Here is a 53,668-nt window from a genome sequence, read left to right on the forward strand (position 1 = left end):
TCGGCGACAGCAGGGGCTGGGCGATCCGCTCATGCGCCTCGCGCCGCGCCTCGCCCGCCGTGCCCCCCGTCGCGTTCAGCAATTCCTGATCGGGATCCAGCAGCCGCCAGGTCGAATATTCACGCAAGTCGCGCCCGCGCCTGTCGCGCGCCGCGAACATCGCGCCGATATCATAGCTGAACTCGGAAAACCGGGTGACCGACAGCCGCCTCTGCCCATGCTGCCATTGCAGGTTCTGCGACATGCCGCGCAGCAGGACCAGGACCGGACCGGTCTCGGTCCGCACCACCAGCGCCTCTTCCGAGGTGTAGACGGTCTGGTCGTCGGGATTGCGGGCATCCTCGATGAACAGGTCAAGAAGCCGCCCATCGCTGGCCGTTTCGCGGATGAACAGAGTGACGCCCTCGGCCGGATACTGGAACTCGCCGGGGCGCAGGAATTGCGCGGTGACATTCTCGGCGATCTCGGTCTGGCGCTCGGCCAGCCTTGTCCGCGCCATCGGCACGAGGCCGTGGACCAGCACCGCGACCAGCATCCCGACGAAGACGCCGAAGACCAGCACCGGGCGGGCCAGCCGCCATGGCGAGAGCCCGGCGGCCTGCATCGCCACCAGCTCGGATTCGCCGGTCAGCCGGTTGGTGCCATAGGCCGAGGCGGTGAAGGCGGCCACCGGCAGCACCACCGAGATCACGATCGGCAGGGTCAGCGCCGTGAATTCCAGCACGACCAGCGCCGTCTGCCCGTCGCTCAGCAGGTCGTCGAACAGGCTGACGGCGCGGTTGATCCAGTAGACCGAGACCAGCACCAGCGCGAAGAAGCCGAACAGGGTCAGCATCTGGCTGAGGATATAGCGGTCGATCCGGGGCATGTCGGGCGGGGCTTTCTGATCCTGACGCGTTCCGTCCTGATTAGCGGCAAGGACGGCTCTGGCCAAGGCCCAGTTACGGGTCTAGGTTCGCGACCGACAGATCCTCAGGAGGGCAAATGACTCACCCCGTCGAAATCACTTTCACCGAAATCGCCTCGGGCGAGCTTGCCGGGCACGAGGGCAGGGTTGCCGTGATCGTCTCGCCGGGCGGGCGCTTGCCGGCCGGTCTGCCGCGTGCCGCACGCGCCGCGGCACGGCGTGCATTGGATTCCAGGGCCGGGCAGGCGCTGAAACCCGGTGCCTCGCTGGAGCTGGCCTATCCCGCCGGCATGTCCGCCGACGCGTTGCAGCTTGTGATGCTGCCCCCGCGTGCATCGGTGGCGGAAGCGCGCAAGGCCGGTGCCGGGATCGGCGCGAAGCTGGACAAATCGCATGTTCTGGTCCTGGCCGGTGCGCATAAGCGAGCGAATGATATCGCCCTGGGGATCGCGCTGCGCGGTTATGACTTTTCCGTGTATCGCACCGATTCCGGCAAGGAGGACGACAGCGGCGAGGCGGATGACGCGGCCGAATCCGGCAAGCCGCGCGTGACCTTCATGGCCAACGATCCCGAGGCGCTGGCCAAATCCGCCAGGGATGCCGCAGCCGTGGCCGAGGGGGTTTTCTTCACCCGCGACCTGGTGAACGAGCCGGCAAACGTGCTGACCACCAGTGATTTCGCCGATCGGCTCAAGGCGATGGAGGAGATCGGCCTGAGCGTCGAGGTGCTGGAAGAGGACGAACTCGCCAGGCTGGGAATGCGTGCATTGCTGGCCGTCGGACGGGGCAGCGAGGCCCCTTCCAAGGTGGTCGTCATGCGCTGGAACGGCGGCGGGGACGAGGCACCGCTGGCACTGGTCGGCAAGGGTGTCGTGTTCGATAGCGGCGGGATCTCGATCAAGCCTGCCGCGGGCATGGAAGAGATGACCATGGATATGGGCGGCGCGGGCGTTGTCGCGGGCGTCATGCGGACGCTGGCACTGCGCCAGGCCAAGGCGAATGTCGTGGGGCTGGTCGGGCTGGTCGAGAACATGCCCGATGGCCGCGCTCAGCGCCCCGGCGATATCGTCCGCTCGATGAAGGGCGACACGATCGAGGTCGTCAACACCGATGCCGAGGGGCGGCTGGTCCTGGCCGATGTGCTCTGGTATGCGCAGACCCGGTTCGAGCCGAAGGCGGTCATCGACCTGGCGACCCTGACCGGCGCGGTCATCGTGGCCCTGGGCCATGACAATGCCGGGGTGCTGTCGAATGATGACCGGCTGGCCAATGACATCCTTGCATCGGCGAAGGCCGAGGGCGAGGGGGCGTGGCGGCTGCCGCTCGGACCGAGCTATGACAAGCTGATCAAGTCGCGGCTGGCCGATATGAAGAATTCCGGCGGGCGCGCGGCGGGCACGATCACCGCGGCACAATTCCTGCAACGCTTCATCCGCGAGGACCAGCCCTGGGCGCATATCGATATCGCGGGCGTGACCTTGCCCGCATCGGCGCCCGGGATGGCGCCCAAGGGGGCGAGCGGTTGGGGCGTGATGACGCTGGACCGGCTGGTGCGCGACAAGTTCGAGGCCAAGTGACCGCCTGATGGGCAATGCGCTGTTCTACCACCTGACCCGCTCGCCTGCCGAAAGCCTCTTGCCGGTGCTGATCGGCAAGTCGCTGGCGGCGGGCTGGCAGGTGGAGTTGCGCGGAACCGATCCGGACCGGATGGATTGGCTGGATCGTCAGCTATGGCTGGGCGAGGGCTTCCTGCCGCATGGGCTGGCGGGCGGTCCGCATGACTCGCGCCAGCCGGTGCTTCTGACCGTGCCGGGGCAGGCGGCGGCGAATGATCCGGCCTGCCTGATGGCCCTGGACGGGGCCGAGATCTCGGGCGGGGAATGCGCCGGGCTGGAGCGCGCCTGCGTGATCTTCGACGGCGGCGATGGCAACGCGGTCGCCCGCGCGCGGGACCAGTGGAAGGCCCTGACCGGCGCGGGCGTGACCGCCGAATACTGGTCCGAGGAATCGGGACGGTGGGAGCGGAAACGCTAGGCCGGGACCCGGTGTTTCGGGGCGGCGGTTCGTTGCGTCCCGCGATGGGCGGGGGCTGCCTGCCCCGTCGCCGGAGCGTGTCTCGAAGCAGTGGCGCTCCCGTCGGTGTCTTCCAAAGGTATTTGGACAAAGAAGAATCAGGCCGGAACGAATGAAGCCTGCTGCCATCCCCGGATGCCGGGCATGAGCGGGGCGGGTGGGCCGTGTCTCTTCGGCCCATGCGTCATGCGGCGCTGGACCCGGCATTTTCTGACCGGTTCCTGTCCGGCCTTGCGCCTTGCCACAAACGCAACGCGCGGTGGCGCTGCCTTCCCGATCATGCTTATCATGAGCCGACAGGAAAGGAGATCCAGATGACCCATTGCATCCTTCTCGGCGCCCCGGTGGACGAGGGCCAGCGCCGCCCCGGCTGCCTGATGGGTCCCGCCGCCTATCGCGTGGCGGGTATCGCGGACACGCTTGCCGCGCTTGGCCATGGCGTCGAGGATCGCGGCGATGTCGTCCCGGCCGCCCCGGGCCAGGAGAGCTGCGACAATCCCGCGGTGCATCACCTGCCGGAGATCATCAGCTGGACCAATGCCCTGCGCGAAGCGACCAGCGCCGCCCTGACGGATGGCATGCCGATCATCATGGGCGGGGATCATTCCCTTGCACTTGGAAGCGTCGCCGGGGTCGCCGCCCATGCCGCCAGCATCAGCCGCCCGCAATTCGTGATCTGGCTGGATGCGCATAGCGATTTTCACAGCATCCGGACCACCACATCCGGAAATCTGCACGGAACCCCGATGGCCTATGCCAATGGCCGGCCCGGTTTCGCGCCCCTGCCGCCCTTTCCCAACCCGATCCCCGGCGGCAATATCTGCATGTTCGGCATCCGCAGCGTCGATCCGGCCGAACATGGCGCCATGCAGGAAACCGACATCATGGTGAACGACATGCGCGTGCTCGACGAGCGGGGCATCGTCGCGCCATTGAGCGCCTTTCTCGACCGCGTCGCGGCCGCCAACGGGATGCTGCATGTCTCGCTCGACGTGGATTTCCTCGACCCTTCCATCGCGCCCGCGGTCGGCACCACCGTTCCCGGCGGCGCTACCTTCCGCGAGGCCCATCTGGTGATGGAATTGCTGCATGAATCCGGTCTCGTGACCTCGCTGGACCTGGTCGAGCTCAATCCGTTCCTCGACGATCGCGGCCGCACCGCCAAGCTGATGGTGGACCTGGTCGGCTCGCTGATGGGACGCAAGGTCTTCGACCGGCCCACCCGCAGCTATTGAGCGGGTTTCACCGAAGGCGCAGGTTCCGCTTGAATAATCCCGGCTGCTTGGCTAGCCAAGCCGGATCAAGCTGCCGCCTCGTGCGGCAGCTCGTCGCGGGCGTGGTGGAACGGTAGACACAAGCGACTTAAAATCGCTAGGGCCCAGCCCGTGCGGGTTCGACTCCCGCCGCCCGCACCAATTGATCTGCTCAAGCATAATCTTTTCATGATGTTACCTGCAGGTCAGTCGCTTGCCCCCCAAAAGCGGCCTTGCGGATCGCGGTCGAGGCGCGGCGCAACCCACCCCGGGCGGCGGTGGCCATCAACGGCGATATATGCAGTCATTTGCGGGGCATGGATATGCTGCTAAGATCAGGCCGCAGCAACGGAGGCGGGCATGACCAGCGAAGAACTGTTCGTATTCAGCATGGCCGGGGTCATCGCATTCTTCTTCTGGTTGGGGCGGAAGCGGGACAAAAGACGGAAAGCGGAAAGCGGGCATGGTGGAACTGCAGGCGACTTCTCCGGGGGTGACTGCGGGGGAGGAGATGGCGGCGGCGGCTGCGACTGACCGCATGGGCGGGTTTCGCCTCCATCAGTGTTCTGCCGATTCCGATGCCAGCAGCGCCCTGATCCGGCACGGCTCGGTTTCTCGTTAGTTCTGCCAGGCTTTCATGTTACCTTTCAAGGGCGTGGAGATTCGCGCTTTATCAACAGCAGGGACATAATCAATGGATTTCACATCGATCATCGCGCAGCTTGTCGGCGGGGCTGGTGGCGGATTTGCAGGTGGCAAGGCGGTCAAGGATTCCGACCTTGGCCAGACCGGCAACCTGATCGCGGGCGCCATCGGCGGATTGGGTGGCGGCAGCATTCTCGGCTCAATGATTGGCGGTGACGCAGGTGCCGGCGCATTGATTGGCCAGCTTGTCGGCGGCGGTGTCGGAGGCCTGATCCTCCAGGTCGTGGTCGGGCTTATCAAGAACAAGTTCATGGCAAAATGATCATGTAGCCCCCTTTCATGCTGGCCCGATCGGCGCTATGCGGCGGAAAGGGCCAATATCCAGCAGGTCCGCCGCCCGCACCGGGAATGCCGGCCGGGCCAATTTGCGGAAATGTGATGTCCGAAACCGCCCTTGCCGATCCCGAGACCATCGCCGCGCGCCGGGCCGAGGTCACGCGTTTCACTCGCGCCCGATACGGCATCGGCGGCACCCTGAAGCTGCATCGCGCGGCTTTCGGGCTGGATCTGGTGCGGGCACCGCTGAATGTCGCACTGTCGCCGGTCTTCCTGCTGACCCGGCTTCTTGCGATGCTGCTCTCGGCGGTGGGCGCGAAACGCGCGGGGACATGGCTTGCGGGCAGGAACATCTTCCTGAAATCCGACATCGCGCGCCGGATCGAGACCGATCTGTCCGGGTTTCTCGACCATCTCGCCGAACGGGGCATCGGCCCCCGCGCGGATCCCGAAACCATCCGGCAGGAAATCTCCCGCCATACCGAGACCCGCAACGCGGTGGCCGAGATCACCACCTCGATCCTGGTCCTGCTGGCGGGGCTGCTGCTGTTCGACCGGGCAACGCCGGGGATCATCTCGCTGACCGGTCCACTGGCCGAGATGCGCGCCTATTCCACGGCGATCGAGGATTTCACGCTCGGGCGCGGCATGGGCCGGATGTGGTATGCCGTCTTCCCGGTCGAGCTTACCCCCATGCAGATCATCCTGACCGGTGTCATCCTGGCGATGATCGGTTCCATCGTCACCACATTCGCGGGGCTGATCGCCGATCCGCTGCAGGTTCTGACCGGGCGGCATCGCCGCCGCCTGATGCGGCTGCTCGCGCGGCTCGACCGGGCAGAGGCGCCGACTTCAAGTCTCGAAGGCGAGCATCTGCTGGCGCGGCTCGGTGATCTGGGCGACCTGGCGCTCAGCCTCTGGCGAACGCTGCGCAGCTAGAGCGCTTTGCGCTTAATCGAGCCCATCCCGGCCCATTTCTTCTTCATGCAAGTATCCCGGGGGTCCGGGGGCAGCGCCCCCGGCCTTCGCAGGATGCTACTCGCAGCTGAGCCTGATTAACTACAAACTGCCCTAGCCGCGGCCGCGATAGCCCGGCACACCCTGATCGGGCAGCCACAACCCGGCGGGCACCGCCCCCGTCTGCCAGAACACGTCGATCGGCATGCCGCCGCGCGGATACCAGTAGCCGCCGATGCGCAGCCATTGCGGGGCCAGAGTCTCGGCCAGCCGCTTGCCGATGCTCACCGTGCAGTCCTCGTGGAAAGCGCCGTGATTGCGGAAGCTGCCCAGGTAGAGCTTCAGCGATTTCGATTCGACCAGCCAGTCGCCCGGCACGTAATCGATCACCAGATGGGCGAAATCGGGCTGCCCGGTCATCGGGCAGAGGCTGGTGAATTCGGGTTGGGTAAAGCGGACCGCGTAGATCTCGCCGGGTTGCGGGTTCGGCACCCGTTCCAGCACCGCCTCATCGGGGTTTCGCGGCAATTCGGTGCTGGCGCCAAGCTGGGTCAGCGCGTCTGTGTAATGGCTCATCTCGGGCTCCTGTTTTGACCGGGTGGGCTGCGACCGGGAAGGCCCCGATAGCAGCCAAGCGCGATCCGCGTCAATCCGCACCCTTGCGCCCGGCCGCATCGCGGGCCACCAATGCACCATGAGACTGGACATCGCCATCATCGGGGCCGGGATCGGCGGGCTGGCCGCCGCCGCATTGCTGGCCCGCGACGGACATCGCCTGACGCTGTTCGAGCGTTTCGAGGCACCGCGCCCGCTTGGCTCGGGGTTGGTGATCCAGCCGGTCGGGCTGAGCGTGCTGGACGATCTGGGGCTGGGCGAAGAGGCGCGGCGCCTGTCCTCCCCGATCACCCGGATGCTGGGCCATGACGCGCGGGCCGGGCGGCTGGCGCTGGATGTCGCCTACCCGCGGGACGATCCCGGACGCGCGCTTCACCGCGCCAGCCTGTTTCACCTGCTCTGGCAGCTTGCCCGGGATTCCGGCATCGAGCTGATCACCTCGGCAGCCGTGACCGGCGTGCCGCAAGACGGCCTGCGCCGCCGGGTCACACTCCAGGACGGGCGCAGTCTCGGCCCCTTCGACCTGGTCGTGGATGCGGCCGGGGCGGGCTCGGCGATCTCGCCCTTGCGGGCGCGCCCGCTTGGCTATGGCGCGTTATGGACCAGCGTCGCATGGCCCGAGGGCCATGACCTGCCCCGCGATCAGTTGCGCCAGCGTTATCGCGGTGCCCGCCGGATGGCCGGGATCCTGCCGATCGGGCGGATGCCCGGTGATCCGACGCCCATGGCCGCATTCTTCTGGTCGCTGCCGACCGCAGAGATCCCCCGCTGGCGCGAGGAACCGCTGGAGAGGTGGCGCGAGGATGTGCTGGCCCTCTGGCCGGAAATCGAACCTTTCCTGGCCGGCATCACGAGCCACGACCAGATGACCCCGGCCAGCTACAGCCACGGCACGCTGCGGCGGCCCTTTGCCCCGGCATTGGCGCATATCGGCGATGCCGCCCATCGCGCCAGCCCGCAACTGGGGCAGGGGGCGAACATGGCGCTTCTGGATGCGCAGGCCCTGGCCATCGCCCTGCGGTCCCTGCCGGTCGAGGATGCCTTGCCCGCCTATGCGGCCATGCGCCGCTGGCATGTGCGGCTCTACCAGGGGCTGAGCGCGACCGTCACGCCGATGTATCAGTCGCGGCTGGACGGCCTGGCGCTGCTGCGCGACCTCATCCTCGCCCCCGTCTCGCGCCTGCCGGGAATACGGCATGGCCTGACTCGGCTGGTCGCGGGACGGTTGATCCCGCCGCTGGCAGGAGAGGCTCCGCCCCGCTCCTCGCCAACCGTCACCGCGCCGACCGGAGCGGCCCGATGATGCCGCCGCGCTTTGATCTGACCGAGGACCAGATCGACCGGGTCGTCCGGGCATTCTACGCCGCCATCCGTCGCCACGAGATCCTCGGGCCGGTCTTTGCCCGCCACGTGGCCGACTGGCCCGCGCATGAGGCCAGGATTGCGCGTTTCTGGAAAAAGGCGATCCTTTACCAGCCGGGCTATGACGGCAACCCGATGCAGGTGCATATGGCGGCGGGCGATATACGGGCCGGACATTTCCCGCTCTGGCTGGCGCTTTTCGACGAGACGCTCCACCGCGTCCTGCCCCCGGATCCTGCCACGGCCTGGTCGGCATTGGCCCACCGGATCGGGCGCGGATTGCGCATGGGGGTCGAGGACCTGCACGGCAGGACCGACGGACCGCCGGTCCTGCGCTGAGACGGCAGAACCATTCCCGAGACAGGTGAAAGGACCGCGCCCAACGCGCCCCTTCTTCTTCATCCAAATATCCCCGGGGGAGGCACGCGGAACGCGTGGCGGGGGCGGGCAGCCCCCGGCCATGGCGGAACTTCGGCAGCCAGGGTTGCTGCAAGAGGGCAAGGTGAAATGGCGTCCTGCCGCGAATGCGGTGGCGGTTATTCCCGCGCGCCCTTGAAGCGTTCTTCCCATTCCGCGCGCTGCTCGTCGGTGATCTTGGCGAAAAGCACCTCGGGCACGGTGAAGGCAAGGCCCGGCTGCAGGGCGGCCAGCGCCTCCGCGATGTCGCCCGGCCAGTCGTCCCGATCGGTTTGCATCGCCTCCAGCATGGCCTTCGAGGCGAAGGGGATGAAGGGCTCTGAAAGCACGGCGTAAAGCCGGATCAGGTTCAGCCCGAGCCGGACCTGCATCGCCGCCTTTTCCGGATCGGTCTTGAAGCTGGACCACGGGGCCGCGGTTTGCAGATATTCGTTGCCCAGCACCCAGATGGCGCGCAGCTCGGCGGCAGAGCGGCGGATCTCCATCCGGTCCATATGCCCCTCATAGGCGCGGATGCGGGTGGTCAGCGCCTCGATCAATGCGGTCTCGCCTTCGCCATAGCGGCCTCCCTCGGGCACCGCCTCGCCGAATTTCGAGCGGCAGAACTTGGTGATCCGGCTGACGAAATTGCCCAGCACATCGGCCAGGTCCTTGTTCGCCGATTGCTGGAAATTCTCCCATGTGAACTCGCTGTCGCCGGATTCGGGCGCATGGGACAGCAGCCACCAGCGCCAGTAATCGGCGGGCAGGATCTCGAGCGCGTTATCCATGAACACGCCGCGTCCCTGCGAGGTCGAGAACTGCCCGCCGTCATAGGTCAGGTAGTTGAAGGACTTGATGTAATCGACCATCTTCCACGGCTCGCCCGAACCGATCTGGGTGCAGGGAAAGGACAGCGTGTGGAAGGGCACGTTATCCTTGCCCATGAACTGGGTATAGGTGACGTCGCCCGCGCCCTCGTCCGTGCGCCACCAGCGGCGCCAGTCGGCCTCGTCCCGGCCGTTGGCATCGGCCCATTCGGCGGTGGCGCCGATATACTCGATGGGCGCGTCGAACCAGACATAGAAGACCTTGCCTTCCATCCCCGGCCAGTCCTGCTCGCCGCGCTTGACCGGGATGCCCCAGTTCAGGTCGCGGGTGATGCCCCGGTCGCGCAGCCCGTCGCCATCGTTGAGCCATTTCTTCGCGATCGAGGTGGTCAGGATCGGCCAGCCGGTCTTGGAATCGATCCATTCGGCGATCTCGCCCTTGAGCGCCGATTGGCGCAGGTAGAGATGCTTGGTCTCGCGCACTTCCAGGTTGGTGCTGCCGCTGACGGCCGAGCGCGGATTGATCAGGTCGGTCGGATCAAGCTGCTTGGTGCAGTTCTCGCATTGATCGCCGCGCGCGCGCTCATAGCCGCAATTGGGGCAGGTGCCCTCGATATAGCGGTCGGGCAGGAAGCGGCCGTCATCGATGGAATAGACCTGGCGCTCGCTGACCTCGCGGATATAGCCGGCATCGGCCAGCCGTCCGGCGAAATGCTGGGTCAGCACGCGATTGCGGTCGCTGGAGGACCGCCCGTAATGATCGAAGCTGAGGCCGAAACCCCGCGCCAGCGCCGATTGCTCGCCATGCATCCGGGCACAATACTCGGCCACCGGCTCGCCGGTCTTGGCGGCGGCCAGCTCGGCGGGGGTGCCATGCTCGTCGGTGGCGCAGATGAACATCACCTCATGCCCGCGCCCCCGCAGGTAGCGCGCGTAAAGATCGGCGGGAAGCTGGGAGCCGACGAGATTTCCCAGATGCTTGATGCCGTTGATATAGGGCAGGGCAGAGGTGATGAGATGGCGGGCCATGGATGCGTCCTTTTGATCGGCGCTTGTCTATCGGCACCGCGGGGGAATTTCCAGCGGTTACGAAAGGCCAAAGCTCCTTGCCATTCCGCACCCCCTCCCGGCTAGCCTTTGAGGCCGTCCCGCGGGTGGCCGGAAGGGGGGAGTGGGTCGCATGATGCGCAGTATTTTGGCCGCAGCAAGGACCTCTGTGACGGCAAAGAGGGCATTGGGCGAGAGGGGCAAAACCGCATGAAGCGGAATATGCTTTCCCGGGCGGCAATGGCAGGCCGGGGGTCCGGAGCGCATTCGAAATCAAGCGCCGTTTCCACGAATGTTCAAGGGGCAGGCAAAATCGCCCGCCCCTTCTTCTTCATTCCAATATCCCGGGGGAATCCGGCGTCAGCCGGATGGGGGCAGAGCCCCCTCATGCGGATCACCCGTCGAAATTGACGTCCTCGATCAGTGTCAGCGCTTCGGGACGCAGTTTCGAGATCTCGCTCAGGGGCGTGCTGTCGGGGGTGAACTCGCCCCAGCTTTTCACGATTTCCGAGCGCTCGACATGATCCGAGACCGGGAATTCGTAATTCGTCTCGGCATAGATCTTCTGCGCCTCGTCGCTGACCAGGAATTCCATCAGCTTAGCCGCGGCTTCCTTGTTGGGCGAGGACGCGGTCATCGCCACGCCCGACACGTTCACATGCGTGCCGCCATCCTCGAAGACCGGAAAGACGATGCGGACGGATTCGGCCCATTCCTTCTGCTCTTCGTCCTCGAGCATCTTGCCCATGTAATAGGTGTTGCCCAGGCTGATATCGCATTCGCCCGCCCAGATGGACTTGACCTGCGCCCGGTCGCTGCCCTCGGCCGGTTTTGCCAGGTTGGCCTTGACGCCTTCCAGCCATGCCCTGGTTTCCTCGGGCCCGTGATGGGCCAGGTAGGCGGCGGTCAGGGCGACATTGTAGTCATGGGTGAAGGGGCGGGTGCAGATGCGGCCCTTCCATTTAGGATCGGCCAGATCCTCGTAGCTGGTCACCTCGCCATCGGCGACGCGCTCCTTGCTGGCATAGACGATGCGGGCGCGGGTGGTCAGGCCGAACCATTGGTCATCGGCGTCGCGCAGGGTTTCGGGCACCACGTCCAGCGCCTCGTCCTCGACGGGTTGCGTCACGCCGGCATCCTTGACCTCGCCCAAGCGCGCGACATCCACGGTCATGATCAGGTCGGCAGGAGAGCGGTCGCCCTCGGCCTTCAGCCGCTCGACCATGCCTTTCTCGACATAGGCGGTGTTGACGGTGATGCCGGTCGCCTCGGTGAAGGCATCGGTCAGCGGCTTCAGAAGCTCGGGCTGACGGTGGGAATAAACATTCACCTCCTCGGCCAGAGCGGGCAGGGCGGTCGCGCCCATCAGGGAAGCGATAAACAAGGAACGCATCGTTGACTCCTTTAGTCGGGTTTCCCGGTTCTTTTCACATTGTCGCTATCGTTGCGTCAATAGCCGGTGATGATTATGCAGAATGCGCAAAACGCGGGCGGTTCGGGCAGCCGACCCGGGTGCGATCCGGACAAGCCGTGATGTGATCGGCGATGCGCGGGTTACATGCGCATGGGACGCTCACCTTCCAGCAGGTCCGCATTGTCGCGATAAAGCGCCACGAGCCTGCCGATCAGCCGGCGCAGGGGCGGGCGATGGCGGTCGTCGTCATGCATGACGAGGTGCTGATCCTCGGTCAGTTCCTCGATGACCGGCCCGGCCCGCGCAAGCGTCGGATCGCAATCCGCGATCATGCAGGGCATCACGCCGATCCCGACCCCGGCCTTGATCAGTTGATGCACGGTCGAGACCGAATTTGCCAGCGCGCGGATCGGGTGGCCCTGGCGATGCACCCAACGCGCCGCCGGATGCCGGGCATGGACCGGGTCCATCGCCACCCATTCCATCAGTTCCGGCCGCGACACGCTCCAGCTTCGATAAGGGGCGAAGCGCAGCCTGCCCAACCTGCGCGAGGCGAGGTTCCCGGTTTCCGCCGGACGGTTCCGGATGCCCAGGTCGGTTTCGCGATGGGCGATGTCAAGCACCGCCTCGGTGGTGAGGAAATTCACGCGGAAATCGTCTCCGGGCCGGCTGAGCGCCGCGAACCTGTCGGCCAGGAACATCGCGGTCCCGGTCCCGGCGGAAAGGCGGATCAAGGGCGTTTCGGCCTGCGCGGACAGGAATTCCTGCACCGGGATCGTCGCGGCCCGCATGGCGCGGACCCGCTTTGCCAGCGCCTCGCCCGACAGGGTCAGTTCGTAGCCCGTCTGCGACCGCCGGAACAGCGCCTGCCCGGTCTGCTGCTCCAGCGCCAGCATGCGCCGCCCGATCGTCGGGGCGCTGAGGCCCGTGGTCCGAGCGGCTCCGCTGAGCCCTCCGGCTTCGGCGACATGCAGGAATATCTTCAGGTCGTCCCAGCTTATATCTTTCATTTCTGAAAAACCTTTTGCCAAGAAACGGGCGGAAACGCCGCTTTCCAGTCGTTTAATCTAACAAAAACGAAATGATTGGAAGGTGCAACATGCTGCCGATTATCCCGATGAAGACCCGGCGTCCCATGACGGAAGACGAATTCTATGCGCTTGGTTCCGGCGCGCGATACCATCTGATGGCAAAGATGTTGCCGCGTATCATGGCAGGGTTGCGCCTGAAATTCGCGGCCCATAAGGCGGCGTCTCCGCCGTGGCGCATTGACCGCGACCCCGGCCCGCTATAGGGCGCGGCCATGGCACGCGCACCCTTGTTACAACTGACCGACATCTCGCTGACCTTCGGCGGCGATCCCGTTTTCGAAGACCTGTCCCTGACCGTCCAGCAGGGCGACCGGGTGGCGCTGGTCGGGCGCAACGGATCGGGCAAATCGACGCTGATGAAGGTCATGGCCGGGCTGGTCGAGCCGGACCGGGGCGAGGTCGTGCTGAACGCGGGCAGCCATGCCGGATACATGGAGCAGGATCCCGATCTGTCGGGCTTTGCGACGCTTGGCGATTTCGCGCGGGCGGGACTGCCGGAGGGCGAGGGCTACCGTGTCGAGATGGCCGCCGAGGGGCTGAAATTCGATCCCGACCGCCAGGTCGCCACCGCGTCGGGCGGAGAGCGCCGGAGGGCGGCGCTGGCGCGTCTGCTGGCGCAGGCGCCCGAGCTGATGCTGCTGGACGAGCCGACCAACCACCTGGATGTCGAGGCGATCGGCTGGCTGGAGGATCATCTTTCCCAGACCCGCGCCGCCTATGTCATCATCAGCCATGACCGCGCCTTCCTGCGCCGCCTGACCCGCGCGACGCTGTGGATCGACCGTGGCGAGGTGCGGCGGCGCGAGAGGGGATTCGAGGGCTTCGAGGATTGGCGAGAAGAGATCTGGGCCGCCGAAGACGACGCGCGCCACAAGCTCGACCGCAAGATCAAGGCCGAGGCGCGTTGGGCGGTAGAGGGCATCAGCGCCCGGCGCAAGCGCAACCAGGGACGGGTGCGGGCCTTGCAGGCGATGCGGGCCGAGCGGGCCTCGCAGATCCGCCGCCAGGGGGCTGCCGCGATGGCGCTGGACACGGGGCCGCAATCGGGCAAGCGGGTGATCGAGGCGCAGGGCATCTCCAAGGCTTTCGGCGATCGGGTGATCCTGAAGCCGTTCGATCTGCGCGTGCAGCGGGGCGACCGGGTGGCATTCGTCGGCCCGAACGGGGCGGGCAAGACCACGCTGATCAGGATGCTGACCGGAGAGATCGCGCCGGATCAGGGCGAGGTCAAGCTGGGCACCAACCTGGAAATCGCCGTCTTCGACCAGGCCCGCGCCGCGCTGGACCCCGACCAGAGCCTGTGGGACTCGCTGACCGGCGATCCCGACATGCGCGTTTCCGGCCGTGCCGACCAGGTGATGGTGCGCGGCCAGCCGAAACATGTGGTCGGTTATCTCAAGGATTTCCTCTTTGACGAGGCACAGGCCCGCGCGCCGGTCCGCAGCCTGTCCGGGGGCGAGAAGGCGCGGCTGTTGCTGGCGCGGCTGATGGCGAAGCCCTCGAACCTGCTGGTGCTGGACGAGCCGACCAATGACCTGGATGTCGAGACGCTGGACCTGCTGCAGGACATCCTGGGCGAGTATGACGGCACCGTGCTGCTGGTCAGCCACGACCGGGATTTCATCGACCGCGTGGCCGATACGACGGTGGCGATGGAGGGCGATGGCCGCGCTGTGACCTATGCCGGGGGCTGGACGGATTACCGGGCGCAGCGGGGCGAAGATCAGCCCGCCGCACCCGGGGAGCCAAGGAAACTCGCGCAGCCTTCCCCATTGCCCGTGAAGCCCAGGCTGGCGAAAAACGGCCTGAGCTTCACCGAGAAGCATCGCCTGGAGGAACTGCCCGCCATTATCCAGCGCCTGGAGGCGGAAATCGCCAAGCTGTCCGAATTCCTTTCGGATCCGGAATTGTATCGGACCGCTCCGGCAAAGTTCCGGAAGGCCACGGATGCATTGGGCGAGCGTCAGGCCATGCTCGACAAGGCCGAAGAGGAATGGCTGCTGCTCGAAGAGAAGGCGTCCGGAAACTAGTCGAACCGGACCCGGATCTCGGGATAGCCCCAATCGTCGTTGCTCTTGTCCCTGACACCGTTATAGACGCCGACGATTGCCGCGCCGAGCAGCCCGCTGCCGGCAGCATTGTTGGAATTCTTCTGCGAGGTCTTGCTATAGGCGCTTGCGACTTCGGTCCGGGTGACGCCATCGGCGATGCAGGTCACCGTGACCGGCTGGCTGTTGCTGCGCTGATCGGGAAGGTTCACCAGCCCCGGCGTCGTGAGTTCGGCAGTATAGCCGACGCCTTGCACGTCACATGCGGCACCGGCGATTTCCTTCCGGTCCTTGTAGCTGCGGACGGGGGTCGGCTCGAACCCGATGACCCCGTGCAGCGGCGGGTTTCCCGTCGGCGTCACGGGGACGGGAGGCGTGCTGATCGGTTGCGGGCCGCTACAGGCCGCGAGCAATACGGGAGCAAGCAGGAAGAATGCGGGAGTTGATCGTCTCATGTAGGTCTCTGGCTTCAGGTTGCGGATATGCGGTTGCGTTTCCCTGCCTAGCGGCAAGAAGATAACACCCGCTTAATCGCGGCGATTTGCTTGACTTGCCCGCCCGAATCCGCCATATCCACGCAGACCGGCCGGGCCAAAAGCCTTTGGCCGGTGCGTTATTTATATGACTCCCCGATTGAGACGGGGCGCTGTCCGCAGGCGGGATCATCCCGAAACACCGGATTTTCCGGGGCCGAAGGACGCGGAAAACGAAGGAAAACAAAGCGATGTTCGCGGTTCTTAAATCGGGCGGCAAGCAATACAAGGTGCAGGCGGGTGACGTGCTGCGCGTGGAAAAGCTGAATGCCGCCGCTGGCGAGAAAGTCCAGTTCAACGAGATCCTGATGGTCGGCTCGACCCTTGGCGCGCCGCTGGTCGAAGGTGCCTGCGTGCAGGCCGAGGTGATCGACCAGATCAAGGCCGACAAGGTCGTCACCTATGTCAAGCGCCGCCGCAAGCACAGCTCGCAGCGGACCCGCGGACACCGCCAGCAGCTGACCCTGCTGCGCGTGACCGATGTCCTTGAAAAGGGCGCCGGGAAGTCCAATGTAAAAGCTGCGGTGGGTGCGCGCACCAAGGATGACGTGGTCGCGGCCAAGCCCGCGAAGGCGAAAAAGCCCGCCAAGAAAGACGCCGCTGCCGAGAAACCGGCGGCTGACGCCACTGAAGCGTAAGGAGACTGACCCATGGCACATAAGAAAGCAGGCGGTTCGTCCCGCAACGGTCGCGATTCGGCCGGTCGCCGTCTTGGCGTGAAACTTTATGGCGGTCAGGCTGCGACCGCTGGTAACATCATCGTGCGTCAGCGCGGCACCAAGTGGTGGCCGGGCGACAATGTCGGCATGGGCAAGGACCATACCCTGTTCGCGCTGACCGATGGCCAGGTGACCTTCAAGAAAGGCCTCAAGGGCCGCACCTTCATTTCGGTAATTCCAGCGACCCAGGTGGCCGCCGAGTAACCCAAAGGTAACATTCCGATGTTAGAGGGGGGTCGGCGAAAGCCGGTCCCCCAATCAGTTTTCCGGGGGAGGAAAAATGATGATGTCTGCACCAATGCGGGAGGGAACGCGGTTGGATGACCTGAAAATCGTCGATGCGGCCGCGCTGAACCAGCCCGTGATCGAAACCGACCGCTTCGTGCTTCGCCCGCTGCGTCCTTCCGACGCGGGCATGATCTCGCATTACACCTCCGACCGCCGCGTGGCCGAGGGCACGCGGGCGATTCCGCATCCCTTGCCTCCCGGTGCTTCCGAGGGTTTCGTCGCACGTGCGCTGTCGCCCGAGCGGACCGAGGATGTCTGGGCCATCGATGGCTCGGCCCATAGGCTGGACGAGTTGCTGGGCGTGGTCTCGCTGACCCGGATGGAGGGAAACCAGTCCGAACTGGGTTTCTGGATCGGCGCGGGCTTCTGGAATACCGGCTTCGCGACCGAGGCGGTCGAGGCGCTGGTCGCGGCGAATCCGCATGGTTCGCGGACCCTGTTCGCCGAGGCATTCCAGGATAATCCCGGTTCGGCGCGGGTGCTGACCAATAGCGGCTTCGTCTACCTGGGCGATGCCGAAAGCTGGTCGGTGGCGCGCAATGCCCGGGTGCCGACATGGACCTATCTGCGCAAGATGGAATGAAGTTCTGTGGATGAAGGGGGCGCTCGCGCCCCCTCTTGCGCTGATGCGCAATTCACCCCCGGGGATATTTTCATGAAGAAGAAGGCGGATTGCAGAATATGCAAACGCAGCTATTGCATTTGATGCCGGGCTGCATAACTGCGGCATATGAGCAGCATTCCTTATTCCCTTCTTGATCTGTCGCCGGTGCCCGAGGGCTTTGACGCGGCGGATGCGATTTCCAACACGATCGACCTTGCCCGGCATGCCGAGGGCTGGGGTTATCATCGCTACTGGATGGCCGAGCATCACAACATGCCCGGTATCGCCAGCGCCGCGACGGCGGTGCTGATCGCGCTGGTGGCGCAGGCGACCGAGCGGATGCGCGTGGGGGCGGGCGGGATCATGCTGCCCAACCACGCGCCGCTGACCGTGGCCGAGGCTTTCGGGACGCTGGCGACGGCCTTTCCCGACCGGATCGACCTGGGGTTGGGGCGGGCTCCGGGCGGCGATGGCGCGGTGATCCGGGCGCTCAGGCGCGATCCGATGGCCGACAGTTTTCCGCAGGACGTGGTCGAGTTGCTGGATTATTTCGGGCCGGAGCGCCCCGGCGCGCCGGTGCGGGCACTACCCGGAGAGGGCACCGAGGTGCCCGTCTGGATCCTTGGCAGCAGCCTGTTCGGCGCGCAACTGGCCGCGCATCTGGGCCTGCCCTATGCCTTTGCCAGCCATTTCGCGCCGGGGGACCTGGAGCAGGCGCTGGCGGTCTATCGCGAGCGTTTCCGCCCCTCGCGCTGGAACGAGAAGCCAAGGGCGATGCTGGCGATCAATGTCTTTGCCGCCGAGGATGCCGAAGAGGCGCATTACCTGCGCACGACGATGCAACTGGCATTCGCGCGGCTACGCACGGGCATGCCCGGAAAGCTGCCGCGTCCGACCCGAGACCTGGATGCCGAGATCAGCCCGCAGATGCGGCGCATGGTCGATCAGGCGCTGCGGATCACCGCCGTGGGGAATCCCGGGCAGGTGCAGGAGCAACTGGCCGCGCTGATCGAGACACATGCGCCCGACGAGGTGATCCTGACCGGTCAGATCCATGACCACAGCGCAAGGCTGCGCAGTTTCGAGATCGCCGCCGGGGCGATGCAGGGGATTTAGGGCAGCATCACCCGCGTCAACCCGGGAAAAGCGGCGATGACGGCCAACCCGATGAGGCTGGTCAGCAGGAAGGGGAGCGCCCCGCGCGCGACCTTTTCCAGCGGCAGGCGGGTGATGTTGGCTGCGACATAGAGATTGATCCCGACCGGGGGCGTGATCAGCCCGATGGCGAGGTTGACCATGATCAGCACGCCGAACCAGATCGGATCCCATTGCAGCTCTCGCATCACCGGCAGGAAGATCGGCAGGCAGATGAACATGATCGTCACCGCGTCCATGAACATGCCCGCGATCAGCACCACCAGCATGATCACCGCGAGGATCACCCATTGGTTCTGCGACAGCCCCAGAAGCGCGCCCGAATACTGCCCGATCAGGTCATCCACCGTGACCACCCAACCGAACAGCCCCGCATAGGCGACGACCAGCATCACCACCGAGGATCCCGCCGCGCTGTCGGCAAGGCATTCGTAAAGGCCGCGGATGCTCAGCGTGCGATAGGCCAGCCCGCCCACCGCCAGCGCATAGACCGAGGCGACGATGGCGGCCTCGGTCGGGGTGAAGATGCCGGAATAGATGCCGCCAAGGATCACCACCGGGGTCATCAGCCCCCAGAAGCTGTCCATGAAGCTGCGCCATAGCGCCGCACCATAGGACAGGCCGGGATAGGGATTCGGGCTCAGCGCCTTCGTGGCGGTGGCATTCCGCACCCGTCCGAAGGGCAGGGCGCAAAGCATCAGCGCGCCGCAGACGAGGCCGGGGATGATCGCGGCGATGAACAGGTCGGCGATCGAGGTTTCCGCCAGCACGCCATAGATGACCAGTCCGATCGAGGGCGGGATGACGATGGACATGGCCGCGCCGGTGCTGACCAGCCCGGCGGCGAAGGCGCGGGAATAGCCGTCCTCCTCCATCGACTTGACGATCATCGGCCCGATGGCGGCGACCGAGGCGGGACCAGAGCCGCTGACCGCGCCCCAGAACAGGCAGACCACGGTGCCGACAAGCCCCATGCCGCCCGGCAGTCCCCCGACCAATACCCGGAAGAAACGGATCATCCGGTCGGCGATGCCGAGCTTGCCCATCAGGTTGCCGGCGAGGATGAAGAAGGGAATGGCCAGCAGCGAGAATTTCGCGATGCCGGCACTCAGCAGGTCCCCGACCAGATCGAGGCCGAAGCCGAGCTGCCACATCGCCGCCAATGCCGACAGGCCGAGCGCGAAGGCCACCGGCACGCGCAGCGCAAGGAACAGGAAGAACAGCCCGACCATCAGGCCGCCCGCGCCGATATCAGCCATCCCGCCCCCTTAGTGCCGCCTGCACATAGCGGATCAGCACCAGCGCGAACCCGAAGGGCAGGGCGGCGGAATACCACCAGAGCGGCAGGCCGAGCGCATAGCTGCGCATGCCGTTGCCCATCTGGTTGACCAGCAATTGCCAGCAGAACCAGACCGAGGCGGCCAGCAGCAGCACCGACAGCAATGTGGCGATGACGATGACCGCCCGCCGCAAGGGGGCGGGCAGCATGTCGGTGACCAGTTCCACGGCCAGGTGCTCGCCCCGCCGCGCGGCGATGGCCGCGCCGAAGACCGTCAGCAGGACGAAACCGCCGGTCAGCAGTTCCTCGGTTGCGGCCAGCGACTGGTTGGTGCCGTAGCGGATGACGACATTGGCAAAGCCAAGCAGCGTCATCAGCAAGAGCAGCACCGCGCAGACGAGTTTCTCGAACTGATCCAGCAGCAGGCGCATTTACTGCGCGTTCGCTTCGTCGGTGAACAGCTTGACGATATCGGCGCCGATCTCTTCGGACCATTTGTCGAAGCTGGGCTGGGTCGCCTCCTTGAAGGCCGCCAGATCCTCGGGCGTGGGTTCATAGACTTCCATGCCCTGTTCCTTCAGATATTCCAGCCCCTCGGCGGTGGCTTCGCGGCTGATCTCGATCTGGTAGGCCATCGCCTCGTCGGCGGCCTTCTGGAACTGCGCCCTGGTCTCGTCGTCGAGGCCATCCCATTTCGCCTTGGAGATGCCGAGGAACAGCGGATCATAGCTGTAATGCCAGGGCGTGATGTATTTCTGCACCTCGTAGACGCGTTGCGGGATGATCACCGCGCCGATGGGGTTCTCCTGCCCGTCCACGACGCCCTGCTGCAATGCCGGGAAGGTCTCGGTCCATTGCATCTGCTGCGGGTTGGCGCCCAGATCGTTCATCACGTCGATATACATCGGGCCCGCGACCCGCATCTTGAGGCCCTGCATGTCCTCGGGCGAGGTGATCGGATGCTTGGAATTGGTGACCTCGCGGAAGCCGTTCTCGCCCCATGCGAGGATATGGATGCCATGGCCCGCCATGATCTCTTCCATCTTGTCGCCGGCCTTGCCTGCCGTGGTGCGGTCCACCGCGTCGTAGTCGGAATACAGATAAGGCAGCGAGAAGGCGGCCATTTCAGGCGCCAGCGGGGTGACATTGATGGCCGAGGTCAGCACCAGGTCGATGGCGCCGCGTCCGGTCATCTCGGCCTGTTTCATCTGGTCGCCGCCCGAAAGCTGGGCATTCGGAAAGACCCGGACCTCGTATTCACCGCCGGTCTCGGCCGCGAGGAGTTCCGCGAACTTGTCGGCGCCCTGCTGCCATGTCGTCGTGTCGCCGGTATTATGCGACAGTCGCAGCGTCTCGGCGCTGGCGGGCAGGCACAGGGCAAGCGCGGTGGTCAGCCCAAGGGCCATTCTGGTGAACATGATCATTCCCTCCCGATCGAAATTTCGGGGCATCTTTACGGAATTGGCCGAGCGGCACAATATGTTGCGTATTGAAAAGCCGTCACACATGGGAGAGTCCATGTTGCGGCAACGGAGGAATACATGACCGATCACAGCAATCTGCCGCCCGCCCCCGAAGGGCGGATCATCGGATGGGCGCATGGCCGTTTCGGCAAGTCCGAGGCCCCGGATGTCGAGACGCTGATGGCCGGGGTCACCGGCGCCGCGCTGGATCACGCTGCCATCCCTGCCGATCAGGTCGAGGGGATTTTCGTCGGCGTCTTCAACGGCGGTTTCCAGAAACAGGGTTTCGAGGCGGCGCTGGTCGCGCTTGGCGCAGACGGGCTGGCGCATACGCCTGCGGTGCGGCTGGAGAATGCCTGCGCCACCGGCTCGGCGGCGATCACGGCGGCGCTGGATTTCATCGGCTCGGGGCGGGGGCGCGTGGCGCTGGTGATCGGGGCCGAGAAGATGACCGCCACGCCGGGGCCCGAGATCGGCGATATCCTGTTGGGCGCATCCTATCGCAGCGAGGAGGGCGAGATACCGGGTGGTTTCGCGGGTGTCTTCGGCGGCATCGCGAACAGTTATTTCCAGCGCTACGGGGACGCCTCGCGCGAGCTTGCGATGATCGCGGCCAAGAATCACGCCAATGGCGCGCTGAACCCTTACGCGCATATGCAGAAGGATTTCGGCTTCGATTTCTGCAATACCGTCAGTGACAGGAACCCCATTGCGGCGGGACCGCTCAGGCGCACCGACTGCTCGCTGGTCTCGGACGGGGCGGCGGCGCTGGTGATCGCGCATCCCGATATTGCAGCAGACGCCCCGCGCGCCATCGCGTTTCGCGCGCAGCGTCAGGCCAATGACTACCTGCCCTTGTCGCGCCGCGATCCTTTGGAGTTCGCCGGGGCAAGGCGGGCATGGGCGCAGGGGCTGGCGCAGGCGGGCGTGTCGCTGGACGATCTGTCGCTGGTCGAGACGCATGATTGCTTCACCGTCGCCGAATTGCTGGAATACGAGGCCATGGGACTGGCCGAGCGCGGGCAGGGCGGGCGCGTCATTGCCGAGGGCATCACCGCGCGCGGCGGCAGGCTGCCGGTGAACCCGTCGGGCGGGCTGAAATCGCGCGGCCATCCCATTGGTGCCACCGGCGTTTCCCAGCATGTCATGGCCGCGATGCAGCTGGCCGATGAGGCCGGGGCGATGCAGATCCCGGATGCCTCGCTGGCGGGGGTCTTCAACATGGGCGGGGCGGCGGTCGCCAATTACGTCTCGATCCTAGAGAGGGTGAAATGAACCTGCCCTGTTCCACCCGGACGATGAACCTTGGCCACCTGCTGGACCAGACCGCCCGCCGCCTGCCTGACCATCCGGCGATGATCTGGGGCGAGCGGCGCTGGAACTGGTCGCAGATGCGCGCCCGCGTGGATGCGATGGCGCGGCTGCTGGCGGCGCGGGGTGTGGGCAAGGGCGACCGGGTGCTGGTGCAATCGCCCAACAACAACCAGATGTGGGAAAGCCTCTGGGCCTGCCTGAAGCTGGGTGCCATCTGGGTGCCCGCGAATTTTCGCGGCGCGCCGGACGATCTGCGCTGGATGGTGGAACTGGCGCAGCCAAAGCTGCTGATCTGTCATGCCGATTATCCCGATCACGCCGATATGGGCTTGCCGGTGCTGGCCATCGGTCAGGCCGGTTTCGGCCCCGATATCGACGAGGCCCTGGCCGCGCAGGATGATGCCCCGCTGCGCGCGGCGGATGTGGAACGCGACGATCCGGCCTGGCTGTTCTTTACATCCGGCTCGACCGGCAAGCCCAAGGCGGCGGTGCTGACCCATGGGCAGATGGGCTTTGTCATCGCCAATCACCTTGCCGACCTGATCCCCGGCACGGGCGAGCAGGACGCCTCGCTGGTCGTCGCGCCGCTCAGCCACGGGGCGGGCATCCACCAGATGCTGCAGGTGGCGCGGGGCGCGGTGACGATCCTGCCGGAAAAGGGCTTCGATCCGGCCGAGATCTGGCGGCTGGTTCAGTCGCATCGCGTCTCGAACATGTTCACCGTGCCAACCATCGTGAAACTGCTGACCGAAGACCGGGCGGTCGATCTTTTCGACCATTCCAGCCTGCGCCATGTCATCTATGCCGGTGCGCCGATGTATCGCGCCGACCAGATCCGGGCGCTGGAAAAGCTCGGTCCCGTATTGGTCCAGTATTTCGGATTGGGAGAGGTGACCGGCTGCATTACCGTTTTGCCCGCGCGCCTGCACGAGACCGGCGAGGGCTGGACGCTGGAGGGGTCATGCGGCTATCCCCGCACCGGCATCCAGGTCGAGATCCAGGACGAGACGGGCAAGCCCTTGCCCCCCGGCGAGACGGGCGAGCTTTGCGTCACCGGCGGGGCGGTTTTCGCGGGTTACTGGAACAACCCCGAGGCCAATGCCAAGAGTTTCCGCGATGGCTGGTTCCGCACCGGCGATCTGGGCCATATGGACGAGCGCGGCTTTTTCTATCTGACCGGGCGCGAAAGCGACATGTATATCTCGGGCGGCTCGAACATCCATCCGCGCGAGATCGAAGAGAAATTGCTGCTGCATCCCGATATCGCGGAATGCGCGGTGCTTGGCATGCCGGATCCGAAATGGGGCGAGATCGGCGTGGCGATTTGCGTGATGAGGGGTGGTGTGCAGCCCGATCTGGAGGCGTGGCTGGGGCCGAAGATCGCCCGCTACAAGCTGCCCAAGCGGTTCCTGTTCTGGGAGGCGTTGCCGAAATCGGGCTATGGCAAGATCACCAAGAAACTGGTCCGCGAGGAACTGATCCGCCGCGATGACGAGGCCGCAAATGGCTGAAATCCTGCGCCATCCCGGCCCGGCGGATGGCCCGCGCCTTATGCTGGCCCCAAGCCGGGCCGAGCGCCGTTCCGTCACGCTGGCCGCCGGAAAGCCGCTGGAGGCCGCCATTGCCGAGCTCTGGAAGGCGCCGACAGCGCCTGGATCACATTCGCCGATGCGTGGGGCGATCTGCGTTTCGTGCTGCCCGACCGGGCGGCGGACGGGCTGCATGGCGCGTGGTATTCCGCGCCCCGGGACCTGCCGGATGCGCCGATCCACCGGGCGGGGATTGTCTGGGGCTGGCGCGAAGGCCGGGCGTTCGGTCATTGCCACGGGCTTTGGGGCGGCACGATGGGGCATCTGCTGCTGGACGTTTCGCGGCTGACCCGCCCGGTTCAGGCCGAGATCCTGGTGTTTCCGGATGCGCGTTTCACGGCAGAGGAGGACCTTGAGACCGCCTTCACCCTGTTCAAGCCGACAGGCGGGATTGCCGGGAATGCGGATGCCGCGCTTTTGCGGATCGCACCCCATGTCGATCTTTGCGCCGGGGTGACGGATGCAGTGCAGGAATTGGGCTGGTCCGGCGCCCGGGTCGAGGGGATCGGCAGCCTCAATACGGCACGTTTTGCAGATGGCACCGTTCTGGACAGCCATGCGAGCGAGTTCCTGGTCTCGGATGGGCGGGCGACGCAGAACGGGGCCGATATCGCCATCGATATCGTCGGGATCGATGGAATCCGTGCCTCGGGGCGGCTTGAGCCGGGACGCAATCCGGTCTGCGTCACGGCGGAATTGATCCTGCTGCGCGAGGAGTAGGGAGGTTTTACGGAGGTGGTTCCGGATTGCGTCCCGCGATGGCCGGGGGCTCTGCCCCCGGTCCCCCGGGATATTTGCATGAAGAAGATGCAGGGGGGCGGATGGCATTCTTTCGTTAAGGATGAACAAATAATGAACATCGGCTTTCCTTGCGGCGCGGTCGCGGTTATGTTGCCGCTATGGAGCCGATTGATGATTCCGATACCGTCCCGCTGTCGCAACGCGCCATCGCCGCGCGGCCCGCGCCCTATCTCGAAGGTCTGAACGCGGCTCAGCGTGCCGCCGTCGAGACGCTGGAGGGGCCGGTGCTGATGCTGGCCGGGGCGGGGACCGGCAAGACCCGGGCATTGACCACCCGCATCGCGCATCTGCTGATGCTGAACAAGGCGCGGCCGGGGCAGATCCTTGCCGTGACCTTCACCAACAAGGCCGCGCGCGAGATGAAGGACCGGATCACCGCCCTGCTGGGCGAGACGGTCGAGGGGATGCCCTGGCTGGGCACCTTTCACTCGATCTGCGTCAAGATCCTGCGCCGCCATGCGGAACTGATCGGCAATGGCGAATTGCATCTGAAGCCCGCCTTCACCATCCTTGATACCGACGATCAGATCCGGCTGCTGAAACAGTTGATCCAGGCCGAGAACCTGGATGAAAAGCGCTGGCCGCCCCGGCAATTGGCGCATCTGATCGATGGCTGGAAGAACCGCTGCCTGTCTCCGTCGAACCTGCCAAGGGGCGAGAAGGCGGCATTCGATGGCTGGGGCGGGCGGCTTTACGCGGCCTATCAGGAGCGGCTCCTGTCGCTGAACGCCGTCGATTTCGGCGATCTGCTGATGCATTGCGTGACGCTGTTCCAGGCGCATCCCGATGTGCTGAAAACCTGGCAGGAACGGTTCCGCTATATCCTGGTGGACGAGTATCAGGATACCAATGTCGCGCAATACATGTGGCTGCGGCTGCTGGCGCAGGCGCATCGCAATATCTGCTGCGTGGGCGATGACGACCAGTCGATCTATGGCTGGCGCGGCGCCGAGGTGGGCAATATCCTGCGTTTCGAGCAGGATTTCCCCGGCGCGCAGGTGGTGCGGCTGGAACAGAACTACCGCTCGACCCCGCAGATCCTGTCGGCGGCCTCGGGGCTGATCGCGGCCAATAGCGGACGGCTTGGCAAGACGCTCTGGACCGAGGCCGAGGCGGGAGAGAAGGTTCGCCTGATCGGTCATTGGGACAGCGAGGCCGAGGCGCGCTGGATCGGCGAGGAGATCGAGGCGTTCCAGGGCGGGCACCGCGCCAGTCTTGGAAAGGTCAGCCTGGACGACATCGCCATCCTCGTGCGCGCCAGCCACCAGATGCGCGCCTTCGAGGACCGTTTCATGACCATCGGCCTGCCTTACCGCGTGATCGGCGGGCCGCGTTTCTACGAGCGGGCCGAGATCCGCGATGCGATGGCCTATTTCCGGCTGGTGGTCAGCCCTTCTGACGACCTGGCCTTCGAGCGGATCGTGAACACGCCCAAGCGGGGGCTGGGTGACAAGGCCCTGCAGACCATCCAGGCGGCGGCGCGGCGGCATGGGATGCCGCTGCTCGACGGCGCGCGGATAGCGGTGGAAGAGGGGCAGCTGACCGGCAAGGGGTTGGCCAATCTGCGCGATTTCGTGGCGTCGCATGGCCGCTGGCATGCCGATGCACTGGATGCCGGGGCCAGCCATGTCGAACTGGCCGAGCGGATACTGGACGAATCCGGCTATACCGCCATGTGGCAGAACGACAAGTCGCCCGACGCGCCGGGACGGCTGGATAACCTCAAGGAACTGGTCAAGGCGCTGGAGGAGTTCGACAATCTCCAGGGCTTCCTGGAGCATGTCGCCCTGGTCATGGATCGCGACGAGGGCGAGGCCGGGGAAGAGGTCAGCATCATGACCCTGCATGGTGCCAAGGGGCTGGAATTTCCCGTGGTCTTCCTGCCGGGATGGGAAGATGGGCTGTTCCCGAACCAGCGCGCCATGGACGAGAACGGCACCAGGGGCCTGGAGGAAGAGCGGCGGCTGGCCTATGTCGGCATCACCCGTGCCGAGCGTCTGGCGGTGATCAGCTTTGCCGGGAACCGGCGGCTTTACGGGCAATGGCAAAGCTCGATGCCGTCGAGATTCATCGATGAATTGCCCGAGGAATATATCGAGGTCCTGACCCCGCCGGGATTGTATGGCGGCGGCTACGGGGCCGCGATGGCCTTTGCGGGCGCGAATGCCGGAACCGATATGCATGACCGGGCGGCGCAGGCGGATGTCTACAACTCGCCGGGATGGAAGCGGATGCAGGCGCGTGCGGCAGAGCGCAAGGCGCCCGCACGGCGCGCGCCGGTGACCATCGATGCCGAGGCTTCCGCGCAGTTCAGCGTTGGCGACAGGGTCAGCCACGCCAAGTTCGGCGAGGGCGAGATCATCGGCATCGCCGAGGATACGCTGACCGTGCAGTTCGCGGCGGGTTTCAAGACGATCAAGGCTGCCTATGTAATACCAGCGGGCAGCGATCAGGATGTGCCGTTCTGACTTTCGCTCAAGCATGACATCCGTGACTGCGTTCCGCGATGGCGGGCGCGCTTTGTCTTGGCGCTGGTGGATCTCCTGCGCCGCTCCTTTCCTGAGCATGTCCTGACCGGGAGCGGTTCATTCCTGACAGGCTTGTGAATATTTTACAGAATGATCCTGTTTGATGTGAATAAATTTACATAATTTTTCTTATATAAAAATGACTTAACATGATGTATAGCTGCTTATTAACATGGCACGTATCGCTGGACGATGCCGTCCGAACGGGCGTTCTTGGCGATGCGGCAGGTTTTGTTACGGCTGCGAGGAGGGGACTCATGAGTTCTGAAAATATTGCCAAACACGCGATTCCGGCGGGATTCGAGAATGCCCATGTGAAACCGGCGGATTACGACCGGCTCTATGCCGAATCGATCAATGATCCCGAGGCGTTCTGGGGGCGCGAGGGCAAGCGGCTGGACTGGATCAAGCCTTATACCAAGGTCAAGAATACCGATTTCACCTTTGGCAATGTCAGCATCAAGTGGTTCGAGGATGGCGAGCTGAACGTCGCCGCGAACTGCGTCGACCGGCATCTGCCCAAGCGCGCCGAGCAGACCGCGATCATCTTCGAGCCCGACGATCCCAAGGACCCGGCGCAGCATATCACCTATGCGCAGCTTTCCGAGAATGTGAACCGGATGGCGAATGTGCTGCGTGACCTGGGCGTGAAAAAGGGCGACCGGGTGGTGATCTACCTGCCGATGATCCCCGAGGCCGCCTATGCGATGCTGGCCTGCGCGCGGATCGGGGCGATTCATTCCATCGTCTTCGCGGGCTTTTCCCCCGATGCGCTGGCCAACCGGATCAACGATTCCGGCGCGCAGATCGTGATCACCGCCGATACCGCTCCGCGCGGCGGGCGCAGGACGGCGCTGAAATCCAATGCCGACCAGGCGCTGCTGAGCTGTTCGGACAAGGTGCGCTGCCTTGTCGTCAAGCATACCGGCGACCAGACGACATGGACCGAGGGCCGCGATATCGACGTCAAGGCGCTGATGGCCGAGGCCGCGACGGAATGCGCGCCCGAGGCGATGAATGCCGAGGATCCGCTGTTCATCCTTTATACTTCGGGTTCGACCGGCAAGCCGAAGGGCGTCGTGCATACGACGGGCGGCTACCTCGTCTTCGCGGCGATGACGCATCAATATACCTTCGATTACCACGAGGGCGATATCTACTGGTGCACGGCGGATGTGGGCTGGGTCACGGGCCACAGCTATATCGTCTATGGCCCGCTGGCCAATGGCGCCACCACGCTGATGTTCGAGGGCGTGCCGACATGGCCCGACGCGGGCCGGTTCTGGGAGGTTTGCGCCAAGCACAAGGTCAACCAGTTCTACACTGCGCCGACCGCTATCCGGGCGCTGATGGGCAAGGGGCCGGAATTCGTCGAGAAGCACGACCTGTCCAGCCTGCGCCTGCTGGGAACCGTGGGCGAGCCGATCAATCCCGAGGCCTGGAACTGGTATGACACCCATGTCGGCCGCGGCAAATGCCCGATCGTCGATACATGGTGGCAGACCGAGACCGGCGGCCACCTGATCACGCCCTTGCCCGGCGCGACCGAGACCAAGCCGGGATCGGCCACGGTGCCCTTCTTCGGCATCAAGCCCGCCATTCTGGAGCCTGAAAGCGCCAAGCTGGTAGAGGGCGACCCGGCAGAGGGCGTGCTGTGCATCGCCGATAGCTGGCCGGGGCAGATGCGCACGGTCTGGGGCGATCACCAGCGCTTCATGGAGACCTATTTCCAGCAATATCCGGGCTATTACTTTACCGGCGACGGCTGCCGCCGGGACGAGGACGGCTATTACTGGATCACCGGGCGCGTTGATGACGTCATCAACGTTTCGGGCCACCGGATGGGGACCGCCGAGGTGGAATCGGCGCTGGTCGCCCATGAGAAGGTCGCCGAGGCGGCGGTGGTCGGCTATCCGCATGCCGTCAAGGGGCAGGGCATCTATGCCTATGTCACGCTGATGAACGGCGTCGAGCCCACCGAGGAGCTGCGCGCCGAACTGGAGAAATGGGTCCGCAACGAGATCGGCCCGATCGCCAAGCCCGACCTGATCCAATGGGCGCCGGGCATGCCCAAGACCCGCTCGGGCAAGATCATGCGCCGCATCCTGCGCAAGATCGCCGAGAACGACTATGGCAGCCTTGGCGACACGTCGACCCTGGCCGAGCCGGAGGTCGTGGATGACCTGATCGCGAACCGGATGAACCGGGGCTGATAGAGGCCCCGCCATCGCGCCCCGGCCTCTCCGCCGGGTAACCGGGGCGCCGATCACCAAAAGGGCGGAAAAAGAGGGACATGTCTGAACAGGGGAGGACCGAAGGACATGAGTGATAAACAATCATCTAACGCATATTGGCGTGCGAATATCCGCACGATCTGGATATGCATCGCCATATGGGCCTTTGTGTCCTATGGCTGCGCCATCCTGTTCCGCCCGCTGCTGTCCGGGATCAGCGTCGGCGGAACCGATCTTGGCTTCTGGTTCGCGCAGCAGGGCTCGATCATCACTTTCGTGATCCTGATCTTCGCCTATGCCTGGCGGATGAACAAACTGGATCGCGAGCACGGGGTGGAGGAATAAGCCATGGAACAATTCACCCTCAACCTGATCGTCGTGGGGCTGACCTTCGCGCTCTATGTCGGTATCGCCTTCTGGGCCCGGGCCGGTTCGACCAGCGAGTTCTATGCAGCCGGCCGGGGCGTGCATCCGGTTCTGAACGGCATGGCGACAGGCGCTGACTGGATGTCGGCGGCGTCCTTCATCTCGATGGCGGGCATCATCGCCTTTGGTGGCTATGACACCTCGGCCTACCTGATGGGCTGGACCGGCGGTTACGTGCTGCTGGCGATGCTGCTGGCGCCTTATTTGCGCAAGTTCGGCAAGTTCACCGTGCCGGAATTCATCGGCGACCGTTTCTACAGCCAGACGGCGCGGCTGATCGCCGTGATCTGCCTGATCGTCGCCTCGGTCACCTATGTGATCGGGCAGATGAAGGGCGTCGGCGTGGCCTTTTCCGGCTTCCTGAACATGTCCTACGAGATGGGCCTGCTCGTCGGCGCGATCATCGTCGCGGTCTACGCGGTCCTGGGGGGCATGAAGGGCATCACCTATACGCAGGTCGCGCAATATGTGGTGCTGATCATCGCCTATACCATCCCGGCGATCTTCATCTCGCTGACCATCACCGGCAACCCGATCCCGGCGCTTGGCCTGTTCAGCAACACGGCAGCCGAAGGTGTGCCGCTTCTGGACAAGCTGGATACGGTGATCCAGGATCTCGGCTTTGCCAGCTATACGGCGCAGACCGATACCACGCTGAACATCTTCCTGTTCACCCTGTCGCTGATGATCGGCACCGCCGGTCTGCCGCATGTGATCGTGCGCTTCTTCACCGTGCCGCGGGTCGCCGATGCGCGGAGCTCGGCTGGCTGGGCGCTTGTGTTCATCGCGCTTCTCTATCTGACCGCTCCGGCGGTGGGCGCCATGGCGCGGCTGAACTTCGTCGATACCATGTGGCCCAATGGTCCGCAGGAGGACGCGATCGCCATCGAGGAGATGCCGAACTGGGTCCAGAACTGGGAGCGGACCGGGCTGCTGGCCTTCGAGGACAAGAACGGTGATGGCCGCATCGAGTATTGGGCCGACGAAGAGAAGAACGAGGCCGTCAAGGTGGACCGCGACATCATGGTCCTGGCCAATCCCGAGATCGCGGGGCTGCCGAGCTGGGTGATCGCGCTCGTGGTCGCCGGTGGTCTTGCGGCGGCGCTGTCGACTGCGGCAGGGTTGCTGATGGCGATTTCCTCGGCCGTGTCGCATGACCTGATCAAGTCGATGATCAACCCTGCTATCAGCGAGAAGAACGAGCTGATGGCGGCACGGATCTCGATGCTGGTGGCGATTGCGGCGGCGACATGGCTGGGACTCAACCCGCCCGGCTTCGCGGCGCAGACCGTGGCGCTGGCCTTCGGGATTGCGGGTGCTTCGCTGTTCCCGGCGATCCTGATGGGGATCTTCTCCAAGAGGATGAACTCGCAGGGTGCGATTGCGGGGATGCTGGCGGGTCTGTTGACCACCGTCATCTATATCTTCCTGCACAAGGGCTGGTTCTTCATCCCCGACACCAACAGCTTCACCGATGCCGATCCGCTGCTGTTGTCGATCAAGTCCACCAGTTTCGGTGCGGTGGGTGCGATGATCAACTTCGCCGTTGGCTACTTCGTGTCCAATGCCACACAGCAGCCGCCGGAAGAGGTGCAGGAACTGGTCGAGTCGATCCGCGTGCCGAAAGGCGCCGGTGCGGCTCAGGCGCATTGACGTGAAACCGATGCGGGGGGCAGCCTGCCCCCCGCACCCCCCCGGGGATATTTGCATGAAGAAGAAGCAACAGGGGTTTCATGCCTTTCCGGCGCATTTCAGCGGGATTGTGAAGAATGTCCGGGATCTCTGATTTCATCTCTACCGTTCATCCCTATGACAGCCTGCCGCGGGACGAGTTGGCGCGGGTCGCCGCCTCCTTCAGCCGCAGGACCTATCCGGCGGGTGCCGAGATCTATCATTTCGGAGATCTTCTGCCCGGCCTGTTCCTGATCGAGAGCGGGGCCGTTCATGTCACCGACCGCAATGGCGAGTCGGTGTCGGAACTGGGGCCGCGCAATTCGTTTGGCGAGCGGGGTCTGCTACGTGACGGTTGCGCCGTGACCTCGGCGCGGGCGGCGGAGGATGCGGTCGTCCTGATGCTGCCCCGGGCCGAGTTGACGCAATTGATGGCCCGGTCCCGCCCGGTTGCGCGTTTCTTCGATCGCGGTGGCCGGGCGATGCTGCGGACCGGCGATGTGGCATTGCTGAAAGTGGGCGATATTCTCGGCCGGAAACCGCAAAGCTGCCCTCCCGATACGCCCATCATCGACGCCGCGCGGCTGATGCGTGATGCTCAGGTCAGCAGTCTCGGTGTCACCGAGCAAGAGCGGCTGATCGGGCTGGTGACGATCCGCGACATGTCGAACCGCGTGGTGGCCGAGGGCCGCGACATGCGCATGCCGGTGAGCAAGGTGATGACCGCCGATCCGGTCACGTTGCCGCCCACGGCGCTTGGCTACGATGTGCTGAACATCATGCTGGAGCGCCGGATCGGGCATTTGCCCATCGTCGAGGACGGGCGTTTCATCGGCATGGTCAGCCAGACCGACCTGACCCGCATGCAGGCGATCTCGGCCACCGGGCTGGTCCGCGACATCGCGCAGGCGGACAGCGTGGCCGATATGGCCGAGGCGACTGCCCGGATCCCCGACCTGCTGGTGCAGCTGGTCCGGGCGCATCAGCGGCACGAGGTCGTCACGCGGATGATCTCGGATATCGCCGATGCGGTGACCCGCCGCCTGCTCGAGATGGCCGAGGCAGAGCTTGGACCCGCCCCGGTGCCCTATCTCTGGGCGGCTTGCGGCAGCCAGGGGCGGCAGGAGCAGACCGGGGTGAGCGACCAGGACAATTGCCTGATCCTCGCCGATGGCGCCGATCCGGCGGAACCCTGGTTCGAGGCGCTGGCCCGTTTCGTCTGTGACGGGCTGAACGAATGCGGCTATGTCTATTGTCCCGGCGACATGATGGCGACCAATCCCCGCTGGCGGCAGCCGCGCGATGTCTGGCGCCGCTATTTCCGCGACTGGATTGCCAGCCCCGATCCCGAGGCGCAGATGCTGGCCTCGGTCATGTTCGACCTGCGCGCCATCGGCGGGGATGGCGCGCTCCTGGCGGGGCTGCAGGTCGAGACGCTGGAACGGGCCGAGAAGAACTCGATCTTCGTGGCGCATATGGTGACGAATTCGCTCAAGCACCGTCCGCCCCTGGGATTGATCGGAGGCTTCGCGACGATCCGCTCGGGCGAGCATCGCGACCATATCGACATGAAGCATGGCGGCGTCGTGCCCGTCACCGACCTGGCGCGGATCTATGCGCTGCAGGGGCGGCTGACCCCGGTGAACACGCGCGCGAGGCTGCAGGATGCCGAGGCCAAGGGCGTGATCTCGGGCAGCGGGGCGCGCGACCTGATCGCGGCCTATGACCTGATCCAGACGGTGCGGCTGGACAACCAGGCCGATCTGATCGGGGCTGGACGGCCGCCGGACAATTACCTCTCGCCCGCCGGTCTGCCGGATTTCGAGCGGAGCCATCTGCGCGACGCTTTCGTGGTGGTGCGCGGGATGCAATCGGCCGCGGGCCATGGAAAAGGATTTCTGGGATGACCGCTACGGGTGTCGAGCTTCTGGGGGCGATCGCGGTGGGGATCGGTGTCGCGGCGCTGGTCTATGCCCTGATGCATGGTGCGCGCAAGGCGGGGTTCTCGCCCCCCCGCTGGCTTCTGCCCGCCTGTGCAGGGCTGGCGATGATCGGCTATTCGGTCTGGAACGATTACGCCTGGTTCGGCCGCGCGAAAGCGCAACTGCCCGAAGGGGCCGAGATGCTGGCCATCGGGCGCGACAGCCAGCCCTGGGCGCCCTGGACCTATCTTGCGCCGGTGGCGGTCCGTTTCGCCGCGCTGGACCCGGCGCGGATCAGCGAAACCGGCGCAGGCAGGAAGCGGGCCGAGATCATGCTGGTCGAGCGGCGCGGCCCGACGACGATCGTGCCGCAGGAATTCGACTGCGAGAAAGGCGTCTTCTCTGTTGCGGGCGCCGAATGGACCGCGGCTGAAGCCGATGATCCGGTCTTTTCCGCCGTGTGCCAGGGGGAGGCCGGATGATGGCGGATATCCTGGTGGTCGAGGACGAGGACAATATCGCCGTCGCGCTGGACTTCCTGCTGTCGCGCGATGGGCATCGCCATTCCCGGCTGGCGACCGGGGCAGGGGCGGTCGAACGGATCCGTGCCGAGCGCCCCGACCTGGTGCTGCTGGACGTGATGCTGCCCGATGTTTCGGGCTACCAGATCGTGCAGGACCTGCGCGCCGATCCGGCCCTGAAACATGTCCGGGTGCTGATGATGACGGCGCGGGGATCGGTGGTGGAACGCCGCAAGGGCCTTGCGCTCGGTGCCGACGGCTTCATCGCCAAGCCGTTCGAATTGTCCGAGCTCAGGGCGGAGATGGCGCGACTGCTGGAGCGGGAATGAAACGAAGGGTCAACCTGCGGCTGCGTGTCCTGCTGGTCTTTGCGGGGCTGGCATTCGCGGTGCTGGCGGTGATCGGGCTGGCGCTTTGGGTCGAGGGGCGGCGGCTTCTGGGCAACGGGGTCGCGCCGAGCGAGGCTCTGGATCCCTTATTGCAGGCTGGCGTGATCGCGGGCTTTGGCGTTCTGGCGCTGATCGCGGCGATCTGGTTCCTGTTCGACCGCCATTTCGCCCGCCCCATCGACGGGCTGGCCGGGGCCTTGCGCATCGGGCGGATCCCCGATGCCGGGCAGGCGCGTTACCTGGGCGATCTTGGCCCCGCCGCGCGCGACGCCGCCGAGGCCCGGGCGCGCAATGCCGAGGCGCTCTCCGAGGCGGTGGCCGACCATGCCGCCGAACTCATCCGCGAGAAGGCACGGCTGGAATCGATCCTGTCCGATTTCGGCGCGGCTGCGGTGATGACCGATCCCGGCGGCCGGGTGGTGTTCTACAACGCCTCGGCGGCGCGCCTGCTGCCGGGGCTGGCGCTGGATCGCCCGATCGAGCGCCATATCGCCCCCGGCGCGATCGAGGCTGCGAATGCGCGCCTGACCGCCGGGGCGGAGGCGACCGACCTGGCCTGCCTGACCCCGGACGGCCTGCGGCTGTCGGGCCGGATGCGCCGGATCGAAGAGGACATCCTGCTGATCCTGCGCGACAGGGCCCCCAATCGCCCGCTTCCCCATGATGTGCTGGAGACGCTGAGACGCCATGCCGCGACGCTGGTTCCGATGCTTGATGCGCTGGACGGGCCGATTCCGCCCGCCCTGGCGCAGGCGATCCGGGACGAGGGGCAGGGGCTGGCCCGTGCGACAAGGCAACTGTCCGAGACGCTGGCCGGGGATGCGCCGACTGCACGGGCCGGGCTGAACGAACTGGTGGCGGGGCTGGAACAGGCGGGCGATCCGCCATCCCTGTCGGTTCTGGCCGAGGCCGGATCGATGAATGCGTTGCTGCGCCGGTTGGATGCCCGGTTGCGTGATGGCGGCGCGCAGCCGGTTCTGCGCATCCATCGCGAGGACCGGGCCGAGCTGCATCTGCGCCTGGAGTGGCAGGGCGAGGCGGTGCCGATGGACCGGCTGGAGCGCTGGCTGGACGAAGCCCCCGATCCCGGCCAGCCGGATCTGAGCGGTGCCGAAATCCTCGCCGCCCATGGCTCCGGCATCTGGCCCGAGACCGGAGATAGCGGCCCGCGCCTGGTCCTGCCTCTCCAGCTTGCGGCGGATCGGCACGATGCGCCCGGGCTGACCTATGATTTCGCCTTGGCCGCAAGGGGTGCGGCATCGTCGCGGCTGGCGGATCTGACCTGCGTTGTGTTCGACACCGAGACGACCGGCCTGGAGCCATCCGACCGGATCGTGCAGATAGCCGGGCTCAGGATCGCACGGGGCAGGCTGACGGGCGAGCGTTTCGAGACATTGGTCGATCCGGGCCGCCCGATCCCGCCCGGCGCAAGCGCGGTCCATGGCATCACCGACAGGATGGTCGCGGATGCGCCCGGCATGCGTGGCGCGCTGACCGCCTTTCACCATTTCGCCGAAGATGCGGTGCTGGTCGCCCATAACGCCCCTTTCGACATGGGAATGCTGCGCGCCGCCGAGCCGGAGACCGGGCTGCATTTCGATCACCGGGTGCTGGATACCGTGCTGCTCTCGGCCATGGTCTGGGGAGGCGGGGTGGCGCATACGCTGGACGCGCTGGCCGAGCGGCTGGATATCGTCATCCCGCCCGACCGGCGCCACAGCGCGATGGGCGACGCCACCGCGACGGCAGAGATCTTCCTGCGCCTGATCCCGGCGCTGGAGGCGAAGGGGATCACCCGGTTCGAAGAGGTCACGGCAGAGGCCCGCCGCCACCGCCGCCTGATCGCCGATGCCAATCAGAGGTCGATTTCGGGGGCGTCCGGATCGCGCGGGACCACGGATTCGGGCTGATCCTCCGGCATGGTGAAATTGCGCAGGTACTCCCCGATAGGAGGGGGCGGCGGTGCATCCGCCCTGCGGCGGATGACGATATCTCCATTCTCGAGCCGCTCGGGGGCTTCGTAATTGCGCAGATCGTCGATCAGGACGCCGAGATCCTTGAGCACCGGCGACAGGTTGTTCAGCGCGCCCGACATGTCCTGCCCCAGCTGATCCAGCCCGGGCCCGAGATCGCGCATGAAATTCTCCATCAGGATACCGACACCGCGCCCGATCAGGTCGGCCCCGTCTTCCCCGGGCGCAGGCTCGCTGTCCTGCAGGGGCGGCTGCCAGGCGTCGGGATCGTCCTGCGCGAACAGGACCGGCGCGGCGAACAGGGCCGGGGCCAGGAATGCGGCAAGGGTCAGGGCGCGTATCTGCATGACAGGGAAGATGGGGCGCAGATTGGGGTTGTGCAAGTGATTTGCGTCTCCGCGACGGTTCACGGTCGTGCTACGCCGCATCAGCCGCCCGTCGGCGCCGGGGGCCTATGCATGGCCCGAAACTTCTCCCACGCCTCGTTGAGACGGCGGGTGCGGGCTTCGGCGAGGCGGACCGCCTCGGGCGGAAGGCCGCGTGCGATGGCCCGGTCGGGATGCGATTCGCGGATCAGGTTGCGCCAATGTTTCCGGGCTTCGGGAAGCGGGGTTTCTATTGGAATGCCAAGCACTTCACAGGGCGGGCAGCCTGCCTTGGGGTCGTGGCGGGCACGTATCGCCCCGATGCGGGCCTGGGTCAGGCCGAAGATCCGGCCGACCTCGTCGATGAAGATGATCTCGGCCTCGTGCAGATCGCCATCGGCGACGGCGATGATGAACAGCCCCTCGATCACATCGGCCAGAACCGGATCGCCCGCCGGGAACATGGCCGCGATCCGATGTGCCCATGCGTCGAATCCCGCCACGTCCTGCCGGGCCAGGTCAAAGACCCTCGCCGCGTTCTTTTCCTCGGCCCGAGGGATGATGAAGACGCGGCGGAAGGCGGCGACCTCGGATCGGGCGACGGTGCCGTCGGCCTTGGCCAGCTTGGCGCCGAGCGCGATCACCGCGATGGTGAAGGCAACCGAGCGTTCCGGCGGGGTGGCGGCCCGCTGCCGGCCCAGCATCGCCGCCAGCCGGTCGGCGATGCGCTGCCAGAAGCTGCGTGGCTTCGGCAGGTTGGGGCAGGCGGGCTGATGCGGGCTCGTATCCATGAGGCCAGACTAGCGGCTATGGCGGCGCTACGGTAGGGGCGAGTTGTCACGGCTGCCATGCGGGAAGGGCAGGGCCGGATGCGCAACGGAAGCCCGCGCCGCATTCGCGCCAGGATACACCGGGGCTGCGGTCCGGCCCCGCGAATATCGGGGTCCCGGCTCTTGGCCCGGGATTTCGAAGATGCCTTCACCCATCATGCGGATTTCATGAATTTCTTTTAATGTCAGGCTGTTGCCTTCTTCATGCCTGGCATGGAGAAAATCAGGCGGGTGCGGCCTTATACAGCCCCTCATTCCCGGATCCGGTGGATGTTCCGGCCAGATGGCGGGCAGGCTCCGGCGTCTTCGGCCCGTTGCCGTCGCCGATCGCTTCAGGACGCGGGTGGCCATATCTGTTCCGCTGCGGTTCTGTCAGCCGTTGCCGCTACGCTTGGGAAAAGGCGTGACGGTGAAGGTTCGAGGGTAACGAGATTTAATCGGCAGCTCGACTGGACACGGGTGCAGGAAGCGGGCAATGTCATCTTCCGGTCACGAGCCCGTGATATTGAAGACTTTCAAAATGGGAGAATGACAATGACGAAGAATTGCCAGACTCCAGGTGTCTCGACGCCTCAAGGCATCTGCAAACCAAAGCTCGACGACGAGGCGCAACGGCATGTCGAAGGAAAGCGGGACTGACACCCGTTTCCATCGGGTCGGCAGGGCGTGGCAACCCAACGCCCTGCGTTCCGGCCCTGGATGCGATGCAAGCGGTTCTTCTCTGCCGCCAGCCGTTCATCCTTCGCGTTGGCCAGCTACCTGTCTGATACATGGATCTCGCGCGTCTCCTGGTCGGAGACGTGGGAAGATTTGTCATCTTCGGGCTTCCGTCGTTCTTGTCGATACGTCAGACGGGAACGCCGGAAAGATGCGCGGTAGATGCGACCGACCAGCCAAGCGCGATCCTGGAGCATTTTGCGCTCAATCAGACCCACCCGAATACTCTTCTTCATAAGAATATCCACGGGAGTCGCCGGCGCGGTCGCGCGACTGGTTCGAGAGACCTGTCGGCGGCAGGGCCGTCAGCCCCCGGCGTCGCGGGACGCGACCCGCTACTGAACCTGATATGCTGCAAACTGCCCTGGCGGCGGGAGTATCGGCTGATTCGGCGAATGAGTGCCGATATTTCCGTTGAGATCCAGGATGAAAAATGGCGGAGACGAAGGGATTCGAACCCTCGAGGCGGTTTCCCGCCTGCACCCTTAGCAGGGGTGTGCCTTCGACCACTCGGCCACGTCTCCGCCGATCCGTATATGGATCAAGCGAGGGGAAAACAAGAGCCTTTTGAAAGGGCTTCGACCGTGGGTCGGGGCCGTGGGGCCAGATGGCGTCCGCCCGCTTTTCCCGGCTCCGAAGCAGGTCCCCGCGGGCAGGGAGCGGCATCTCGGGTGAGCGGATGGACATGCGCCCCGGCATGGAAAGCACATGTCAATCCTCCGGCTGCGCCTTTCGTCGAGCGGGCGGACCCGGAGCTTGGTGATCCGGTTTTCACGGCGGTTGACCACTTCGAAACGATAGCCGTGGAAGGAAAATACCTGCCCCGGATCGGGGATCGATTGCGCCATGTGGATCACCAGCCCCGCGACGGTATTCGCCTCTTCATCGGGCAGGTTCCAGTCAAGCTGGCGGTTCAGGTCGCGGATGGTCATGCCGCCATCGACGGCGTAATCGCCCTGCGGATTCGGGGTCAGGATCTGGTCCGCCTCGGTATCATGCTCATCCGCGATCTCGCCGACGATCTCCTCGAGGATGTCCTCCAGCGTGATCAACCCGCGCAGCGAGCCATATTCGTCCACGACCAGCGCGAAATGCGCGCGGCGTTTCAGGAATTCGCGCATCTGTTCGTCCAGCGCGGTCGTGTCGGGCACGAAATAGGGCTTCATCGCCACGGCCATCACGTCGAATTTCTGCAGGGCCTGGGAATCGCCGCTGTCGCGCACCGCCTTGTTCACGGCCCGCAGCAGGTCCTTGGCATGGACGACGCCCACGACATTCTCGCGCTCGCCCTTGTAGACGGGCAGGCGGGTATGCGGGCTGGCCAGCACCGCGTCCAGGATATGCGAGGGCGACATGTCGCAATCGATCATCTGGATGCCGGAGCGATGGCGCATGATCTCTTCGACGGTGCGGTTGCCCAGGTCCAGCGCGCCCAGCAGGCGGTCGCGATCCTCTTTCTGCACCGCGCCGGTGGCATGGCCGATGGAGAGCGCGCCGGCGATCTCGTCATGGACCGAGAACATATGTGATTCGGGATCGGTCTGCAGCCCGAACAGTCCCAGGATGCCGCGTACGATCACCCGCACCACGGCAACGATGGGCGACAGCAGCAGTGTGACCCACCGGATCGGGCGGGCGACACGGCTGGCGACATTCTCGGGGGCGGAAATCGCATAGGTCTTGGGCATCACCTCGGAAAAGATCAGCACCAGGACCGTCATGACCAGCGTGGCGATCGCCACCCCGCTCGACCCGAGAAGGCGGGTGAACATGGCGGTGGCGAGACTGGCCGACAGGATGTTGACGACATTGTTGCCCAGCAGGATGGCGCCGATCAGCCGTTCGCTGTCCTCGGTGACATTCAGGGCCGCATCGGCCCCGGCATCCCCCTTGTCCGCGCGTGCGCGCAGCTTGGCGCGGCTGGCCGCGGTCAGGGCGGTCTCGGAGCCCGAGAAAAAGCCCGACAGCATCAGAAGAACAATAATCGCCGCGCTGGTAAGCCAGAAGGCGGCGTCAAAAATACTCGAAGGATCGTCCATGGGATTGGTCAGTTGCTTTCGGAACTCGGCGCGTCCCGGGATATGGGGTGCACCAGGGGGTGGTGGTTCAGGACCAGGTCGCGCATGCGCTGATCCAGGACATGGGTATAGATTTCGGTCGTGCCGAGATCGGCATGACCCAGTAGTGTCTGGATGCTGCGCAGATCGGCGCCGCCTTCAAGAAGATGGGTCGCGAAGGCATGGCGGATGACATGCGGCGTCACGCGCGAGGGATCGACCCCGGCGCTCGCGGCGATGTCCTTGAGCAGCCGCCCGAAGCTTTGCCGGGGCAGGTGGCCCGCCGTGCCCGGTGCGGGAAACAGCCAGCGCGCGCCCTTGCCCGCGATCAACCGGGCCAGCGGGCTGTCCTTTGGCGGATTGTCGCGGCATGTAAGCCAGCCGGTCAGCGCCTCGCGGGCCGGAGGGGTCAGCGGGACCATGCGTTCCTTGCCGCCCTTGCCCCGGATCAGCAATATGTCGGGATCGCCCCGGCAGGCGGCGACGGGCAGGGACACCAGTTCGCTGACCCGCATGCCGGTGGCATAGAGCAGTTCGAGCAGGCACAGGTTCCGGGCCTGTTCGGCGGGACCGCGGCCCGATGAGGACGCGGCGTCAAGGATCGCCTCGACCTCGTTCCGGCTCAATGTCCTGGGCAGGCGTTGGGCACGGCCGGGGCCGGTAATGCGGATGGCGGGATCGTCCTCTCGCCAGCCTTCCTCCAGCGCGAAGCGGGTGAATTGCCGGATCGAGGACAGCCGTCTTGCCCGCGTGGCGCGGGACAGGCCCTGGGCATCGCAATGCGCCAGGTAATCCTCGACCCGTTCGCGCGTCAGCCCGGCCAATGACTGGCGCCGTCCCGCAAGCCAGTCCGACAGGTCGCGCAGGTCCCGGCCATAGGCCAGCAGCGTGTTCCGGGCCGCCCCGGCCTCGGCGGCCTGGGCATCCAGGAAATCCGAGATCGCGCGATGATCGGGGATACTCATCCCGGCGCCTTTCTCATATGCGGCAGAAGCGTGAGCTGGGTGGCCGCCAGATCGGCATCGGCATCCAGTCCGAGCGCGCGCAGCATCGCGATCCCCCGCGCGGCGCGGGGCAGATCGCCATCCATGCCCGCGTCTATATCGGTCATCGCCGCCAGCAGCGCCTCTCCCTTCCGGTCGGTGGGGGGGGCGGGCGGATCGCCCTGCAATTCCCGAAGGATCTCGATCCGATCATTTCCCGGCAAACCCTGCCATAGCCGCAGCCAGCCGGTGATCTCCGCGGCCTTTTCCCCGCTGTCGGCAGGCAGGTCTTCGGCCACCATCGCGGCCAGGACATCCGCCATTTCGGCAGAGCGGAACGCGTCGAATGCGCGGGGCAGGGCGGCCGCGACATCCCCCGCCGCGATCGCGGCTTCGAGCGCCTGCATCCTTGCCGCACGTTCCCATACGCTGCCCGAGGCGGCCGGTTCCTGCTCGGAATAGATCTCGCGTAGCCGCGCCGGCGGGAGCGCGCCCGCGCGGGCCAGCCTTTCCGCCGCTTCGAGCCGGGCCTTCCAGCCGCTATTGGCGCGCAGGTCGGATTGCGCGAAGGCCAGCGGCAGGGGATGTGTCGGCAATGGCTGGCCGATCGCCTCGTGGATGCGGAACTCCAGCGGGGTCACGCGATCCGAGGGGACCAGTTCCTCGTCGCTGTCCACGTAGGAATCATGCAGGAAATGTGTCAGAAGCTGCGCTTGCCCGGCATCGATCAGGCCCAGGTCATCGGCGCCGTTCAGGCCGATGGCGGCGGCGGCCCAGTCTCCCGAATGGGCCAGGCAGAAGATGCGGGCGGAAAAGCTGGGCGCGATGCCCGGCGTATTGTTCATGGTTTCGCAGGCCCGTGATTCGTCGCCTTCCAGCAGGGCGATGTCGAAAAGCCGCCGGAACTGTTCGGAATCGCCGTGACCTACTGCGAAAAGCAGTGCCTGCGCCTGGTCCAACGCGCCCATATCCAGCAGGCGGTCGGTCCGGGCCAGGAACAATTGCCCCTGATGCATCCGCGAATCCGCCGGAGGCAAAAGCTGCGCCTTCAGGATTCGCCGCAGCAGCGCGTTCATCGCCGGCAGGCGGGCAGGGCTCTGCGCGAGCTGCGCCGAGATCGTCGCAACCTCGCTGCCCTGCCACAGGTCTTTCGGCAGGCCTGCCTTTCGGGCGGTGATCGTCCCGGCCATGTCGGGATTGGTGCCGTCCAGCCGCGTGACCTCGATCTCGCCCACCGCGCCGCTCTCTGCGACGGGCTGCGGGTTTCCATGCCCCCTGATCTGCGGAGGCGGGATGTCACCGGGCCGCCAGGCCGAGCTTTCGCGGGGCGGGCCCTTGACGCTGCCGGACAGCCAGTCGCTGGCGGATAGCGGTGCTTCGGCATGAAGCGCACCGGCGAAAAGCAGTTGCGCCAGGAAAAATGCCGCCAGGCCCGTTCCGGCCGGATGACGGGAATCAGTCACTCCCGTCCCCCGTGCCTATGGGGGTGCGTATCTCCTGCTGAGGGGCCTGCATGTCGCCAAGATAGGCATAGCCCACCAGTGCGATCAGCGCGGCGAGGATCAGCACCACCAGAAGTTTGAGTAACCGCATTTATTTCTGCCTTTGCTCTGCCTAGTTTGTATCCGTTCCACGGTCTTTTGCCGGTTCCGCCCGAATATATATGGCAATTCGGAAAAGATCACGTCATTCAGTTCCCCCGGCGACAGGGATCCGTCGGAAAAGAGGCGAAGGAAGATGAAGCGGCATATCGTGATGATCGGGATGATGGGGGCGGGCAAGACCGCGATCGGGTCGGAACTGGCCCGGCGGCTGCATGTGCCCTTCACCGATTCGGATGCCGAGATCGAATCCGCCGCCGCAATGAGCATCGGCGAGATCTTCGCCCGTGACGGGGAAGCATTCTTCCGGGACCGTGAAGCCCAGGTCCTGTCACGCATCCTCAACGGGCCGGTGGGGATCGTCTCGACCGGGGGCGGGGCCTGGATGCAGGCCCGGAACCGCGAATTGATCCGCGCGCATGGATTGTCGGTCTGGCTGAATTGCGATCTGGAAACGCTGTGGCATCGGGTTCGCCAGCGCAGCACCCGCCCGCTGCTGAAGACCCCCGACCCCAGGGGCACGCTGGCCCGGCTGCTTGATGAACGCGGGCCGGTCTATGCCCGTGCCGATGTGACCTTCAATGCCCATGCGGATGACAGTATCGAGGCCGCCGCGACGCGGCTGATCGAACAGCTTCGCAGCGTTGTTCCCGAATTTCCGGAGGTGAAATGATCGAAGCCACCCATGTTCACGTCCCCCTGGGCGCGCGCGCCTATGACGTCCGGATCGGGCCGGGGCTGATCGCGCGGGCCGGGGCCGAGATCGCCCCGTTCCTGCACCGCTCGCGCCTCTGTATCGTCACCGATGAAACCGTCTCGGCGCTGCATCTGGACCGGCTGCGCGAGGCGTTGGGCTCCGAGGGGATCGCGTCCGAAGCGCTGGCCCTGCCGGCCGGCGAGGCAACCAAGAGCTGGCCGCAGCTGACCCGCTGCGTTGAATGGTTGCTGGAACAGAAGATCGAGCGGCGCGATATCGTCGTCGCGCTTGGCGGCGGCGTGATCGGTGATCTGGTCGGCTTCGCGGCGGCGATCCTGCGGCGCGGCGTGCGTTTCGTGCAGATCCCGACGACGCTTCTGGCGCAGGTCGATAGCAGCGTCGGCGGCAAGACCGGCATCAACAGCGCGTTCGGCAAGAACCTGATCGGCGCCTTTCACCAGCCCGCGCTGGTGCTGGCCGATATCGAGGTGCTGGACACGCTGGCCCCGCGCGATTTCCTCGCCGGATATGGCGAGGTGGTGAAATACGGGTTGCTGGGCGATGCCGGTTTCTTCGAATGGCTGGAACGGCACGCACCGCGCCTGCGCGGCGATATGGAGCTGCGGCAACAGGCGGTTGCGCATTCCGTTCGTATGAAAGCCGGGATCGTGACCCGCGACGAGACCGAGCAGGGCGAACGGGCGCTGCTCAATCTTGGCCATACCTTCGGCCATGCGCTGGAGGCGGCGACGGGCTATTCCGAGCGGCTCCTGCATGGCGAGGGCGTGGCCATCGGCTGCGCGCTGGCCTTCGACCTGTCGGCGCGGATGGGGCTGTGCAGCCAGGAGGCCCCGTCGCGGGTGGTGGCGCATCTGCGGCAGATGGGCATGCCCGCGAAACTGACGGATATTCCGGGCGAATTGCCCGATGATCAGGCGTTGATCGCGCTGATGGGACAAGACAAGAAGGTCGTCGATGGCAAGCTGCGCTTCGTGCTGGCCCGCGGGATCGGCGAAGCCTTTGTCAGCGATGATGTGCCGGGTGACATGCTGGCGGCTGTCTTGCGGGATGCGCGGGCGGGCTGATCCCGGCCGGAAGAGCGGGGCAGGGGTCATCGATCCCGCCGCCGCATCCCCGCATCCCGGTCAGGCGGCGCTTGCCTCGCGCAGCATCTGCTCGACCATCTGATCGGCGATCTGCTCGGTGCTGCAATTCCCGGCGGTGGCGCGCGTCAGCATCTCGGCCACGCGGCCCGTGATCCCGTCCAGGCGTTCGCGCCGCCAGGCGTCACCCGTGCCATGGATCTCGCTGGCGACGCTGATGATCCCGCCGGCATTGACGACGTAATCGGGCAGATAGGTGATCCCCCGCGCCCGCAGGATCTCGGCGATCTCGGGCCGGGCCAACTGGTTATTGGCGGCGCCGCAGACCAGGGGGGCGGTCAGCTTCGCGCTGCTCGCCTCGTCAAGCACACCGCCCAGGGCACAAGGTGCGAAAATATCCATCTGCTGCTCGAACACCGCATCCGGGGCGCAGATTTCCGCGCCAAGGCGCGTCTTGGCGTCCTCCAGCGCCGCAGCGTGAATGTCCGTGACGATCAGCTCGGCCCCGGCCTCGTGCAGCTTTTGGGCAAGCGAGAGCCCGACATGGCCCAGCCCCTGCACCAGCACCCGCCGCCCGGTCAGATCGTCGTCGCCGAACACATGCGCCGCGCCGATCCGCAGGCAGCGGAACACGCCCTCGGCAGTCCAGGGCGAAGGATCGCCCGACGCGCCCGACAATCCCACGGCATAACGGGTCTCGGTGGCGGCATGGGCCATGTCCTCGGGTGAGATGCCGACATCCTCGGCGGTGTAATAGATGCCCTTCAGCGCATCCACCGCCCGCCCGAAGGCGCGCATCATCCCGGGGGTCTTGTCGCGGCGCGCATCACCGATGATGACCGATTTGCCGCCGCCCAGCCCCAGCCCGGCCATCGCGTTCTTGTAGGTCATGCCGCGCGCCAGCCGCGTGACATCGGCGATCGCCTCGGCATCATCGGCATAGCTCCACATCCGGCAGCCGCCCGCGGCTGGCCCCAGAACGGTCGAATGCACGCAGATCAATGCGCGCAGCCCCGCCGGGGCGTCCTCGGCCAGCACCAGCCGCTCGAAGCCGTCGGGCCTGTCGAGATCGGTGAGTTTCAATTCCATGTCCGGCTCTCCTCCTCGCTGGCGCTCCGATCCGAACCGCCTTGAAACAAGGTCAGAAAACGGCTTTCCGCCTGCATTGCAAGCATTGGATCATTTGCAAAGATCGCATGGGGCGGGGCGCAATTTGCGTCGCAATTGGTCTTGACCGGCGCAATTTTAACGCTGTTTCGGCAAAAAGGAACGGGCGGCCCCCTGGACCGCCCGCCTCGATGATTCGCCCTGGCCGCCGAAGGCCGGTGCCTAGAACGGGATCTCGTCGTCGTAATCGCTGCGTCCGCCGCCACCGCCCGAGGAGGGGGCGCCGCCGCCCGACGGTCCGCCATATCCGCCGCCACCGCCGAAACCGCCCGGATCGCGGCTGCCACCGCCGCCGCCGCCTTCGCCGCGCCCGTCCAGCATGTGCAATTCGCTGCGAAACGGGCGCAACACGACCTCGGTCGAATAGCGGTCCTGCCCGCTCTGGTCCTGCCATTTGCGGGTCTCGAGCTGGCCCTCGATATAGACCTTGGACCCCTTGCGCAGATATTGCTCGGCCACGCGGGCGAGGGGTTCGGAAAAGATCGCGACGGAATGCCACTGGGTGCGCTCCTGCGCCTCGCCGGTGTTGCGGTCCTTCCACCGTTCGGATGTCGCGATCCGCAGATTGACCACCTTGCCGCCATTCTGGAACGTGCGGACTTCGGGGTCCTGTCCCAGATTGCCGACCAGAATGACCTTGTTGACGCTGCCTGCCATGCTGGGCTCTCCGGTTGTTCGATATGCTGCCGCCGGTCTATCCCAGTGACGGCGAATACTGCAAGCAATTCGGGCCGGAGAGGGGCCTCCCGGCCCATCGGCCAGTTTCCGCCTTCCCGTTCCGGCGATGGATGCGCGGAAAAGCCTTGCTGGCGAAGGCGGAAAATTCATGTATAGTGCCTTCAAAAATAATGCCAGGCGAACGAGGGCGGAGTTCATGAGGATCATATCGGTGACAAGGGCCGTGATCGGCGCGGCGCTGCTTGCGGGACTTGCATTGCCCGTGACGGCGGAAGGGCTGCGGCTGTCGGGCAGTTCCTCCAAGTCGAGGGCCGATCAATTCGCGCGCCAGACCCGGCTGATGGACTCGCGGCTTGCCTCTCAATATCAGCAATCGGCGCGGCTGCAGCCCGGAGCGGGCAACCGCAGCGTGGTCGAACTTGACCTGTCTGCGAATATTCCCGCCTATCGCGGCAAGCGCAGCGAATACATGCCGCATGCCCGCGCCGCGGCGCGGCGCTATGGAATCCCCGAGGATCTCTTCCTGCGTCTGGTGCAGCAGGAATCCGGCTGGAACCCGTCCGCGCGCTCGCATAAGGGCGCGACGGGTCTGGCGCAGCTCATGCCGGGAACGGCGTCCAGGCTGGGCGTGAATCCGCATGATCCGGTGCAGAACCTGAATGGCGGGGCGCGCTACCTGCGCATGATGTATAACCAGTTCGGCAATTGGCGGCTGGCACTGGCGGCCTATAATGCCGGGCCCGCCGCCGTCTCCAAATATGGCGGTATCCCGCCTTATCGCGAGACCCGCAACTACGTGCGCATCATCGCGGGGGGCTGAAGCGCCCGCGCCTTCTTCTTCATCCAAATATCCTCAGGGGGTGAATTGGCCGCAGGCCAAGAGGGGGCGCGAGCGCCCCCTGTTTCGTCAGACTTCCTCGATCCGCAATTCGACCGGATCGCTGACCAGGACGCCGGTTCGCGGCAATGCCTCGATCGCGAAATCTATCGCATCCGGCGTGGTCTTGTGGGTCACCACCAGAACCGGAACACTGCTGTCGCTGGCATGGCCATATTGCCGCATCCGGTCGATCGAGATCCCGGCATCGCCCAGGACCGACGCGATCTTGGCCAGCGCCCCCGGCTTGTCCTGCAATTCGAGCCGCATGTAATAGGCAGCAGGCACCGCGGTGCGGGCCGGTTGCGCGGGCTCGAGACCGGTGGCGGGCTGGCCAAAGACCGGCAGGCGCACGCCCCGCGCGACCTCGACAATGTCCGACATCACGGCACTCGCCGTCGGGCCTTCGCCGGCGCCTGCGCCGCGCAGCACGATCTGGCCGACGCTGTCGCCCTCGACCACCACCATATTGGTGCCGCCCGCCAGTTGCCCGATGGGGCTGTCGGCAGGGACAAGACAGGGAGACATGCGCTGCTCCAGCCCGCGCGGGGTTATCTGCGCGACACCCAGCAGCTTGATCCGGTAGCCCATATCCGCCGCGCGGCGGATATCGTCGATGCTGACGCGCTCGATCCCCTCGATCTCGACGGCGTCGAAATTCACCCTCGTGCCGAAGGCGATCGAGGACAGGATCGCCAGCTTGTGGCCCGCATCGATCCCGCCCACGTCCAGGTTCGGATCGGCCTCCAGGTAACCGAGCTGCCGCGCCTCCTCGAACACCGCCTCATAGGGCAGGCCGGCGCTTTCCATCCGGGTCAGGATATAGTTGCAGGTGCCGTTCATCACCCCCATGACGCGGGTGATGCCGTTGCCGGCAAGCGACTCGGTCATGGTCTTGATCACCGGGATGCCGCCCGCGACGGCCGCCTCGAAGCGGATCACCCGGCCAAGGCTCTCGGCCAGTTCGGCCAGCTCCTGCCCATGCATGGCCAGAAGCGCCTTGTTCGCCGTGACGACATCCTTGCCGGACCGCAATGCCGCCTCGATGCTCTGCCTGGCGATGCCGTTGTCGCCGCCGATCAGCTCGACATAGAGATCCACGTCCCCGGCCTGCGCCACGGCCATGGGATCGTCTTCCCAACGATAGGCCGAGATATCCGCGTCGCGGTTCTTCATCCGGTCGCGGGCGCTGATGGCGGTAATGGCAATCCCGCGCCCCGACCGCTTCGCCAGCAGGTCGGCGTGCTTCTGAACGATCTTGACGACACCGATCCCGACGGTGCCAAGCCCGGCGATGCCGAGGCGAAGGGGGGACGACATGAAAGCCTCTCGGTTTGGATTGCGCGGGTTGTTAGCGCGCCCGGCCCGGCGTTGCAACGCGGTAACGCGCTTTGCGGTCCGCCCCGCCCGGATCCGGTGCCGCCCGCGTGACGAATAAGCCGCAATCCGGCCCCGCCTTCGGGCATCGCCGGGGGCCGGGCGCCGGGTGGGTGACGGTCGGATGCGTCACTCACTCCTCGTCGTCATCGCCCGCCAGTTCACCCTCGATCCCGGTGGCGCGCATGATCGAGACCACCCGCCGGGCAATCCTCAGCGTGTCGGTATGGATTTCCTCGATATCCCCGACATTCATCTCGTCGGGATAGCGCTCGCCGCGCGTGTTGATGAAGGTCGGATGCCAATATCCCGGCTCGCTTCCCGGACGCCACGAGGCATGGCACAGAAGATTGCGCTTCAGGCGGATCGCGGTCAGTTCGTCGGCCAGGACATGGCGGTCATCGACCCGCGCCCGCTTGGCCGAGGCGACGAAACTGTCGATCAAGGTGCCCAGGGTGTCGTCGGCGATTTCCTCCATCCGCCGCAACCATTTCTCCAGTTCCTTCTCGCTGACATCCTCGCCCAGGCCCTGCCGGGTCAGGGAGAAGATGGCACGCTTGAGGGCTTCCTCGAGGAAACCGAAGCCGGATACCGCATGGCCGATCGCGGCGGCCATGTCATCCGAGAGGCGGTCGGGGGCGCGGGGCAGGCTCATCCTGGTCGTCTTGTGTCCATGTTTCGATGGTTCCGGAAACGGGCTATTCGCGCCACATGGAGGCGACCCAGGTGGTGGGGCGCAGGTAATGGCGCAGATGTTTCACCAGGCCCTCGCGGCGATCCTTGCCGAATGTGGCGCGCAGGTGATCCAGCGGCGGGCGGGGGGTGGCATGTTCGTCCCACCGTCCGGCAATGGCGTCGGGCGGGTTCAGGTTGCCCGGGAAGATGACGATCTTCGCGCCGCGCGGGATATGCGGCTCCTTCATGTAATTGAGCGGAAAGATCGGAACGCATTGCAGCCGGAAATGCGCCATCCAGCGCAAGGGCCAGAACTTGACCCCGCCCGGCGCGTTGCGCGTCACGAAGCGCTGCTCGTAGCGATAGGTATCGGCCACGCCCTGCGGATCGGCGCGGAAGATGTCTTGCAGCGGGGCCAGCTTGCCCACCCGCATCCGGTAGACCGAGGTCTGGCCCATCCGTTCGAAAGGCGTATTCAGGTTGCGCCCCAGGATCGTGTCGTCGGGATCGCCATATTCGAAGAAGCCGTCGATATTGCCGGTGACGACCACGTCGAGATCGAGGAACAGCACCACGCCGGTCACATCGCCAAGATCGCCCCATAGCCGGGATTTCGGCCATTTGCCGCGGGTGCGCTCGGGTGCCTTGTAGTCGAATTCGGGCAGGGGGCGCACGGCGATGTCGGGATGCAGCCCGCTTCCGTCATCGGTAAAGCAGTAAAGCCGGAACGGCGGCGTGATGTTCCGCGCGATCATGCCATGCAGGCGATTCACATATTCCGGCCCGAACTTGCTGCCCCATTTGATGCAGATGATCTGCTTGACCGATCCGTTGCGCCCGTCGCTCATTTCGCCCCCGCCATTTCGACGAAAGCGTTTCACAACCCACAGCCGAGGGCAAGAGAGGACGATCAATCGGCGGGCGGGCCTTGCCGACCGGTTGTCAAAACCGGCCGGCCATGCTTCAGGCGGCCCTGCCAGCGGCCCTGTAGGCGTCGAATTCGCTGACGATCCGCCGCGTCTGGCCTTCCCGGCTGAAATAGCCGAACATCTGTTCCAGTGCTGCCTCGGCCTCGCTGTTGCGCTGGCGCTCGGCAATGTTTTGCGGTTTCGTTTCTTGGCTCATGTCTAGGTCTGCCATATTGGAGTTGGCTCCTCCGCATCCGGTCAGATAGGCGCAATGCCCCACGCTTTCCAGTGCTGCGACGCGGCGTCACTTTGGGTTGCAATGCTGCCATGCAGAAAGCGCATTTGCGCACCTCACCGCCCGGAACCGACCGTTCCATCAATTCGCCGCTTCTTCTTCACGCAAATATCCCCGGGGGTCTGGGGGTGTGAAACCCCCAGCCATCGCGGGACGTAACAAGCAGCCGTTCCCGGTCAGCCGATCTGCACCATCCGATGCTTCTTCTTGCCGACCGAAACCTTCAGCCCGTCGCCGATCAGGCCCGCATCGACCGGCAGTTGCGGATCGCTCACCGCCTCGTTGTTCAGCCGCAGGCGCCCTCGGCGATCAGGCGCTTGGCTTCCTTGCCGCTGGCGGTGATTCCGGTCTGGACCAGCATCTGCACCACCGTCAGCCCATCGCCCAAGGCATCTGACGGCAGCAGGGCCACTTCCAGGTCGCCGCCCGCGCCGCCCTGTTCAAAGACCTCGCGCGCGGTCGCCTCGGCGCTGGCCGCGGCCTCGGCACCATGCAGAAGGGTTGTCACCTCGTTGGCCAGCCGCACCTTCGCCTCGTTGATCTCGGATCCCTGCAGCGCCCCCATCCGCTCGCATTCGGCGACCGGCAACTCGGTGTAGAGCTTCAGGAACCGGCCCACATCGGCATCGGTGGTGTTGCGCCAGAACTGCCAGAAATCATAGGGCGACAGCATCTCGCCGTTCAGCCAGACCGCACCGCCCTGCGACTTGCCCATCTTGCGCCCGTCGCTGGTGGTCAGCAGGGGCGAGGTCAGCCCCCAGATCACGGCATCATCGACCCGCCGGGTCAGGTCGATCCCGTTGACGATATTGCCCCATTGATCCGAGCCGCCCATCTGCAGGCCGCAGCCGTAACGGCGGTGCAGTTCCAGGAAATCATAGGCCTGCAGGATCATGTAGTTGAATTCGAGGAAGGACAGCGATTGCTCGCGGTCCAGCCGCGATTTCACCGATTCGAAGGACAGCATCCGGTTGACGCTGAAATGCCGGCCGATATCGCGCAGGAAATCCAGGTAGTTCAGCCCGTCCAGCCATTCGGCATTGTTCAGCATCATCGCACCGCCTTCCTCGCGGTAATCGAGATAGCGCGCGAAGACCTTCTGCATCCCGTCGATATTGGCCTGGATCGCGGCCTGGTCCAGAAGCGGACGCTCTTCCGAGCGGAAAGAGGGATCGCCGACCTTGGTCGTGCCGCCGCCCATCAGCGTGATCGGGCGGTTGCCGGTCTTCTGGAACCAGCGCAGCATCATCACGTTCAGCAGATGCCCGACATGCAGGCTGGCCGCCGTCGCGTCATAGCCGATATAGGCGGTGACGGGTCCGGCCAGCAGCGCCTTGTCCAGCCCCTCGTAATCCGTGCAATCGGCGATATAGCCGCGCTCGCGCATGATTTGCAGGAAATCCGATCTGGGCTGGTATGTCATGGGGCTGTTTCCTCTTCTGCGGGGCGGATATACCGGCTGCAACGGCAAAGGAAAAGGCGTGATGATCCGGGCTTTGGGAATGATGTCGGGCACCTCGCTCGACGGGGTGGATGCGGCGATGATCGAAACCGACGGGATCCGTATCGGCGGTTTTGGCCGCAGCGCATTCCGCGCCTATTCCGATAACGAGGCGGCGGCGCTGCATGCGGCACTCGGGCGCTGGCCGGGCGAGGAGGGCGTGGCGGATGCCGCAGAGATTTCCGTGGCCAGCCATGCCGCTCTGGCAGAAGGTTTCCCCGAGGCGGAACTGATCGGCTATCACGGCCAGACGCTTGCGCATGATCCCCAGGGGCGCGGCACCCATCAGGCCGGGGACGGGGCGGTGCTGGCGCGGATGTCCCGCCGTCCGGTGATCTGGGATTTCCGCAGCGAGGATGTCCGGCAGGGCGGAGAGGGCGCGCCGCTTGCCCCGTTCTTTCACTGGGCCTGTGCCGAATGGGCGATCAGGGAGGGGAAGCTGCCTTCCGCACCGCTGGCTTTCCTGAATCTTGGCGGGGTGGGCAATATCACCTGGGTGGATCCGGCGGCCCCGGCGCCCGAATCCCCCGGTGCCTGTGTCGCCTTCGATACCGGCCCGGCGAACGCGCCGATCAACGACCTGATGCGCAAGCGCCGCAGGCAGGCCCGTGACGAGGGCGGCGCACTGGCGGGCTCGGGCAGCGCGGATCAGGGGATCGTCGCCGAATTCCTGCGGCATCCCTATTTCGACCGTTCCCCGCCCAAATCGCTGGACCGGGACCAGTTCACCGGGCTGGGCGAGGCGGTGACGCCGCTTTCGGATGCCGATGCTGCGGCCACATTGGTCGCGGCGCTGGCCGGATCGGTCGCGGCGGGGATGCGCTGGCTGCCATCCATGCCCGCCGTTCTGCTGGTCTGCGGCGGTGGGCGTCATAACGGCACCATCATGCAGGCACTGCGCGAGGCGGTCCGGGCCGATGTCCAGCCGGTCGAGTCGGCCGGGCTGGATGGCGACATGCTTGAAGCGCAGGCTTTCGGATGGCTGGCGGTGCGCGTGCGGCGCGGCCTGCCGATATCGGGGCCGATGACGACCGGCGTGCCCGCGCCGGTCTGCGGCGGGCGGATCAGCCATCCGCGTTAGACCGGGTTTCGCCGGATTCGAACCGCCCTGTCGTCATCTGATCGAAACATGTCGGGAATGGGCTCGTGCGATGACAGCGGGGATGAAAACATGAGGCAACCCGCCTCTCCTCCATGCGGGTGTCCAATGGCATCCGCGCATTGTCCTCCGATGCGCGGATGTTTTTTCTTCAGCTATCTTGACGCGGCCTGACGGCCCGCTTAAACCCCGCTCACCCGGCGGGCGATCAGCCGGGTAGGATGAGTGTGCGGTTGTAGCTCAGTTGGTTAGAGTACCGGCCTGTCACGCCGGGGGTCGCGGGTTCGAGCCCCGTCAACCGCGCCACTCTCATCTTTTCGCCCGGATAAATGCGCGGTTGTAGCTCAGTTGGTTA

50 protein-coding genes, 3 tRNA genes and 1 pseudogene (1 of these 54 cut by a window edge) are annotated in these 53,668 nt (G+C 65.5%); 31 read left to right on the plus strand and 23 right to left on the minus strand.

Annotated features, from left to right (window positions below):
* A protein-coding gene (gene lptF / locus A7A09_RS18370) for an LPS export ABC transporter permease LptF (RefSeq protein WP_106692739.1) crosses the window boundary here: on the minus strand, window positions 1–868 show its 5' portion. The gene continues 269 nt to the left of window position 1, outside the view; only the first 868 of its 1,137 coding nucleotides appear in the window; its start codon is at window positions 866–868; its stop codon lies beyond the left edge, outside the window.
* A 116-nt stretch (window positions 869–984) separates the two neighbouring features.
* Here lptF and A7A09_RS18375 point away from each other — a divergent pair, with 116 nt between their 5' ends.
* The 7 genes from A7A09_RS18375 (at window position 985) to A7A09_RS18400 (ending at window position 6,153) form a co-directional block, all read left to right on the plus strand.
* A complete protein-coding gene (locus A7A09_RS18375) occupies window positions 985–2,484 on the plus strand; it encodes a leucyl aminopeptidase (protein ID WP_106692740.1) in 1,500 nt (499 codons plus the stop codon).
* A gap of 7 nt (window positions 2,485–2,491) precedes the next feature.
* Window positions 2,492–2,941: a DNA polymerase III subunit chi gene (locus A7A09_RS18380; RefSeq protein ID WP_106692741.1), complete on the plus strand. Its 450-nt coding sequence runs from the start codon at window positions 2,492–2,494 to the stop codon at window positions 2,939–2,941.
* A gap of 353 nt (window positions 2,942–3,294) precedes the next feature.
* Window positions 3,295–4,215 carry an arginase gene (gene rocF / locus A7A09_RS18385; protein ID WP_106692789.1) on the plus strand — a complete coding sequence of 307 codons (921 nt, stop codon included), beginning with the start codon at window positions 3,295–3,297 and terminating at the stop codon, window positions 4,213–4,215.
* A 95-nt stretch (window positions 4,216–4,310) separates the two neighbouring features.
* Window positions 4,311–4,395: transfer RNA gene (locus A7A09_RS18390), tRNA-Leu, on the plus strand.
* Between the two features lie 198 nt (window positions 4,396–4,593).
* Window positions 4,594–4,767 carry a hypothetical protein gene (locus A7A09_RS20885; protein ID WP_170167154.1) on the plus strand — a complete coding sequence of 58 codons (174 nt, stop codon included), beginning with the start codon at window positions 4,594–4,596 and terminating at the stop codon, window positions 4,765–4,767.
* 160 nt (window positions 4,768–4,927) lie between these two features.
* The gene (locus tag A7A09_RS18395) at window positions 4,928–5,200 is read left to right on the plus strand and encodes a hypothetical protein (protein WP_170167155.1); all 273 of its coding nucleotides are present in this window, start codon (window positions 4,928–4,930) and stop codon (window positions 5,198–5,200) included.
* 116 nt (window positions 5,201–5,316) lie between these two features.
* Window positions 5,317–6,153, plus strand: coding sequence for a DUF6635 family protein (locus A7A09_RS18400; protein WP_106692742.1), 837 nt, complete (start codon window positions 5,317–5,319; stop codon window positions 6,151–6,153).
* A gap of 132 nt (window positions 6,154–6,285) precedes the next feature.
* On the opposite strand, the gene queF is transcribed toward A7A09_RS18400, so the two are convergent.
* Window positions 6,286–6,747 (minus strand): preQ(1) synthase, encoded by a 462-nt coding sequence (queF, locus tag A7A09_RS18405; protein WP_106692791.1) that lies wholly within the window; start codon window positions 6,745–6,747, stop codon window positions 6,286–6,288.
* 118 nt (window positions 6,748–6,865) lie between these two features.
* Between queF and A7A09_RS18410 the strand changes: the two genes are divergently transcribed.
* Complete coding sequence (locus A7A09_RS18410; protein ID WP_106692743.1) at window positions 6,866–8,089, plus strand: FAD-dependent oxidoreductase; 1,224 nt, start codon at window positions 6,866–6,868, stop codon at window positions 8,087–8,089.
* On the plus strand, window positions 8,086–8,487 hold the full coding sequence (locus A7A09_RS18415) for a group III truncated hemoglobin (protein ID WP_106692744.1): 402 nt from the start codon (window positions 8,086–8,088) through the stop codon (window positions 8,485–8,487). Before A7A09_RS18410 ends, A7A09_RS18415 begins: the two co-directional genes overlap by 4 nt.
* A 197-nt stretch (window positions 8,488–8,684) precedes the next feature.
* Here the strand turns inward: A7A09_RS18415 and metG are convergent, their stop codons facing one another.
* The 3 genes from metG to A7A09_RS18430 form a co-directional block, all read right to left on the minus strand.
* Complete coding sequence (gene metG, locus A7A09_RS18420; protein ID WP_106692745.1) at window positions 8,685–10,403, minus strand: methionine--tRNA ligase; 1,719 nt, start codon at window positions 10,401–10,403, stop codon at window positions 8,685–8,687.
* Window positions 10,404–10,815: 412 nt separating this feature from the next.
* On the minus strand, window positions 10,816–11,814 hold the full coding sequence (locus A7A09_RS18425; RefSeq protein WP_106692746.1) for a Fe(3+) ABC transporter substrate-binding protein: 999 nt from the start codon (window positions 11,812–11,814) through the stop codon (window positions 10,816–10,818).
* 161 nt (window positions 11,815–11,975) lie between these two features.
* Window positions 11,976–12,845, minus strand: coding sequence for a LysR family transcriptional regulator (locus tag A7A09_RS18430; protein WP_106692747.1), 870 nt, complete (start codon window positions 12,843–12,845; stop codon window positions 11,976–11,978).
* Between the two features lie 89 nt (window positions 12,846–12,934).
* Between A7A09_RS18430 and A7A09_RS18435 the strand changes: the two genes are divergently transcribed.
* Together A7A09_RS18435 and A7A09_RS18440 are read left to right on the plus strand one after the other, a co-directional pair.
* Window positions 12,935–13,129, plus strand: coding sequence for a hypothetical protein (locus A7A09_RS18435; protein WP_106692748.1), 195 nt, complete (start codon window positions 12,935–12,937; stop codon window positions 13,127–13,129).
* A 9-nt stretch (window positions 13,130–13,138) separates the two neighbouring features.
* Window positions 13,139–14,956 carry an ABC-F family ATP-binding cassette domain-containing protein gene (locus A7A09_RS18440; protein WP_106692749.1) on the plus strand — a complete coding sequence of 606 codons (1,818 nt, stop codon included), beginning with the start codon at window positions 13,139–13,141 and terminating at the stop codon, window positions 14,954–14,956.
* Here A7A09_RS18440 and A7A09_RS18445 read toward each other — a convergent pair.
* Entirely contained in the window at window positions 14,953–15,429 is a 477-nt protein-coding gene (locus tag A7A09_RS18445; protein ID WP_148043716.1) for a hypothetical protein, read from the minus strand. The two genes, A7A09_RS18440 and A7A09_RS18445, sit on opposite strands and share 4 nt — an antisense overlap.
* A 269-nt stretch (window positions 15,430–15,698) precedes the next feature.
* Between A7A09_RS18445 and rplU the strand changes: the two genes are divergently transcribed.
* From rplU to A7A09_RS18465, 4 genes are all read left to right on the plus strand, one after another.
* Window positions 15,699–16,145 carry a 50S ribosomal protein L21 gene (gene rplU / locus A7A09_RS18450; protein ID WP_106692751.1) on the plus strand — a complete coding sequence of 149 codons (447 nt, stop codon included), beginning with the start codon at window positions 15,699–15,701 and terminating at the stop codon, window positions 16,143–16,145.
* A gap of 12 nt (window positions 16,146–16,157) precedes the next feature.
* Window positions 16,158–16,430 (plus strand): 50S ribosomal protein L27, encoded by a 273-nt coding sequence (rpmA, locus tag A7A09_RS18455; protein WP_106692752.1) that lies wholly within the window; start codon window positions 16,158–16,160, stop codon window positions 16,428–16,430.
* Between the two features lie 121 nt (window positions 16,431–16,551).
* The gene (locus A7A09_RS18460; RefSeq protein WP_436277808.1) at window positions 16,552–17,097 is read left to right on the plus strand and encodes a GNAT family N-acetyltransferase; all 546 of its coding nucleotides are present in this window, start codon (window positions 16,552–16,554) and stop codon (window positions 17,095–17,097) included.
* Window positions 17,098–17,253: 156 nt separating this feature from the next.
* Entirely contained in the window at window positions 17,254–18,234 is a 981-nt protein-coding gene (locus A7A09_RS18465; RefSeq protein ID WP_106692792.1) for an LLM class flavin-dependent oxidoreductase, read from the plus strand.
* Here A7A09_RS18465 and A7A09_RS18470 read toward each other — a convergent pair.
* The 3 genes from A7A09_RS18470 to A7A09_RS18480 are packed head-to-tail and all read right to left on the minus strand — an operon-like array spanning window position 18,231 to window position 20,970.
* Window positions 18,231–19,532, minus strand: coding sequence for a TRAP transporter large permease (locus A7A09_RS18470; protein ID WP_106692754.1), 1,302 nt, complete (start codon window positions 19,530–19,532; stop codon window positions 18,231–18,233). The genes A7A09_RS18465 and A7A09_RS18470 overlap by 4 nt on opposite strands.
* The gene (locus tag A7A09_RS18475) at window positions 19,525–19,983 is read right to left on the minus strand and encodes a TRAP transporter small permease (protein WP_106692755.1); all 459 of its coding nucleotides are present in this window, start codon (window positions 19,981–19,983) and stop codon (window positions 19,525–19,527) included. Before A7A09_RS18475 ends, A7A09_RS18470 begins: the two co-directional genes overlap by 8 nt.
* Window positions 19,984–20,970 (minus strand): DctP family TRAP transporter solute-binding subunit, encoded by a 987-nt coding sequence (locus A7A09_RS18480; RefSeq protein ID WP_245999464.1) that lies wholly within the window; start codon window positions 20,968–20,970, stop codon window positions 19,984–19,986.
* Between the two features lie 123 nt (window positions 20,971–21,093).
* Here A7A09_RS18480 and A7A09_RS18485 point away from each other — a divergent pair, with 123 nt between their 5' ends.
* The 11 genes from A7A09_RS18485 (at window position 21,094) to A7A09_RS18535 (ending at window position 36,320) form a co-directional block, all read left to right on the plus strand.
* Window positions 21,094–22,290, plus strand: coding sequence for an acetyl-CoA acetyltransferase (locus A7A09_RS18485; protein WP_106692756.1), 1,197 nt, complete (start codon window positions 21,094–21,096; stop codon window positions 22,288–22,290).
* The gene (locus tag A7A09_RS18490) at window positions 22,287–23,840 is read left to right on the plus strand and encodes an acyl-CoA synthetase (RefSeq protein WP_106692757.1); all 1,554 of its coding nucleotides are present in this window, start codon (window positions 22,287–22,289) and stop codon (window positions 23,838–23,840) included. The genes A7A09_RS18485 and A7A09_RS18490 overlap by 4 nt, the downstream gene beginning before the upstream one ends.
* A gap of 180 nt (window positions 23,841–24,020) precedes the next feature.
* A complete protein-coding gene (locus A7A09_RS18495; RefSeq protein ID WP_106692758.1) occupies window positions 24,021–24,638 on the plus strand; it encodes a DUF296 domain-containing protein in 618 nt (205 codons plus the stop codon).
* Window positions 24,639–24,817: 179 nt separating this feature from the next.
* Window positions 24,818–27,187 (plus strand): ATP-dependent helicase, encoded by a 2,370-nt coding sequence (locus A7A09_RS18500; protein ID WP_106692759.1) that lies wholly within the window; start codon window positions 24,818–24,820, stop codon window positions 27,185–27,187.
* Between the two features lie 317 nt (window positions 27,188–27,504).
* Window positions 27,505–29,460 carry an acetate--CoA ligase gene (gene acs / locus A7A09_RS18505; protein ID WP_106692760.1) on the plus strand — a complete coding sequence of 652 codons (1,956 nt, stop codon included), beginning with the start codon at window positions 27,505–27,507 and terminating at the stop codon, window positions 29,458–29,460.
* Window positions 29,461–29,568: 108 nt separating this feature from the next.
* The gene (locus A7A09_RS18510; protein ID WP_106692761.1) at window positions 29,569–29,826 is read left to right on the plus strand and encodes a DUF4212 domain-containing protein; all 258 of its coding nucleotides are present in this window, start codon (window positions 29,569–29,571) and stop codon (window positions 29,824–29,826) included.
* A 3-nt stretch (window positions 29,827–29,829) separates the two neighbouring features.
* A complete protein-coding gene (locus A7A09_RS18515; RefSeq protein WP_106692762.1) occupies window positions 29,830–31,560 on the plus strand; it encodes a sodium:solute symporter family protein in 1,731 nt (576 codons plus the stop codon).
* Between the two features lie 116 nt (window positions 31,561–31,676).
* Entirely contained in the window at window positions 31,677–33,485 is a 1,809-nt protein-coding gene (locus A7A09_RS18520) for a DUF294 nucleotidyltransferase-like domain-containing protein (protein WP_106692763.1), read from the plus strand.
* On the plus strand, window positions 33,482–33,982 hold the full coding sequence (locus tag A7A09_RS18525; RefSeq protein WP_106692764.1) for a hypothetical protein: 501 nt from the start codon (window positions 33,482–33,484) through the stop codon (window positions 33,980–33,982). The genes A7A09_RS18520 and A7A09_RS18525 overlap by 4 nt, the downstream gene beginning before the upstream one ends.
* Entirely contained in the window at window positions 33,982–34,350 is a 369-nt protein-coding gene (locus tag A7A09_RS18530) for a response regulator transcription factor (protein ID WP_106692794.1), read from the plus strand. The genes A7A09_RS18525 and A7A09_RS18530 overlap by 1 nt, the downstream gene beginning before the upstream one ends.
* On the plus strand, window positions 34,347–36,320 hold the full coding sequence (locus A7A09_RS18535) for a 3'-5' exonuclease (RefSeq protein ID WP_106692765.1): 1,974 nt from the start codon (window positions 34,347–34,349) through the stop codon (window positions 36,318–36,320). The genes A7A09_RS18530 and A7A09_RS18535 overlap by 4 nt, the downstream gene beginning before the upstream one ends.
* Here A7A09_RS18535 and A7A09_RS18540 read toward each other — a convergent pair.
* The 7 genes and pseudogenes from A7A09_RS18540 to A7A09_RS20890 form a co-directional block, all read right to left on the minus strand.
* On the minus strand, window positions 36,266–36,811 hold the full coding sequence (locus A7A09_RS18540) for a hypothetical protein (RefSeq protein ID WP_148043717.1): 546 nt from the start codon (window positions 36,809–36,811) through the stop codon (window positions 36,266–36,268). The two genes, A7A09_RS18535 and A7A09_RS18540, sit on opposite strands and share 55 nt — an antisense overlap.
* Window positions 36,811–37,539: a molecular chaperone DjiA gene (locus A7A09_RS18545; RefSeq protein ID WP_106692767.1), complete on the minus strand. Its 729-nt coding sequence runs from the start codon at window positions 37,537–37,539 to the stop codon at window positions 36,811–36,813. Before A7A09_RS18545 ends, A7A09_RS18540 begins: the two co-directional genes overlap by 1 nt.
* A gap of 1,190 nt (window positions 37,540–38,729) precedes the next feature.
* Window positions 38,730–38,819: transfer RNA gene (locus tag A7A09_RS18555), tRNA-Ser, on the minus strand.
* A gap of 210 nt (window positions 38,820–39,029) precedes the next feature.
* A pseudogene (locus tag A7A09_RS18560) lies at window positions 39,030–40,334 on the minus strand (HlyC/CorC family transporter); the annotation flags it as partial.
* An 8-nt stretch (window positions 40,335–40,342) separates the two neighbouring features.
* Window positions 40,343–41,317, minus strand: a complete 975-nt coding sequence (locus tag A7A09_RS18565) for a site-specific tyrosine recombinase XerD (RefSeq protein ID WP_106692770.1) — start codon at window positions 41,315–41,317, stop codon at window positions 40,343–40,345.
* On the minus strand, window positions 41,314–42,798 hold the full coding sequence (locus A7A09_RS18570; protein ID WP_245999466.1) for a hypothetical protein: 1,485 nt from the start codon (window positions 42,796–42,798) through the stop codon (window positions 41,314–41,316). The genes A7A09_RS18565 and A7A09_RS18570 overlap by 4 nt, the downstream gene beginning before the upstream one ends.
* Entirely contained in the window at window positions 42,791–42,928 is a 138-nt protein-coding gene (locus tag A7A09_RS20890; protein WP_170167156.1) for a hypothetical protein, read from the minus strand. The genes A7A09_RS18570 and A7A09_RS20890 overlap by 8 nt, the downstream gene beginning before the upstream one ends.
* Window positions 42,929–43,015: 87 nt before the next feature.
* Between A7A09_RS20890 and A7A09_RS18575 the strand changes: the two genes are divergently transcribed.
* Together A7A09_RS18575 and aroB are read left to right on the plus strand one after the other, a co-directional pair.
* Window positions 43,016–43,609 carry a shikimate kinase gene (locus A7A09_RS18575; RefSeq protein ID WP_281277613.1) on the plus strand — a complete coding sequence of 198 codons (594 nt, stop codon included), beginning with the start codon at window positions 43,016–43,018 and terminating at the stop codon, window positions 43,607–43,609.
* The gene (aroB, locus tag A7A09_RS18580; RefSeq protein WP_436277809.1) at window positions 43,609–44,718 is read left to right on the plus strand and encodes a 3-dehydroquinate synthase; all 1,110 of its coding nucleotides are present in this window, start codon (window positions 43,609–43,611) and stop codon (window positions 44,716–44,718) included. Before A7A09_RS18575 ends, aroB begins: the two co-directional genes overlap by 1 nt.
* A gap of 60 nt (window positions 44,719–44,778) precedes the next feature.
* Here aroB and A7A09_RS18585 read toward each other — a convergent pair whose 3' ends face one another.
* Window positions 44,779–45,825: a Leu/Phe/Val dehydrogenase gene (locus tag A7A09_RS18585; protein WP_106692773.1), complete on the minus strand. Its 1,047-nt coding sequence runs from the start codon at window positions 45,823–45,825 to the stop codon at window positions 44,779–44,781.
* A gap of 240 nt (window positions 45,826–46,065) precedes the next feature.
* A complete protein-coding gene (ssb, locus tag A7A09_RS18590; RefSeq protein WP_106692774.1) occupies window positions 46,066–46,560 on the minus strand; it encodes a single-stranded DNA-binding protein in 495 nt (164 codons plus the stop codon).
* Window positions 46,561–46,777: 217 nt separating this feature from the next.
* Here ssb and A7A09_RS18595 point away from each other — a divergent pair, with 217 nt between their 5' ends.
* Complete coding sequence (locus A7A09_RS18595) at window positions 46,778–47,401, plus strand: lytic transglycosylase domain-containing protein (RefSeq protein ID WP_106692796.1); 624 nt, start codon at window positions 46,778–46,780, stop codon at window positions 47,399–47,401.
* An 87-nt stretch (window positions 47,402–47,488) separates the two neighbouring features.
* Here A7A09_RS18595 and A7A09_RS18600 read toward each other — a convergent pair whose 3' ends face one another.
* The 5 genes from A7A09_RS18600 to tyrS form a co-directional block, all read right to left on the minus strand.
* Complete coding sequence (locus A7A09_RS18600; RefSeq protein WP_106692775.1) at window positions 47,489–48,778, minus strand: homoserine dehydrogenase; 1,290 nt, start codon at window positions 48,776–48,778, stop codon at window positions 47,489–47,491.
* Window positions 48,779–48,968: 190 nt separating this feature from the next.
* Window positions 48,969–49,490 (minus strand): hypothetical protein, encoded by a 522-nt coding sequence (locus tag A7A09_RS18605; protein WP_106692776.1) that lies wholly within the window; start codon window positions 49,488–49,490, stop codon window positions 48,969–48,971.
* Window positions 49,491–49,533: 43 nt separating this feature from the next.
* Window positions 49,534–50,358 carry a glycosyl transferase gene (locus tag A7A09_RS18610; protein WP_106692777.1) on the minus strand — a complete coding sequence of 275 codons (825 nt, stop codon included), beginning with the start codon at window positions 50,356–50,358 and terminating at the stop codon, window positions 49,534–49,536.
* A 115-nt stretch (window positions 50,359–50,473) separates the two neighbouring features.
* Entirely contained in the window at window positions 50,474–50,635 is a 162-nt protein-coding gene (locus tag A7A09_RS20895; protein ID WP_170167157.1) for a hypothetical protein, read from the minus strand.
* Between the two features lie 364 nt (window positions 50,636–50,999).
* Window positions 51,000–52,136: a tyrosine--tRNA ligase gene (gene tyrS, locus A7A09_RS18615; RefSeq protein WP_436277807.1), complete on the minus strand. Its 1,137-nt coding sequence runs from the start codon at window positions 52,134–52,136 to the stop codon at window positions 51,000–51,002.
* Between the two features lie 61 nt (window positions 52,137–52,197).
* Between tyrS and A7A09_RS18620 the strand changes: the two genes are divergently transcribed.
* Window positions 52,198–53,295, plus strand: a complete 1,098-nt coding sequence (locus A7A09_RS18620; protein ID WP_106692797.1) for an anhydro-N-acetylmuramic acid kinase — start codon at window positions 52,198–52,200, stop codon at window positions 53,293–53,295.
* Window positions 53,296–53,542: 247 nt separating this feature from the next.
* A tRNA-Asp gene (locus tag A7A09_RS18625) sits at window positions 53,543–53,619 on the plus strand.
* The last annotated feature ends 49 nt before the right edge of the window (window positions 53,620–53,668 follow it).

Origin of the sequence: Paracoccus methylarcula, from assembly GCF_003007735.2 — a bacterium.
Classification (GTDB): Bacteria; Pseudomonadota; Alphaproteobacteria; order Rhodobacterales; family Rhodobacteraceae; genus Paracoccus; species Paracoccus methylarcula.

Bases quoted from the DNA above. Each gene is read 5' to 3' on its own strand.
- A7A09_RS18375 (WP_106692740.1), top strand. From the start codon at position 985: ATGACTCACCCCGTCGAAATCACTTTCACCGAAATCGCCTCGGGCGAG.
- A7A09_RS18380 (WP_106692741.1), top strand. From the start codon at position 2,492: ATGGGCAATGCGCTGTTCTACCACCTGACCCGCTCGCCTGCCGAAAGC.
- rocF (WP_106692789.1), top strand. From the start codon at position 3,295: ATGACCCATTGCATCCTTCTCGGCGCCCCGGTGGACGAGGGCCAGCGC.
- A7A09_RS20885 (WP_170167154.1), top strand. From the start codon at position 4,594: ATGACCAGCGAAGAACTGTTCGTATTCAGCATGGCCGGGGTCATCGCA.
- A7A09_RS18395 (WP_170167155.1), top strand. From the start codon at position 4,928: ATGGATTTCACATCGATCATCGCGCAGCTTGTCGGCGGGGCTGGTGGC.
- A7A09_RS18400 (WP_106692742.1), top strand. From the start codon at position 5,317: ATGTCCGAAACCGCCCTTGCCGATCCCGAGACCATCGCCGCGCGCCGG.
- queF (WP_106692791.1), bottom strand. From the start codon at position 6,747: ATGAGCCATTACACAGACGCGCTGACCCAGCTTGGCGCCAGCACCGAA.
- A7A09_RS18410 (WP_106692743.1), top strand. From the start codon at position 6,866: ATGAGACTGGACATCGCCATCATCGGGGCCGGGATCGGCGGGCTGGCC.
- A7A09_RS18415 (WP_106692744.1), top strand. From the start codon at position 8,086: ATGATGCCGCCGCGCTTTGATCTGACCGAGGACCAGATCGACCGGGTC.
- metG (WP_106692745.1), bottom strand. From the start codon at position 10,403: ATGGCCCGCCATCTCATCACCTCTGCCCTGCCCTATATCAACGGCATC.
- A7A09_RS18425 (WP_106692746.1), bottom strand. From the start codon at position 11,814: ATGCGTTCCTTGTTTATCGCTTCCCTGATGGGCGCGACCGCCCTGCCC.
- A7A09_RS18430 (WP_106692747.1), bottom strand. From the start codon at position 12,845: ATGAAAGATATAAGCTGGGACGACCTGAAGATATTCCTGCATGTCGCC.
- A7A09_RS18435 (WP_106692748.1), top strand. From the start codon at position 12,935: ATGCTGCCGATTATCCCGATGAAGACCCGGCGTCCCATGACGGAAGAC.
- A7A09_RS18440 (WP_106692749.1), top strand. From the start codon at position 13,139: ATGGCACGCGCACCCTTGTTACAACTGACCGACATCTCGCTGACCTTC.
- A7A09_RS18445 (WP_148043716.1), bottom strand. From the start codon at position 15,429: ATGAGACGATCAACTCCCGCATTCTTCCTGCTTGCTCCCGTATTGCTC.
- rplU (WP_106692751.1), top strand. From the start codon at position 15,699: ATGTTCGCGGTTCTTAAATCGGGCGGCAAGCAATACAAGGTGCAGGCG.
- rpmA (WP_106692752.1), top strand. From the start codon at position 16,158: ATGGCACATAAGAAAGCAGGCGGTTCGTCCCGCAACGGTCGCGATTCG.
- A7A09_RS18470 (WP_106692754.1), bottom strand. From the start codon at position 19,532: ATGGCTGATATCGGCGCGGGCGGCCTGATGGTCGGGCTGTTCTTCCTG.
- A7A09_RS18475 (WP_106692755.1), bottom strand. From the start codon at position 19,983: ATGCGCCTGCTGCTGGATCAGTTCGAGAAACTCGTCTGCGCGGTGCTG.
- A7A09_RS18480 (WP_245999464.1), bottom strand. From the start codon at position 20,970: ATGTTCACCAGAATGGCCCTTGGGCTGACCACCGCGCTTGCCCTGTGC.
- A7A09_RS18485 (WP_106692756.1), top strand. From the start codon at position 21,094: ATGACCGATCACAGCAATCTGCCGCCCGCCCCCGAAGGGCGGATCATC.
- A7A09_RS18490 (WP_106692757.1), top strand. From the start codon at position 22,287: ATGAACCTGCCCTGTTCCACCCGGACGATGAACCTTGGCCACCTGCTG.
- A7A09_RS18500 (WP_106692759.1), top strand. From the start codon at position 24,818: ATGGAGCCGATTGATGATTCCGATACCGTCCCGCTGTCGCAACGCGCC.
- acs (WP_106692760.1), top strand. From the start codon at position 27,505: ATGAGTTCTGAAAATATTGCCAAACACGCGATTCCGGCGGGATTCGAG.
- A7A09_RS18510 (WP_106692761.1), top strand. From the start codon at position 29,569: ATGAGTGATAAACAATCATCTAACGCATATTGGCGTGCGAATATCCGC.
- A7A09_RS18515 (WP_106692762.1), top strand. From the start codon at position 29,830: ATGGAACAATTCACCCTCAACCTGATCGTCGTGGGGCTGACCTTCGCG.
- A7A09_RS18520 (WP_106692763.1), top strand. From the start codon at position 31,677: ATGTCCGGGATCTCTGATTTCATCTCTACCGTTCATCCCTATGACAGC.
- A7A09_RS18525 (WP_106692764.1), top strand. From the start codon at position 33,482: ATGACCGCTACGGGTGTCGAGCTTCTGGGGGCGATCGCGGTGGGGATC.
- A7A09_RS18530 (WP_106692794.1), top strand. From the start codon at position 33,982: ATGGCGGATATCCTGGTGGTCGAGGACGAGGACAATATCGCCGTCGCG.
- A7A09_RS18535 (WP_106692765.1), top strand. From the start codon at position 34,347: ATGAAACGAAGGGTCAACCTGCGGCTGCGTGTCCTGCTGGTCTTTGCG.
- A7A09_RS18540 (WP_148043717.1), bottom strand. From the start codon at position 36,811: ATGCGGCGTAGCACGACCGTGAACCGTCGCGGAGACGCAAATCACTTG.
- A7A09_RS18545 (WP_106692767.1), bottom strand. From the start codon at position 37,539: ATGGATACGAGCCCGCATCAGCCCGCCTGCCCCAACCTGCCGAAGCCA.
- A7A09_RS18565 (WP_106692770.1), bottom strand. From the start codon at position 41,317: ATGAGTATCCCCGATCATCGCGCGATCTCGGATTTCCTGGATGCCCAG.
- A7A09_RS20890 (WP_170167156.1), bottom strand. From the start codon at position 42,928: ATGCGGTTACTCAAACTTCTGGTGGTGCTGATCCTCGCCGCGCTGATC.
- A7A09_RS18585 (WP_106692773.1), bottom strand. From the start codon at position 45,825: ATGGAATTGAAACTCACCGATCTCGACAGGCCCGACGGCTTCGAGCGG.
- ssb (WP_106692774.1), bottom strand. From the start codon at position 46,560: ATGGCAGGCAGCGTCAACAAGGTCATTCTGGTCGGCAATCTGGGACAG.
- A7A09_RS18595 (WP_106692796.1), top strand. From the start codon at position 46,778: ATGAGGATCATATCGGTGACAAGGGCCGTGATCGGCGCGGCGCTGCTT.
- A7A09_RS18600 (WP_106692775.1), bottom strand. From the start codon at position 48,778: ATGTCGTCCCCCCTTCGCCTCGGCATCGCCGGGCTTGGCACCGTCGGG.
- A7A09_RS18605 (WP_106692776.1), bottom strand. From the start codon at position 49,490: ATGAGCCTGCCCCGCGCCCCCGACCGCCTCTCGGATGACATGGCCGCC.
- A7A09_RS18610 (WP_106692777.1), bottom strand. From the start codon at position 50,358: ATGAGCGACGGGCGCAACGGATCGGTCAAGCAGATCATCTGCATCAAA.
- A7A09_RS20895 (WP_170167157.1), bottom strand. From the start codon at position 50,635: ATGAGCCAAGAAACGAAACCGCAAAACATTGCCGAGCGCCAGCGCAAC.
- tyrS (WP_436277807.1), bottom strand. From the start codon at position 52,136: ATGACATACCAGCCCAGATCGGATTTCCTGCAAATCATGCGCGAGCGC.
- A7A09_RS18620 (WP_106692797.1), top strand. From the start codon at position 52,198: ATGATCCGGGCTTTGGGAATGATGTCGGGCACCTCGCTCGACGGGGTG.